This window comes from Chlamydia sp. 17-3921, from assembly GCF_902705545.1.
Classification (GTDB): Bacteria; Chlamydiota; Chlamydiia; order Chlamydiales; family Chlamydiaceae; genus Chlamydia.
The window spans coordinates 1-57,168 of record NZ_CACSHH010000008.1 but is presented as its reverse complement, the minus strand read 5'-3'; the positions used below and the strand labels follow the sequence as shown (position 1 = coordinate 57,168).

The window sequence follows — 57,168 nt, the reverse complement described above, 5'->3', positions numbered from 1 at the left end:
TCGTAGATCTTTTCATTAATAAACGTTTCCATAATTTTTTAAACTTCATAAAAAGTTAATTTTGGAATTAAAGAATAGCGTTCTGCGTTTTCCTCTAGCTCTTGATAAATTTTATCAAGATCTTCCTGGTCTTTATCTAAATCTATGTAAAGAATAAACCCCTCAACACGGTCTAAATAAAAATCACGCTCATCGTCAGACTTTGAGAAAGCGTCCATGAGGCGAAGAGCTCGAAGTAAAAGAGGGCTTTGTGGTACAGGATATGCGATCATAAATCGCGATTATAGAAAAATTGTAGATAGAGAGCAAGATCTATCCAGAATTATAAAAACACTTAGGCTAGGATAGTAAGTTTTCCTGATTTTTTAGCTCCAATAACAGAGTTAATAACTCCTGCTTTACAAAGAATTTGGAAAGCAGCCTCAACTCATTTTTTTGAGATACACTACAATACCAAGACTCAATGCCGGGTTCAAGTACGCACGTCCCCTGTGCAGAAGCTAGATGCTTACAGAGTTGTAAAGATTTCTGCAAAGAATTCTTTCCAGAAGACGTATCAACAAGCTCTTTTAACCACTGTATACAATGTTTTAACATAGCGTCACTTACTCGAGGCTGTGTTTTATCAGAGTACCGAGAAATAAGGGCCTTTCTCTCCTTTCTACTGTTATACAAGGATAAGAAGAGAGCTTTTTTTTCGTCGAAATAAGCTGCTATTGAAGAATTATTAGATAAACAACTGGCGTATGTATCTAGCTTTTCTAATAGAATTTCACGTTCCTGTAGGCAATAAAGAATATACTCTTTTTCAAAAGATGTAAGACAAACAGAAGGTTCTTGAACTTTAGAATCATCAAAAACTGCAAGACGGCGATCCAAAGAAGAGTCTCGATTTAATGTTATAATTTCTGCATCTTCACTTCCTAAACTGTGTGGAACCATCAAAGAATCTATGCGATTTCGAAGCCATTCTACTTGTTGCTTGTTGCCCATGACTGAAGCCCATTGAGACAAAGCTTCTCCAGCAATTCCAATTCCCGGATGTTGTTTTGTTACTTGTGGAGATAAAGAACGAACTCGAAGGAACACTGGTTCATCAATAAGAGACCACGGATAGGTATCTAAATAAATATTGTCCCATCTTAATGTACAAAAAGCTTTACGATGCAGACAAAGTTGTAGTAATTCTTCAAGACCTTGGCATATTTTTTGATTTTGACTAACCTCTCTCTCAGAGATGTATAGAGGTCCCTGGGGCAAACGATAATTTGGAATTAAAAATACAAAATTATCTTTGGGTTCTTCGTAATATACTCGCACTAAACCCTGTCTTCCACGATCTTTTGTAGAAGTAGGGTATTCTGTAGTTATCATACAGCTGGGGACCAGTTTTAAAACCTCTAAATTCAAATCTGTAGCTATTTTTTTTAACAGTCTAGTATTCCTTGATGCGCATCAGCATCGCTCCGATAAGCTTCGCAAATTAATTCATGAGGATAATCTTTTATCTTCGGAACAGGCAGAAACAAAGAGCGTGGATTAGGTCGAAAATCCCTTAAAATAGTTCCATTGGTTACTAGCATCTCAGTAGGAACTGTTTCACAGAAATGTTCCATTAACAGTGAAATTTTGAGTAAAATAAAATCTTCAGGCTTGTACTTACTAAAAGCTGAAGCTAGATCTTTATCATATACATCAACAGTCGAAGGAACATGGCTTCTTGTTAAATTCCAAGGACGAATTCCCAAATAATAGCTATCGTGAACAGAGTTTCTTGAGTAAAGGGTTTTATCAAATTTTATATATGCAAAAAAGAACAAGTAGTACTAAAGCTATCGTAAACTTGATGACGTATTCCATAACAAAAAGACTCAGAATAAGTCCGACTCCAATTAAACCGATCCCTAACCCAAATTGAATGAAGATTGCGATCAAAAAACAGATCAAAGTTGTCGCAATACATATTAAACCGGCTTTTTTTAGTCTTAAAGAAAAGCTTTCTCTCATTTCTTCAAGATAAGATTTAAAAGAGTATTTGTTAGTTACAGAAACCAACACAATAAAAACACTAGTAAAACATAAATAAAACTATAGAATAACAAAATAATTATAAATAAGATAATAAAATATTATAGTACATCTGAATAAACATGCTCGGGTACTACAGATCCATCTAAAAAAACATGACTAGTATCAAATAAAATTTTTACATTTTCCATGGACATATGGACAAGTATCTCATCTTTTTCTAACAGATTACGCCAAACAGCAACCAGTGCAGCTGCAACAGCTCCTGTTCCACAAGCTACACTTTCCCTTTCCAATCCACGTTCGTAAGTCCGTAGGCGTAATTGCTGGTTTTCAAGAATTTCTACGAAATCAACATTTACTCCCTCAGGAAAAAATTTAGGATGATAACGTAGAGAACGTCCCCAAACATCAATATCTGCTAAGAAAATTTCAGAAACAAAAAGAACCAGATGAGGAACTCCTGTATCAATAAAAAACATTTCTTCAGGAAGTTCTTGAATCTCATGTTGGATTTTGTAAGAAGCAAACTTCCAATCTGACAAAGTCATATCTACAGAGATTCGATTCCAAGAATAAAACGTTCCAGAATATCTACCATTATCTGTAATGACGGAAATATTAGATTTCCCTAGTTTTTGTGAAAGATGGGCTATAACACAACGTAGTCCATTCCCACACATTGCGGGACACGAACCATCAGAATTAAAAATTGTAAGCTTAGCGTCTGCCGTGGGACAAGATTCTAATAACAAAAATCCATCTACTTTCACTTGAGCACAAAATAAACGGATTGCAGAAATGGATAAGCATTCCTCGCTCAAAAGAAAACGATTGCCCGACCCAGAGTACACATAATGTTTATAAGTCATTAAAGGAGAAAAGAATTCCGTCTAACAAACCAAAATCCTTGGCTTCATTGGCTGTCATCCACATATCTCTATCTATAGCTTTCTCTATTACATCTCTTGGCTGTTGAGTTGCTTCTACATAAACATCCACAATACGTGCTTTTGTTTTAAGAATTTCCCGAGCATGAATATCTAAATCCGTTGCTTGTCCCGTAATTGGACCACCAATGGAAGGCTGGTGTATCATAATTCTAGAGTGAAGAGTTGCAAAACGACGTCCTGGAGCAGCACATAAACTCAAAACAGAGCCCATAGATGCGGCCAAACCAGTAACAACAGTTGTTACCGGAGACGTCAACATTTTTATCTGATCCCAAACAGCGAATCCTGCATCTACAGACCCTCCTGGACTATTAATCACGAAGGTTATGGGTTTTCCAGGATCTGTTATCTCAAGATACCATAACTTACGAATGACATCTGCAGCACTTTTTTCTGTTACAGGTTCAGAAAAAAACACCCGACGAGTAGTTAAAATTTTCTGTTCTAAAAAATCACGTAATCTCAAAACTTCTCCATCAGGCATAGAATAACAATCTCCTAACTAAACTAATGTTTCTAAATTAATTTCTGGATAGAGGGGGAAGCGCGATAATAAATCACTAACTCTCTCTCTAATCTCTTCTGCAATATCTTCAGAAAGTTCTCCCTCATCTTTGCCGCTATCTCCACGTCTTGTACAAATATTTTGCAGTACTTTTATAATGATCTCAGCAACTTCTTCCATCTCATTTACGTTCATTCCCAAAGTCGTTAATGCTGGAGTTCCTAAGCGTATACCAGAAGTATCCCATTTTCCTATAGCATCTGAAGGCAGGGCATTCCGATTTACAGCAATTCCTACAGAACTCAAAACATCTTCTGCAATCCCTCCAGGAAGACCTAAAGAACTTAAATCAATAACAATGATATGGTTGTCCGTTCCACCTGTTAGTAAGCGCAAACCCTTTCGTTTAAAGCATTCTGCCAACCTACGAGAGTTATCTACAACTTGGTGGGCGTATTTCTTGAAATCTACAGACAATGCTTCTTTTAAAGCTATAGTTTTAGCAGCAATCACATGAGGTAAGGGTCCACCCATCATTAACGGACACGCTTTATTCAAAATATTCTCATATTCTTTAGAAGCCAAAACAAGGCCGCCACGAGGTCCTCGTAAGGTTTTATGTGTAGTTGTTGTAATAATATCCGCATAGGGAATTGGATTTTCTACTCCAACAAAGACGCCTCCAGCAACAAGGCCTGCAAAATGCGCCATATCTACCCATAAAACGGCTCCACAATCTTCAGCTATCTGCTTCAATATTGCAAAATCCAATCTACGCGAATATGATGAGTAACCAGCTATTAATACCGTTGGCTTGTAAAGCCGAGCTAAATAAGCTATTTCAGAATAATTAAAACATTCTGTTTTAGAATCTACGCCATAAGAAACACAACGCATTAACTTGGACATGATGTTCATCCGAACACCCCCATGAGTTAAATGCCCACCAGCATTTAAAGATGGTCCTAAGCAAACACAAGAAGATAGTTCAGTCTTTAATTGAAGGTATTCTTCTTCTGAAAGATCATTCACCGTTTTATACCCTAAGGCTTTAACAGTTGGCGTTTGAACTTTATGAGTAAGTATTGCCATAGCAGCTAGCAAATTAGCATCAGCACCTGAGTGAGGCTGAACAAAAGCATATTCTGCAGAAAAAAGCTCTTTGGCCGTCTCTACACACTCCCATTCAATAGCATCAACATTCTCACAACAAGAATAAAATCGCTTAAATGGACTTCCCTCACAATACTTATCTGTAAGCAAGTTCCCCATAGCCAACTGAACAGAAAGAGAGGAATAATTTTCAGAAGCAATCATTTTCAAACAAGAACGCTGACTTCTTAATTCATTAACGATTCTTTGTCCAATAGAAGGAAAACAATTTTGAAGATGAGCTAAAGCAGCAGAATATGCTGTAATAGCTAATTCTTTACGTTTTTCATCAGAAGAACTTTCTAAGAAATTATGCATTAGTGTAACCATTACTTCGACGTGTTTCTGAGAGCTTTTTGTACAACTCTGTACTTTAAAAACTCCATCAACTATGGCTTAGAGAATCAGCCTAACTCTCAAACCGAAAAATGTCAACTAAGCCAAAAAACTTTAAAAGACACAAAATACAATTCACCATAGCATAAATCTCAAACTTTCTCGAAAAAGACTTTTTCCCCATGACACTTTATTTAGGGCTCAACCACTATACAGCCCAACGCTATCAGGCACACTTTTTCCCAATCCTCCAAATTACCCCTTACGCTAAAAGCTCTCCTCAAATCAAAAAAGCCCAATACTATTTTCCTCTTGCAACACATATTATTCTAACAAGCCCTTCTTCATCAGTTTTATTTCTCTCAAAAATGCTAAAAACCTTTCCAAAAGCACTATTCAATAATAAGTCTTACCTCTGTCTCGGACAAGCTACAAAAAAAAGAATTCAATCTCTTCTTCCTAAAGCACAAATTTCTTTAGCTACAGAAGAAATAAGTGAAGGTTTCTTCTCTATTATAAAAGCTCTACCAAAAGATGCTTTTCTTCTTTACCCACATTCAGCACTAGCACGCCCGGTTATTAAAAAATTTCTTATAGAAACAAACAAAAATTTTTATTCCTATCCTCATTACTCAGTAAAGCCTCGGTCACTAAATAAATCTCTTTTTACTCACTATGACCATATTATCCTTACAAGCCCTTCATCTGTACGAGCCTATTCTAAAATCTTCCCGAAACTGCCTCAAAAGCATCACTGGTGTCAAGGGCCTATCACACTTCAGGAATTTCAAACTATTTTCTGTACACAAGCAAAACTATTAAAACATTGGGATACTTACCAATGACACAAAACATTTCTCTATATAAAATAGTGTCCTCGTAGTTTGTATGAAATGGATAGAATGACTTCCCCTATTAGCACAGAATATGCGCCTTCTCTCCAAACAGTCTCTTTATTTCCTCCAAAAAGTGAGTCAAGAAAAAAGTTATATAAGGTATTAATAACCATATCTCTTACGAGCCTTGCTTTAATAACATTTGTGGGAAGTTCATTAACACTAGGTTTTTGCATTCACCATCTATACTTCCTCTCTCTCCTTATCCTTCCTGCTCTGATTCTTATTATAAGAAACCTATTGTCACAGATGATTTACGAGGTTTACGTAGCTTTAAAAGTTCTCCCCTCTCTTGCAAAACCTAAAACCCCATCCCTCTCTGAATTAAAGCCCTAGACCAATATAAGAAAAAAACCCAAAAAAGTTTATAATGATTTTTTTATATTAGAAATTAAAAACATTATAAATTCAGCATGACAAAAACACCTTCTTTAACACCTCCTTCCGGAGGAACACCCACAGCTATTCAGTTTTCTCAAAAAGAACTCTCAATACAAAAACAAAAACAAGTAGCTAAAATCACATGCTTGGGTATTCTGGGAACTTTAGCTACCATAACCTGTGTTTTAGGGGTAGCTCTCTCCGTAGTTTTTGCAAACCCTGTATTTCTTATCTTCTTTATAGCCACAGCGCTTTTTACCGTTGTTGCTGCTATAACTTACCTTCATTTAACTGCAAAAACTTCTTCGGATTGGGAAAAATCTCTAGAAAATTATTTTAATAAAATTCCTGCTCAAGCAGTTCTTAGAAATTTCATAACCAAACAAGGCGACTTTACTTTTTATCAAGTAAAAGCTAATCCTAAATTTAACTTAGGTATACAGGGAGATTATAAACTCGCTTTTAGTCCCGCACTTCTTGCAACCATTAGAGGTGTCAAAGCCCCGGGAAGAGAAGGAATGATTTTCAATGTCGTTGATCCAAAAGAGGGGAAAATTTCTAATGTAGCAACAAATTTATCCAGTATTCTCTACTCTACAGCAATGAAATACGGTGATTGGCATAGGTGTGATACAAGAGGTTTATCAACAAAAGCTCCGGAGCCCTTCCTCCCAACAGAAGCCCGCTTTACCCAATACACAGAATTCACAAAAACCCTTCCACAAATCAATAACAAAGAACAGATTCCATCTCACCTAGGCCACGTTCGAGGACCTAGTTTAGATGAATTCCCTCAGCAAGATGAAAATGCTGCTGAAGGATATTATCATAGAGCATTACTTGCTTATGAAGAGGCCTTAGAAGCTGCTGTTCAAGCTAAAGTCGTAGTCGTGGCTTTACCTCTTTTTTCTTCAACTTATGAAGTTCCTCAACAAGATAAAAGCCCGCAAAAAGGTCGAATTTACGAATGGCCCATGGAGTGTAATTTATTTTGCAAAAAAGCATTAATAGAGGCAGTTCATAATACAGCCCAAAAATATCCTACAAGCCAACTTCTTGTCCTACTTCAAGACCCCTTTTCTCCTCTAGCAGAAGGACTTTCTACATCTACGAACACTTGGGCTCTTTAATAAAATCTAATCAGATTTTTATAAAGATTCCTACTAAGTATCGAAAATTTCTTTTTCAGAGAAAAAAGGAGCTTTACTTCTTGCTAAAAAAGAGCTAAACTAGCTTTTTTCTTCACATGTATAGCTTCTAAAGCTCGCGATTTTACGGTCATTTAGGAACCATAAGCAAGGAATAATTTTCATGCACGACGCCCTTCAAAGTATCCTGGCCATTCAAGAACTCGACATCAAAATGATTCGTCTCATGCGTGTTAAAAAAGAGCATCAAAAAGAACTTTCTAAAGTTCAATTGCTCAAAACAGACATTCGCAGAAAGGTTCAAGAAAAAGAAACTGAGATGGAAAGTTTAAAACATCAAATTAAAGAAGGTGAAAACCGAATTCAAGAAATTTCTGAGCAAATCAATAAACTTGAGTCACAACAAGCAGCAGTAAAAAAAATGGATGAGTTTAACGCTTTGACTCAGGAAATGACTGCGGCTAATAAAGAACGTAGAGCCCTAGAGCATCAACTCAGTGATCTTATGGATAAGCAAACTAGCGGAGAAGATCTTATAGTTTCTTTAAAAGAGAGTCTAGCTTCTACAGAAAATAGCAGTGATATTATCGAAAAAGAGATTTGTGAAAGCATTAAAAAGATTAATGAAGAAGGCAGAACTCTTTTAAAAGAGCGTATGGAACTTAAAAATATTACAGATCCTGAGCTTTTTCATATCTATGAACGTCTTCTTAAAAATAAAAAAGATCGAGTTTTAGTTCCTATAGAAAATCGTGTTTGTAGTGGTTGCCATATTGTTTTAACGCCACAACATGAAAATCTTGTAAGAAAAAAAGATCGATTGATCTTTTGTGAACACTGTTCGAGAATTCTCTATTGGCAAGAACCTCAAGCAACAACTCAGGAAAATACGGCAACCAAGCGTCGTCGTCGTCGAGCAGCTGTATAAAGTTATTCGGAAGAGAAAGGCAATCGCTGTTTATACTTTCAAAAGAAAGTATAAGGAGAGGAAAGTCTGGACTTCATAAGAAAAGATACTGGAGAAATTCCAGGGGTCGTAAGGCTACGGAAAGTGCAACAGAAAATATTCCGCTATAAAAATAATTTTTATAGACAGGCTGAAAATTCCTACTTTGGGAGTAGGAGCTATTAAAGAGACTTAATAGACATGCAAACCCTATCTGAAGCAAGAGAAAAAAGCTACTTTGTTTCTGCAAAAATGAAAAGCTAACTCTTTTCATAAGCTTTTTCAAAATCGCTTGAGAGATCTAGTAATAGATCTCCTAGATGAATGATTGCCCTCGAGGCAGAATTTCCTTTCTTCCTCGCAGACAGAATCCGGCTTACTCTCTCTTCCGAACTTTTTCTTAGATGAGATATCATAATAAACCAGCTTTTGCTAACGTATGGACGTGAAGTAAGCCAACAACAAATTTAGAGTTTTCATTATCTACGACAGGTAAAACTGTAATTGGGTTCTTTGCTTCCATAACTTGCAAAGCAGTAGCAACGTCAGCATTTTCTTCAATGATTCGTGGATTTTTTGTCATTATTTTTTCAAGAGATAATGACAATACATCACCACCATATTGAGATAAAGCTCGACGAAGGTCCCCATCTGTAAAAATTCCAAGTAACTCAAAGTTAGAGCTTACAATACATACACAACCGCAACCATAAGCAGAAAACGTCTCTAAAGCTACGCTTACAGAGTCGTAACGAGAACAGAAAGGAACTTCTGTTTTTGGGAACATGTAATCATAAACCCTACCTTGAGCTTTTAATCCAATCTGACCACTAGGGTGATTCTTCCCATAAGTAGAAAGGGTTACACCTCGTCCGTGTAATAACAACATAGAAAGCAAGTCCCCAAATAACATTTGATATAATGTTGATGTTGTAGGAATAAGATTAAATGGGTCTAGCTCGGGGACTAAAGGCAGTATGATTACATGATCCGCAAGGACAGCAAGACTAGAATACGGAGAAGAAGTGACAGCAACTAAAGTAATCTCTCGCTCTTTTAAATAGGGAACACATTTTAGAAGTTCTTGCGTTTCTCCACTTTTAGAAAAGAAACAAACAATATCTCCGTCTTGCACAAGACCAAGATCTCCATGGAGCATGTCTCCATGAGAAAGAAATAGAGCTCGTTCACTTAACGATTGTAAAGTTGCAACTACTTTTCTTGCAATATGACCACTTTTTCCTACTCCAGAAAAAAATATCCATCCAGAATGTTTTAAGATCTTCTCAACAAGAAGAATAGAATTTTCGCATTGGAAGGAACTAAAAAAAGCATCCACTGCTTCTTTTTGTTTACTGAGAATCTCCTGACATAAATCAGTAATAACAACAGAAGAGCTCATCCTAGCCTTTAGTAAAAATCAAGGTTATTTTAGCTCATAGTAACAGACTCTAGACGATTTTTCAATGAGGTTAAAAACTCACTTCCATAAATCCCATCAAGAACCCGATGATCGAATGTAAGCGTAACATACACCATTTTACGGATCATTAAAGAATCATCATCACGAACGACAACACGTTTTTGAATTGTTCCTATTCCTAAAATAGCGACTTCTGGATAACGAATGATTGGTAGACCAATTAATGCTCCCGTCATTCCAAAATTCGTAACGGTAATACTTCCATCTTGAACATCAGAAGGATCCAAGCAATTCGCACGAGCTCGAGAAGATAAATCTGCAAGAGACTTCGCTATACTCACTAATCCTCGATCTTGACAATTGTGAATAACGGGAACAACAACACCCTCTTTATTCAGATTTACAGCTACACCAACATTTATGGATTTTTTAACAACAATAGTATGCCCATCCAAAGATCCATTGAGAAGAGGAAATAGTTCTAGAGTTTTTGCGAGACACTGAACAATAAAACTTGTAATTGTCAGCTTAACATTATGAGTAGCAAAAAAACGCTCTCGCTCCTCAGCAATCAAATTCATAAGATCCGTAACATCTATATCTACAATTAGAGAAGCATGCGGAACTTCGTCCGAAGATTTTGATAAAGAAGAAGCTATAGCTCGACGCAAAGGAGACATCGGTATACGATTTTCTTCATTTTTAGAGAATGATTTCTCTTGATTACGAGTTTCTATATAAGTTTTTAAATCTCTTTTTGTAACTCGCCCTTCATTCCCCGTTCCGGAAATTGTCTGCAATTCTGATATACTGATCCCCTCACGCTGTGCCAAACTGAGAACAGATGGAGAAAACCACTCTGACGTTAAGGAAGGATTTTCCTCATGACAACTACAACAAGAGGCGTTAGAAAGTGTGGGATCGGGGATTTCATCAGAGAGGTTTTTTTGTTGTTCTTCTAGCAAAGCTAGAATATCTCCAGCGGCAACTTCATCCCCTTCATTGACGAATATTTGAGCTATAACTCCTTCCTGGGGGGATGCAAGTTCTGTTGCAATTTTATCTGTAGAAACTTCTATTAAAGGTTCGTCTTTCTTAACAAACTCTCCAACTTTTTTCAACCAACGAACAATAGATCCTCCTGAACCAGTTTCTCCTATTTTTGGAAATCGGAATTCAAACATGTACTGTTTATCCTTTTATATAGATTCTACTGTTTCCTGAATTAAAGAAGACTCGGAAGAAGAAAGTTCTCCTTCTTTAGCTGCTATGTAAGTAGCAACAACAGCGTCGCCTAAAATATTCATAGGAGTCCCAATAATATCTCTAAGACGATCGATTCCTGCTAATACGGCAATACCTTGAATAGGCAAGCCTACAGACACCAAAACAGAACCCAGAGTAATCATTCCTCCACCGGGAACTCCAGCACTACCTATCGCAGAAAAAGTTGCAGTGACTACAAGTAGCAGTAAACTACCGAACGATAGAGGACAATTATAAGCTTGAGCAATAAAAACTGCAGCCATTCCTTGAAAAATTGCTGTACCATTCATATTGACAGTAGCTCCTAAAGGCAAAACAAAGCCAGAAACTTCTGAAGAAACACCAAGATTTTTAGAAACACATCGCATAGTTACTGGCAATGTTGCCGAACTGCTTGCTGTAGATATTGCGCATGAGATGGCATCCATCATGGCTGAGAGAAATCTCATGAAAGACATTTTACAGCCAAAGCGAACTAAGCTACCAAATACTAAAATACCATGGAATAAACATGCGAGATAGTAAGCAATAATAAATTTACTCAATTGCCATAAAATTACTAAACCATGACTTCCTGATATCCAAGCAATACTTGCTCCAACACCATAAGGAGCAAACGCCATGATCATATTAACCATTCGCAACATGACTTCGGAAAATCCTTCAATAAACTTCTCTACAGGGCGCCCTTTTTCTCCAGTAAGGCGCATAGATATTCCTAGAAAAATGGCAAAAATAATGATTTGTAGAATATTACCCTCTACAAAAGAACGTACAGGATTTGAAGGGAAAATTTGAGAAATTAAAGAAAGAAAATATGTAATTCCTCTTTCTTGAGAAATCATAGCGCCTTGCTCTGGGAGAGTATGAGAAAGGTTACAACCTCTACCGGGATTAAAAATTCCTGCAAAACATAGTCCTATAACAATAGCAACAGCAGTTGTTGCTAAATAAAGCCCGACGCTTTTCATTCCAATGCGTCCCAACTTTTTCATATCGCTAATTGAAGCGATACCTAAGACCATTGAGCAAAAAACTAATGGATAAACAACCATGCTCAATAGATTTAAGAATATATCTCCTATGGGTTTTAAAAAGATCGCTTTATCTCCTAAAACCAAACCTAAGGCAACTCCAACAAACAGTCCTATAAAGATTTTCATCCATAGTTTCATTCGTCACCCCTATTTTTATGTATTTGATCAATAGTATCCAAAAGAAAACTAGCTTGACTTTCTTCGACTTGTAAGTTCATACAGACCTTACCAATTGGCAATAAATCCGTTTCATCAAACAAGTTATGTAACTTTACGCTGTCTTTCTCTGTACACAACACCCCTTGTCCCTGGCACAATGCTATTTTACGACAAAAGTAGTATAATTCTTTTTTAGTGATGCCAACGTGGTCAGGAAGTACATAAGTTCCCAAAATTTTAACTCCGGCGTTTCTCAACATATTCAAAAAGCCTTGAGGAAAACCAAGACCACAGAAAACTCCGGCAGGAAATCCTTGAAGTTTTTTATGTGCAACATGCTCACCCTTATGAATCCAAACAACAGAAGCAATGCGAGGTTCTACAAAAATTTGTTTTGCTGAAGAACTCTTCTTTAAGAGATTTCTATGTTCTAGATTACAACTCCCATTAACAACAATGGCATCAACATTTCTTAAACGATCTGGAAAATCTCGAAGTCTTCCTTTCGGAAAAAATGCTGAAGATCCCAAGGGATCCTGACCATTCACTACGGCGATTTCTACATCTTTATGCAACTTACGATACTGAAGGCCGTCATCTAAAAGTAGGATATCAAAAAACTCTGCAGCTTGAACAGCAGACAACCTACGATCTTTGTGAACCCAAACAGAACGTGGGGGAAGCTTTTCTGCCATAAGTAGTGGCTCATCTCCAACATAAGTAGCAGAATGAACATTGGCATCTACAATTGTTGGTGTTTTCTTTCCACTGCACATGCCCTTGTAACCTCGGGAAAGTACAGCACACGAATAACCTCGATTCTGTAATGCTTCAACCAACCATAATACTGTTGGAGTTTTCCCTGCTCCTCCAAGAACGATGTTGCCAACACTTACAACCGTGGCGCGAACACGACGAGGAGAAGAATAACAAAATTGCTCTTTGAGCCTTACTAGCAAAGAGAAACTCCAAGAAAGTACGTTACCTAACCACCCTTTCCCTAAGATGTGCCCAGAACTCAAAGTCAAAATCAGGCGACGATAAAACATAAAAAGGAGCGAGGGAAATCGCTTTTTCATGGCTCATCCTTAATTTTACGACTTCCTTCAAACTAAAAACTACGGTCTTTAGGCCGCATGGTCAGACAACTAGCATTACAAGAAAAAGATTAAAAATCAAGTTTACAAGCCGTAATAGAAAATCTATTTTAAACTTCAAGAACAAACTTTTATTTTTAATAATGTAAAAATAAAAATTTTTATCTCTCTTAAGAACACAATTTACATAATTAAGTTAACAGATTTTTTTTGAAATAATACGCTGACGAACTACTTCATAGGCTATAGCAGCTACAGCTGTTGAAAGATTTAAAGAATCTACTTTTCCTCGCATAGGCAAAGTGATTTTTTTAAAATATTTAAACCAAGATTCGGTTAAACCATCCTTCTCGGAACCAAAAACTAATGCTGTAGGAAAACAGTAACTCTCAGAAAAATATACTGTTCCAGCAATAGGAGAAGTTGCGAAAACTTTTAACTGTTTTCGTTTCACAACATTCAAAATATTTTCAAAAGAAGCGCATAGAATTGGCAATGTAAACACTGTTCCTAAAGAGGAGCGAATTAGATTAGGATTATAGAGATTTATAATAGGGTCACAAAGAATTACACCATCAACTCCAACGCCGTCAGCAATTCTTAATATAGCCCCAACATTACCGGGTTTTTCTACACCCTCAATTATAAAATAGAAAGGGATATCATTTTTTTTCTGGTTTAAAAACTCTTCTTGACTCCAGAATTTCTTTTTAACAACAGCAATAACCCGACTGGGGTGCTGCTTATAAGAGAGCTGAGATAGAGATTCGTCCATACAATAGAAAACACTTATTGCATGTCGAATGGCTTCACAACGTAAAGCCTCCTCTTCTTCAGACAAATTTACACTACAAAAAAGATGTCGAAGTGTAAAACCTGAATACAATGCCTGTTGAATTTCCCGAACACCTTCGACAAGAAAGCTTTCTCCTTTTTTAGAGTAAGATCGTTTCAAAGCTAGAGCTTCTTTTATTTTGGGATTATGCTTCCCTAAGAATTCCATAAAGCAAAGCTCCCAGAAGGCAAGGCTACATCCCCCTCTCCACAAAAACTCTCACCACAAGACCAACCTGAAACGGGAAGCTTTGTCATGCTACGCTTTGCCAAACTTTTTAAAAATTCAGGAGTATGTTCCAGAGTATGAGAAGAAATTAAAACAAGGGAAGGAGAGGATGCAAGAAGTTGCGAACATAAAGAAAGTAATTCAAAAAAATTTTCATTAATTTTAAAAACTTCTCCATCAGGTCCTCGACCAAAACTTGGAGGATCTAAGATAATAATGTGATATTCTTTTTTTCTTCGAACCTCTTTTCGTAAAAAAGATAAGACATCTTCGATCACCCAAAAAACACGTTTTTCTGGGAGAGGATTTAAATCAATATTTTTTTGAGCCCACTTCACTACAGCTTTTGAAGCATCAACATGTGTAATCGTAGCTCCACACTGAGCTACAAAAATAGAGGTTAATCCTGTGTAAGCAAAAAGATTTAATACTCGGCAATTTTGGTTCTTCCCAATAGCACAACGTAATCTAGACCAGAAACTTGAGTGTTCTGGGAAAATACCCAAGTGACCAAAAGGAGTCATCTTTAAACTACATCGAACTCCCTGTAAAGAAATTTCCCATTCTTTAGGAGCTCTACCAAAAACTTTCCACTCTCCCTTCTCTCCATCACGATAAAATGTAGCCGCAGCTTGAGACCATAGATCAGGTTTTTTTTTTGGCCAAATAGCTATTTTAGAAGGGCGAGCTACAATGATAGAACCAAAGCGTTCCAACTTTTGTCCTTCACCGCTATCAAGCATCGTATAATCCATACAATTCCTATGCCTGCAGGGAAGATAAACGTCTCAGCGTATCAACTTGTACTTTCGTAGACATATCTACTTCAATATTCACTAAACTTCCTACTCCTTTCCAGCCTAAAGTTGTTCTCTGAAGTGTTTCAGGAATTAATCCGACAGAAAATCTCTCATTTTCTACAGAAACTAAAGTCAAGCTAATGCCATCTATAGCAATAAAACCTTTATGAAAAAGATAGGGAGCAAAAGTTAAGGAAACTTGAAAATGGTAGTAATTTTCCTTTATTGCAACGATTTTTCCTGTTCCCCCAACATGCCCTGAAACTATATGCCCCCCTATAGGATCTCCTAATCTCAAAGAATTTTCAAGGTTTACCCGATCACCGATTACACGTTCCCCAATCGTAGTACAAGCTAGGGTCTCTGGAATTACGTCAAAAAATATTTTGTCGCTTTCTTTACGAGTTAGGGTCAGGCAAACCCCATCAACAGCAACGCTGCATCCAAGGGCTAAAGCATCAAGAAAGCAAGAGGAACACTGCACTCCTAAAATCAAGACAGATTTCTTCGATTCTAAAAAACAAACTCTACCAAGTTCTTGTACTATGCCGGAAAACATGTTTTTCCTTTTTCTTTTAGGGCAAAAAAAGCATATCATTTTTCTCCTAAATATATAGAAAATATATTTTCAAAATTTTTCTTCCGTATTTTTGTTTTATTTGAGAAAAAAAACTTTGCAACTATAATCGCATAGAATTACCCTGGTTTTTGGCACCTAATTTTCTTAGACTATCTTTAACCTAGGAGATGGCTCCTATGCAGTGTCCTTTTTGCAATCATGAGGAGTTGAAAGTTATTGATTCAAGAAACGCTACAGAAGCAAATGCAATAAAGCGTCGTCGTGAATGCCTGAAATGTTGTCAACGCTTTACCACCTTCGAAACTATAGAACTTACTCTTCAAGTTTTAAAAAGAGACGGCCGTTACGAAAGTTTTCAAGAATCAAAATTAATTAATGGATTAAACGCTGCGTCTAGTCACACTCGTATAGGCCAGGATCAAGTTCATGCAATAGCATCCAATGTAAAAACTGAATTGTTAGGTAAACAAAATAGGGAAATTTCTACCAAAGAAATTGGTGAACTAGTAATGAAATATCTTAAAAAGGCTGACATGATTGCTTATATCAGATTTGCTTGCGTCTATCGTAGATTCAAAGACGTTGGTGAGTTAATGAAAGTATTATTGTCTGCAACCCCAGATGTGGAAAAATAGTTGATAATTCAAGGAAAGAAACCATGCCCCTATCACAAGAAGAAATAGAAAACTTTAAACAAAGACTTTTAGAAATGCGAGCTAAGCTATCACACACTCTAGAAGGCAATGCTCAAGAAGTCAAAAAACCAAATGAAGCTACTGGCTATTCACAACACCAAGCAGATCAAGGGACCGATACATTTGATCGGACTATTAGTCTTGAGGTAACTACAAAAGAATATGAACTTCTTAGACAGATTAATCGTGCTTTAGAAAAAATCGAAGAAACTTCTTACGGAATTTGTGACGTAAGTGGAGAAGAAATTCCTTTAGCTAGACTTATGGCGATTCCTTATGCTACGATGACTGTCAAAGCTCAAGAGCAGTTTGAAAAAGGTCTTCTCTCTTCAGAAAGTTAATTGTTATGGCCTCGCGATTCAAAAAAGCAATTCTAGCTATGGTGCCCCTAATCACAATTGATTGGGTAGCAAAATTTATTGTTTTTTTGGGATATAAAAGTTGGAAAGGAGCCGCTCATGTCAAACTTTACTCTTATAGTTTGGGGTTGTTCTCCTTTTCTATTTATCCAACCTTCAATGAAGGAGCTGCTTTTAACTTCTTTGCAAATTATAAAAATTTCTTACTAGTCTTTCGACTATGTATCATCTTGGGTATTCTTAGTTACCTTTTTTTTAAAAATTCTTCTACACCTCTCACCCGCTTTGCGCTTATCTTATTATGCTCTGGAGCTATAGGGAATGTAGGTGATATCTTCTTTTACGGTCACGTAATCGACTTCGTTGCGCTCAGTTATAGGAACTGGGCATTCCCAACATTTAATCTCGCAGACGTCTTTATTTCTTTAGGAACAATATTGTTAGTATACAAACTTTATTTTCCTAAACAACAAAAGACTAAATAGAGATAATAATCTTTGTTTTTTTAAAAAAAGTTAATATTATGAATACTATCTTATCGTTTTTAACATCTTTTGATGATTTCTTTTGGTCTTATATCGCATTTGCGATGATCATTGTCTTGGGCTGTGCCTTTTCCTGGAAATCCCGATTTTCACAATTCACAAAGTTCCCACAGTTCTGTAGGCTTTTACGCCATTATGTTCATACTTCTAGAAATGCCAATTCCTCTTTAGAAAGGGGTGTACACCCTTTAAAAGTATTCTTTGCTTCTGCAGGAGGAAATATCGGCATCGGAAATGTTGTTGGTATTGTTACAGCAGCGTGCATAGGCGGCCCTGGAGCCTTATTTTGGGTCTGGATCGCAGGAATCTTCGGATCAATAGTGAAATACTCTGAAGTTTACCTAGGGATTAAATTTCGTAAAGTCGATAGCGATGGTGTTTATCAAGGCGGACCCATGTACTTTCTTGACAAAGCATACAAAACTCCTATCTTCTCCTTTATTGTTGCTGCTCTACTCTGCATCTATGGCGTAGAAATCTATCAATTTTCTGTAATCACAGAAAGTTTATCTTCTTGTTGGGGTATTCCAAAAATTTATCCCATGTTTGGACTACTGTTTCTCGTTATTTATGCAGTTCAGGGAGGCCTACAGCGTATTGGAAAAATTTGTTCTGCAATACTTCCTGTATTCATGATAGTGTATTGTTCTCTAGCCCTTTATATTCTTATAAAAGAATATCATCATATTCCCCATCTTCTCTCTACAGTGTTTTCCTCAGCTTTTACAGGACATGGTGCTCTAGGAGGTTTTGCTGGATGTACAGTTGCAACAACCATTCACCAAGGGATTTCACGAGCAGCGTATTCTGGGGATATTGGTATTGGATTTGACTCTATCATCCAAAGTGAGAGCTCTGCAAAAAATTCAAGTTCGCAAGCTCAATTAAGTATTGTTGGAATTGCTGTAGATAATCTTATCTGTACTTTGAGTTTACTCATGGTCCTGGCATCTGGATCTTGGTCTTTAGGATTTGAGAATGCTTCGCAAGCGATAGAACACACTTTAGCAACCTATTTCCCAGCTATGAAGTTCTTCCTTCCTGCATTCTTCTTTGTTACGGGCTACACTACCATCATCTCTTACTTTCTTGTAGGGAAAAAATGTGCTAAATTCCTTTGTAGTAGCAATGGAGCAAAAGTTTATACTTTGTATGGGATTCTTGCTCTACCAACATTCTGCTTTTTAAGTCAGAATACGGCTTTATTAATCATGTCTGTTTCTGGAGCTTTGCTACTCTGCATCAATCTTTTTGGAGTATTTCTTCTAAGAAAAGAGGTGCAATTTCCAGATAAAGAAATTCTAGCTTACTCAGAGAAAGCTCATCTTTCATAGAGTAAGAACTTTTTAATAATCCTTACATAATCTTAACAACTCTCCTATTCAGGAGAGTTGTTTTATTCTTAATAAAAATTCTTTTTAATTTACATATTAGATTTAGGAATAAACAGGTAATAAAAAGTAAAATAAAGAAAAAAGGAAAAATAAATTCTTTATTTTATGAATAATTACCTAACGGGGGCTCTAGTATCTTGCTGTGTTCTTCTCTCTATAGGCATGGTCGTTATTTTCAGTATGACGATTTGCTTTCTATATAGAGTAAACAAGGTTTTGAAAAAAGTGAATCGCGTCACAACTCTACTAAATTTTGAAACGAAGTTTCTTGCACCTCTAATGTTTGCGAAAAGACTCCTGCTTAAATGGTTAAGAAAAAAACACAAACACACCCATTTCATGCAAAAGATGGATGATCTCTTTGATGATGATGAAACTCATAGTTGGACACATTCTCTATTTCAAGGGGTTAAGTGGACAGCAGCAGTGCTGTTAATATGGTCAGCATTCCGCAACAAAGATTAGGCAATATAAGGGGGAAGAAATTATGTTTGGGAATAACTATCGAAAACCAAAAAAATCTAAGCACAAACGTTTTCGCTGGTTAAGAGGAGTCGTTTTCGGAGGAATCTTAGCTACACTCTTGACAAGCCTATTCACTCCTAGAAGTGGATTACAACTTAGAAAAAAACTTTCTAGAGTCAGATATTCTGGGACTAAAAAAGGTAAGGTTTTACTTAAAAATACTAAGCAACATGCGAAAACTTTTGCTAAGCAAACAAAGCTTCTTGCTAAAAGTATCTCTAAAGAGATCAAAGAATTTGCTAAAATTGTAAAAGACGAAAGTAGAGATTAAGGTTGTGCTTTATAAGCACAAAACTTTTTCAATAAGGCATTTCCTTCTTAGAAGGCTTTCTCAAACAATCCCAGATATTTCTCTCTGGGATCAAGTTTTTATTTCCGTATATTTATTTTTCTCTTCTATGTAAGTTTAGATCCCAACTATGACTTCGTATACATGGATTCTAGCAAAAAACATGAAGCAGCCTCTTTTTTTTTGGAGACTTCTCCTCCTCTCTCCCATTTTTGGAACTCCCTACATTTCAGCAAGTGATGTCCTTCTTCCCCTAGCAGGAACACATTCTGGAGAAGATCTTCAACTATTTACTTTACTTAGCACCTCTTCAAGTCAAACGACCTACTCTATAGGGAAGAACTTCACTTTGAGTGATTTTTTAGGAAAAAATCTTAAAACTCCAGGAGGGGCATTCCGTAATCTACAAGGGAATCTCTTTTTCTCTGGAGCAACCCCTTTTTCTTCTTTAATTTTCAAAAATCTTCATCTTGGAGCTGAAGGAGCGGGAGTTTTTTCTCAATCTTCTATTACTTTTAAAAACTTGCGCACCCTAATTTTTGAAAACAATACAAGTTATGGTGGAGTCATTTCTGCAGAAAGCTCTATTAACTTTTCAAAAAATCATACTATAAAATTTCTAAATAACAGTAGTTCTGGCCAAGGAGGAGCGATTTTTTTATCTAAATCCCAAGCTCATGCCATCACATTTGCGAATCAACGAGGAGAGATTGTCTTCGCCAATAACCGAGCCAATGCTATACAAGGGATTCCTGATTCAGGAAACGGAGGAGCTATTAGCCTCTCTCATCCAAATTCCTACATAATCTTTGAAAACAACCAAGGAATTCTCTTTCAAGAAAATTCTGGAAAACTTGGTGGTGCTATCAACTCCGGCTTAGGTACAGTTCATTTTACTAATAACGCTCTCCCTGTAAGCTTCCTAGGAAATAAGGCAGAGTCTGGAGGTGCTATTCATTCAGATTCATGCTCATTTATAGAACAGCAATCCTCTCTATCTTTCATAAATAATCAAGCAGAAAAACTTGGAGGAGCTATTTGTTCCAAAAAAATCACTTTGCAAGATAACTGCGGACCTATTTTGTTTCAAAACAATTCTACTCAAGGGGGAGGAGGAGCCATCTCTACAAGCGCTTGTTCCTTTTTTGCGAAAAAAGACATTATGTTCTTAAACAATTCAAGTAAAAATCTTGGAGGAGGGGCCATCTACTTAAACGAACCTGGCTCTACTCTTTATCTACTTGCTCGAGAAGGAAATATTGAATTTTCCAATAATACTATGGTTGTAACAACCAAACATTCGGAAACAAAAAAACGTAATGCTGTTTTTGTTAAGGGATCTCCTCTTTCAATAACTTTATTAGCAGATAAAGACCAGCGTATTCTCTTCTATGATCCTGTGCTAGCAACGACATACAGTTCTCGCCCTGTGAATATTAACAGCCCAACAGGAACTTATTTCCACAAAGGTAGCGTAGTTTTTTCTGGGAATCGCCTTTCTCTTGAAGAAAAGAAAAATAATACGAATAGAATCTCTATTTTTAACCAGCCTGTAGTACTTTATGATGGTACGCTTTCTCTAGAAGGAGAAGCTATTCTCGCTGTTCACAGTTTTACACAATATGGAGGCTTGCTCGCCCTAGGGCCAGGCTCCATGCTTAAGACTCATAACACGGAAAATATTTCTCCAATAAATATTCAAATTTCTCGTTTAGGCTTGAACTTAGAGAATCTAAGCTCTACATTACCTGCAAAAATTCATGCCACGGGAAGTTCTGTTATTACTCTCTCGGGAACTCCTGAAATCTATGATCCCTGTGGACTTTTTTATGAAAACCATGAAATCGCTTCTTCTCCATACGAAATGACTGTAATACTAAGTTCTGAAAAAGAAGTTGTAACTACAAATCCCCCATCAAAAAATCTTACAATTCTACCAGAACAAGGTTCGTTTCCAAATTTTATTTACTCAGGTCACGGTTATCAAGGTTCTTGGAGTTTCAATTGGTCTACAAATGACACAAAAAAACATAAGACTTTAAAAGCTTCATGGATTCCTTCAGGGAATTTTGTTCTCAATCCTCAAAGAAAGGGAGACCTCGTATCTATAACTCTCTGGGGGACTTTCTCTGGATTACATGCTACACGAAATGCTCTTATAGATAACTGCCTCAATAACAGCACCGTCATTCCCATCAAACATTTATCGTTTTTTGGAGGTTCTATATCTAGTCTTATGGAACAAAAAACATTTAAGTCTTCAAAAGGATTTTCGATAAAACATGGTGGCCATAACGTTGGTTTTAGACTTCCTTGTTCATCAAACTCAGTCCTTTGTGCAGAGTTTACTCAACTCCAAGGAACTATTTCTCAGGAAAAAGAGTCCAAACAAAAAAGCTTTTCTCGAATATCATTAGGAACACTTGCTATATCAAAAAACTGGGAAGCGTTGTCACTAAGATCTTCCATTAGCTATGTTGAAGATTCTCAAGTTATGAATCATTCTCTAACACATCAAAGGATTTCCCAAGGTTCTTGGAGGAACCATGGTTGGGCAGGATCCTTGGGAATGTCTTATGCTTATCCTAAAGGTTTCCATTATATAAAAATCACTCCTTTTACGGATCTCGAATATACCTTTATTTCACAAAATCCTTTCATAGAAACAGGCTATGATCCGAGGTATTTTGCCTCTTCAGAACTACATAATCTATCATTACCAACGGGAATAGCCTTAGAACTTCGCTTTTTCGGAGCAAAAATCTCTACCTTGCTTCAAGCCAGCATGACCTATATCAAAGATTTATATCGCAAGAATCCTAGTACTACAGCCTCTTTAATCCTAAATCAATATATGTGGGAAATTCCAGAAATTGCTATAGGAAAAGAGGCTATTCGTGTGAAACTTCATGCAACAGTAAGATATAAGGCCATAACAACCTATTTAGGGGTTTCAAGCTCACAACAAGAAGGAAGCGTTTCTGGAGATGCTCATGCAGGTATAGCATTAAGCTTCTAAAAAATTGATCATAAAAACAGAAATACAATCCAAACATAGAAGTTTTACAAAGTTGTAGTAGAGCTTCTATGTAGTCCTCTTCTCTCCTATCTTTTATCCCTTGCCTAATTTGCCTATCTGATTTATCTAAGGCATATCAAGTCTGTGAATACATTCTAAGGTTTCTATGAAGTGGTTATCAGCTACTGCCATTTTTGCTGTTGCTCTCCCTCCATTAACAGCATTTGGAGAACCTGAAACGGTCGATCTAAATAAAAACTATAAAGGAACGGGGGTCAGCACCACCGATTCAACAAACACTGATTTTACTCAAAAAAAAACCTCTGAAAAGGAGATTATTTATACTGTCCAAGGGGATGTTATTTTCTCTACATTTACAAACATTCCAGAACCTACATCAGATACAGAAGATATTTCTACAGATTCTGCAGTAGAAACAACAAAGACAGAAACAGCACCAGTGTCAGCCTCAGAAACTGTTGCTAGTTCTATGATTCAGACTTCCCAAACAAACTCTTCAACTCATTTCGCTTTACCACTTTGTTCTTCGAACTTTCTTTATCAACCTCTTATTTCGAGCAACACAACAACAGTAACAACTACTCCAACAACGACAACAGAAACAGCTACTCCAACAACAACATCTACCACAACGCCCACTGAAAAAAAGACTCCACCTGAACCTAAAGGTGGTGGAGCTTTTTCTAATGAACAAGAAAACGCTCCTCTAACCTTTATTACTAATGTCGGTAATCCTGGATCTCTAACTTTTGACTCTATAAAAATGACTGGACAAGGAGCGGTAATTTACTCTAAAAGTCCTATCACTATAGATGGTCTTAAATCTATTGCCTTTACAAATAATCTTTCACAACAATCTGGAGGGGCGATTTCAACGACCTCTTTAACCATATCTAACATTATTGAATCTATAAATTTCACATCGAATAGTGCTTCAATCCCCGCTCCCATTATAATTACAACTCCAAGTGGAGATACAACAACAACATCAGCTTCATCAGGAGAGGCTACAGCTTCAGCAAGGATAGTAGCATCAGCATCTACAAGTCCAAGTACAAGTCCAGAGACACCGGCAACAGAAACAACAACAAAAATCCCAAGCTCTTATACACAAGATACAGCAGGAAATGGCGGAGCCATATATTCATCAGGAACTATAAATTTCTCCAAATATAAAGATCTATTGTTCAAAAAAAATACTACAGCCATCTCTGAAAAAGCAACTATCGATACAGGAGTAATCGGAGGATCTGGTGGAGCTATTTTTTCTGGAGAAGCTTTGTCAATCACAGAAGGCTCTGGAGAAACTTTTTTCCATCTAAATTCTGCTCACGATGCGGGTGGAGCTATTTATGCGCTCAAAACTGTAAACCTCGACAATCTCTATAGCTTAAAATTTCAATCTAATAAAGCTAAGAAAGAAGGCGGAGCTATTTATGCAACAGAGGCATTAAGTATTAGTAACAATACCCTTCTTACTTCGTTTGCGGCAAATACTGCAACAAAAGATGGTGGAGCTATCTATGCTAAAGACTCTGTAACTTTTACGAATCTTGTCGAAGCGCGCTTTACAAAAAACAAAGCTGGAGATTACACGGAGCCTGTCACAAAAACACCTAGCGAAAACAACAATAATAGTGAAAACAATAATGCAGAAACAACAACATCCCCTCCTACAGCAAAAGGAGGAGCTATCTATGCTGAGAAAAATGTCTCTATTAGTGGAGTAACCTCGATATTTGAATTAGCAGAAAATACCTCTACGGATTGTGGTGGAGGTCTTTACACACAAGGAACTTTAACTTGTACGGATTCTCATAGATTACAGTTCATCAAAAACTCTGCCGGGAAAGACGGTGGAGGTTTGTATTGTAAAGATACTGTTACACTTAAAAATCTTACAGGAAAAACCTTGTTTCAAGAAAACACATCCAAAGAAAAGGGTGGCGGCTTATGTTTGGCTGATAGCAAATCGCTAATTATGGATACTCTAGAAAATTTTTCTTTAGAATCCAATGTGGCGGAAAAAAGTGGTGGTGGAGCCTATGTTCCTAATGAATGTACTCTAACATTCACCTCCCCAGATCCAAAAGCAAAACTCCAGCCAGTATATGGAACAGTAACAATTGCACAAAACTCTGCTAAAGAAGATGGCGGAGGAATTTACTCAAAATTAGTTGCTTTCTCTAACTTAGCTACTGTAACCATTAACTCTAACAACGCAACAAAAAAAGGTGGTGGCCTTTATACTCAAGAAGTGACGGATAAAACAGATAGTAGCTTTAATTATATTACAAATATTTCTATCACAAATAACTCTGCCGGAGAAGATGGCGGAGGAATTTACGGACAAAAATCGTCATTTGAACGTCTCGACCAACTTGTAGTTCAAAATAATACTGCAAGTAAAAGTGGTGGAGCCCTCTATCTTGCGAACAAACTCACCATGACTAAAATCGTTAGCGGAACTTTCTCAGGAAACACTGCCAAAGAAAAAGGCGGAGCCGTTTATGCAAAAGATGTAGAACTTAAAGATCTCCCTGGAGAACTTCTCTTTACAGAGAATAAGATAGAAGGAAAGATCTCTTCTACTACAAGTATTACGGAAATGTTGGGAGGGGGGATATATTCCGAAACATGCAAACTGAGCAATATCTCAGGAAAATTCTTTTGTACCAATAACCAAGTTAAGAATACATCTGCAGATACTGATACAACAGATAAAGAAGCAGACTTACAAGGTGGTGGGATATATGCAAAAACTACATTTACTCTAGAAAATTGTAGTGGAGAGATCCTTTTCAGTGGAAATTCCGTCAAAGCAATGAAAACAAGTAATACAAAACAAATTGCTGGTGGAGCGATTTATTCACCAACAGTTTCCATAACAGGCTGTGAGCAACCTCTTAACTTCTTATCGAATTCTGCTACTAGTCACAAAACAACCCCAAATGGATCTAAAGATAGTTTTGGCGGAGCTATTGGAGCTATAACGTCAGTAACTATATCTAAAAACCCTTTGGTAACTTTCTTTGATAACTATGCAGAAATGGGTGGAGCCATTGGATGCTATAATACAACAGACGCTAACGGAAATGGCACTGTAACACTTCAAAATAACGGCCTTGTTTTCTTTAATAGCAATAATGCCTTAAAACGTGGGGGAGCGATTTACGCAAGAACGTTAAACATTCCTAATGGAAATGTGACATTTCAAAATAACTCTTCAAAATATGATGGTAGTGCGATTTGCTGCACGAAATCCGCCACGATTACGGCAGGCTCTACCATCCTTTTTCTAAATAATAAAGTAACAACAGCAGCGACAACTGCTACAAATGGAGCAACAGCTGTAGACAATCTTGGAGCGGCAATTTATGGAGACAACTCTACAGAAGATGTAAAGATTTCTCTGATAGCTCAAAGTGGAAATATTTTGTTTAAAGACAACCAGTGTATAGCCAATGGAAAAACAAAATATTGCAGTATAGCAGGAAATGTTGAATTAGATCTTAAAGCTGCGAAAGACAATTATATTTCATTTTATGATGCGGTAAACATTACCACTAAAAATGGTTCAGCAAAAACTTTAGATATAAATAAAGCTGACGGAGATAAAACCTACGGAGGAACAATTCTTTTTTCCGGAGAACATCATGAACATAAATCTTTTATACCACAAAAAATCACTCTTCATAACGGAACTCTTGTTCTTGGAAAAAACGCAGAACTAAGTGCCGTATCGTTTACTCAACAGGAAGGGACTACTGTAGTGCTTGGACCAGGTTCTGTACTTGCTACCCATGCAAAAGAGTCTGGAAGTATCTCCTTAAATAATATTATCATAGATTTTAGTAAGGTTATTCCTACTGCAGATAATCCTGCTTCTCCACCTACCTTAAAGGTTGTTTCACGCTCTGCAGATCCTAGAGATAAAATTACGCTAACAGGAAATTTATATCTTGAAGATCCCAATAATAATATATACAACAACCCTTATCTTAGTGAAGATCGAGAAATTACCCTTTTTAACTTATCTCTAGTCTCAGGAAGTTCTGTCTCTATACAAAAATTAGAAATAGATGGGCACATGGGGGCTAAAAAAGGCTACATGGGGACATGGTCTCTTCTGCCTACATCGGCAACAACATCAACAAAACTTGCTCTGAAATGGACCTTTGATAAATATCTTCGCTGGGAATACATTGCTAGAGAGCAACACTTTTATACAAACTCTATCTGGGGAGCACAACAATCCTTGATAGCAGTAAAGCAAGGTCTCATCAATAACATGATGAGTAATGCTAGATTTGATGACACAGCATTTAATAACATATGGGTTTCGGGAATCGGCACCTTCTTAAACAAAAAGCAAGGTGACACTCCCGCCTTTGCATATCATGGCCGAGGGTATACTGTAGCTATTGATGCGAAACCTCGCCCGGATTGTATTTTAGGAGCATCTTTCAGCCAAGTTTTTGGACATTCTCAATCTGAAAATAATCTTCAAAACTATAGGCATAAAGGTTCCGGTCACTCCTTACAAGCATCTTTATACACAGGACAAGCTTTCTATATTCCTTTTCGCAATAGCTTTAAACGTCCTCTACTATTCCAAGGTGTGGCAACTTATGGTTATATGCATCACGATACAACAACCTTCTATCCTTCTATCGATGAAAAAAATATTGCAAATTGGGAGAATCGTGCATGGCTATACAACATGCGTCTATCTCTAGATTTGAAAGAACCTTCTCAAAGTTCTACATCAAGATTTTCAATCTATGGAGAAGCAGAGTATTCAGAAGTGCGACAAGATAAATTTACAGAACTTGACTACGATCCTAGATGTTTTGATTCTTGTGCTTATAGGAATCTTACCATTCCTTTAGGAGTATCTGTTGAGGGGGCTGTTTCCACATATAAAATTATTATTTACAACAAACTCTCTGCGGCATTCCTTCCTGTTCTCTATAGAAATAAGCCTGTATCTGGCTATGAAATTCTTTCAACTGGAGAAAAAGGGGTTCTTCGAGGAGTTATACCAACAAGACATGCCATTAATGCAGAATACAGCCAACAAATTTATCTGGGATCTTACTGGACATTATATGGCACATACACTGTTACAGCATCTCAAGATATGTTAACTCAAACAGCTAATGGTGGCTTAAGATTTATTTTCTAACAAAGTACGGAGAGAGTGGGATTCGAACCCACGGTACGCGTTAACGCACACACGCTTTCCAAGCGTGCTCCTTAAGCCACTCGGACATCTCTCCAATAAAATGACTTTCTGAGAAGATAGCTTAATGTCTCTATTTTTAGCAATATCCTCATAATTAGAAGAAAACTTTATAAAGTTTTTTCTTTCTTTTTAAAGAATTTGCCTTTTATTAAAATTGCTTCTCAATAAATAATATTTCTCAAATCAATTTATTTTCACAATGCGCACAATTCTATTCCTTTTTTATATTCTTTTTTATTCTCTAGCAACTTTTGGAGAAGAGCCCTCTCCTAAACCTCGTATTATCGTAAGTATCGCTCCTTATAAATTTCTTGTTGAACAAATCGCAGGAAATACTTGTCAAATTTATTCAATCGTAACAAATCATTTTGATCCACACACATACGAGCCATCTCCACGACAAGTGGAAGAAATACAACAAGGACAAATATGGTTTAGAATCGGAGAAGCTTTCGAAGCTATGTGTGGAAAAAGTTTAAATTGTGAACAAATAGACCTTACAGAAAATCTTTCTTTACTATCGAAATGCTGTAATAAAAGTACTTCTTTCGACACCCACACATGGTTAAGTCCAAAAAATTTGAAACTTCAAGTTCAAACAATAACCGAAACTTTAGCAAAAAAATATCCTCAATATGCCAAAGAATATGAAGCTAGAAAAAAAGAATTAATAGCAACTCTAGACGCATTAGACAAAGAAATCTTTTCTATTACAGAGTCAATCAAACAACGTCATATATTAGTATCTCACTCTGCATTTGGTTACTTTTGTCGAGATTATGGTTTTTCTCAACTCACCATTGAAAAAGATAATCACATAGATCTATCCCCTAGAGATATTTCTCATTTATTTCAAAATATTCGAAAACATGAGCTTTCTTCTGTGATTCTTCTTCAACATGCAGGACGTCGTAGTAGTGCTATGCTTGCAGAACGTTTTCATATGCAAATAGTTTCTTTAGACCCTTATGCAGAAAATGTTATTTCTAACTTAAAAACCATAGCAACAACTTTTGCTAATTTATGACAGCAGTTATTCACGCAGAAAATTTGTCATTTTCCTATCTCTCTAAAGAACCAAAGATTGTAAACGACGTATCTTTTATTATCCATGAGGGTGATTTTATTGGCATTATTGGCCCTAATGGTGGGGGGAAAAGCACTCTTATGATGCTTATTTTAGGTTTACTTCAACCTACCGAAGGGAAACTCCAAATAGCTTATTCCAATCTTCCAAGCACAATAGGATGGGTTCCTCAACATTTTTCTTATGATTTTCATTTTCCCATTTCAGTAAAAGACGTTGTTCTCTCTGGGAGATTAGGGACTCTACCCTGGTATGGAAAATATAAAAAAGCAGATCATGTAGCTGTCAAGGAAGCCTTAGAAATAGTAAATCTATCGGAGCATTTGAATTCTTGTTTCTCACATCTTTCTGGAGGGCAAATTCAGAGAGTTCTTCTCGCAAGAGCTTTAGTTTCTCATCCAAAAATTTTAATTCTTGATGAGCCAACAACAAACATAGATCCCAATAATCAACAAAAAATCTTAAAAATTCTTAAAAAATTAAACTCTTCCTGTACAATTCTCATGGTAACTCATGATCTACACCACACCACAAGATTTTTTAATAAAGTTTTCTACATGAACAGAGCTCTGACAACTCTAACAAATACTTCCACGCTTGCAGATCAATTTTGTTGTCCTTCTAACAACAACTAAGGATTCAACCATGTCTTCCCTATTTAGTAAATGGTTTCCTCTTTTTTTACTCCCTTCTTTCCTTGCTGCTTTAGGAGCTTCCATTTCTGGAGGCGTTGTGGGAACCTACATTGTTGTTAAGCGTATTGTTTCTATTAGTGGGAGTATCTCGCATGCGATTCTTGGAGGTATAGGCTTAACTCTTTGGTTGCAGTATCAATTCAATCTTTCCTTTTCTCCTCTTTATGGAGCTATTATTGGAGCCATATTCCTAGCTCTTTGTATTGGAAAAATTCACCTGAAATATCGGGAGCGGGAAGATTCTTTAATTGCTATGATTTGGTCTGTAGGTATGGCTGTAGGAATGATCTTTATTTCTCGACTTCCTACTGTAAATAATGAACTGATTAATTTTCTATTTGGTAATATCCTTTGGATCAAGACAAGTGACCTCTATAGCTTAGGAATATTAGATATTATCGTCTTAGGTACCACAATACTATGTCATACGCGCTTTTTAGCTCTTTGTTTTGATGAAAAATATATGACCTTAAATCGCGTATCTGTAACATTTTGGTATTTTTTACTTCTTATCATTACGGCAATTACTATTGTAATGCTGATTTATGTTATGGGAGTTATTTTAATGTTAAGTATGCTTGTACTTCCTATCTCCATTGCATGCAAATTTTCATATAAGATGACTCACATTATGGTAATTGCTGTGATTTTAAATATTGTATGTTCTTTTTGTGGAATCGGAGTAGCTTATCTGTTAGACATCCCTGTAGGGCCAGCAATCACAGTCCTTATGGGAATAGGTTATGTATTAAGTCTTTGCTTAAAGAGACAATACAACCTCTCGGTTCCTTCTCCTGTCAGTCCTGAAAGCAAAACAAAAGTGTAAGCAGGAAACTTTTTTTGAAAAGTTTCCAGTCTTTCCTGCTGTTCATCAGGAAGAAGATCATCTATCTTATTTAAAGCTACAAGCATATCTTTATTTGAAAGATCTTGTTTGTAGCTTCTTAACTCATTCACTAAAATTTCCAAGTCTTCTTCTGGGGATTCTCTCTCACTTCTAGAAATATCCACGACAAAAAGTAGAAGTCGAGTTCGCTCTATATGCTTAAGAAAATCTAAACCCAAACCTTTATTATTGTGTGCTTCTTTGATAATCCCTGGAATATCTGCGATAATCCATGGTTTTAAATATAAATCCTCACTATGACGAGGGATAAGTCCTAGCGCCGGCTGCAATGTTGTAAAAGGGTAAGCGCCGACTTTAACTTCTGTTCGTGCTAAAGTGTTGAATAGTGTAGATTTTCCAGCATTAGGGAAGCCAACCATACCTACATCAGCTATAAGCTTAAGCTCCAACTCTACTTGACGAATTTCTCCTTGCGTTCCTGGAGTTGCTTTTGTTGGAGCTCTGTTTGTTGATGTTTTAAAAAATGTATTTCCCTTGCCACCACGACCTCCTTGACAAACAACAATACGCTCTCCCTGAGAGGTAAAATCATAAAGAATTTCCTGGGTTTCAGCATCTCGCAATAAAGTTCCTTCAGGGACTTTAAGAATTAGATCTTTACCATTACGTCCAGTACGGTTATTTACTGCTCCATTTTGACCATCACTAGCTTTCAAAAAACGGATATTTCTATAAGCATTCAAAGAGCATTCATCTGTGACAGCCTCTATGAAAATAGAGCCACCTTTGCCACCATTTCCACCATAAGGGCCTCCCTTGGGGAGATATTTCTCTTTTCTCCAGGCAACAACGCCGTTCCCACCTTTACCAGCACGTAATTCTAATGTAATCCGATCTACAAACATTTTTATTATATTTTATAAATAAAAAGCTCTATTTTAGCATAAGCGAAAAATAGAGCTTCTATATTCTTTCTAAAAATTGAGGGGGAGAGAAAAATTTAATACCTAATCAGGAACAACGGAAATATAGGTGTGGTTTGTTTTTTTCATAACAACGACACCATCTACTAAAGCAAATAAAGTATCATCTCGACCTCTACCGACATTCTGTGCTGGGCGCCACTTTGTTCCTCGTTGTCTAACGAGAATACTTCCTACGGGAACTCTCTGACCAGCACCGACTTTCATTCCTAAGCGCTTTGACTTTGAGTCTCTGCCGTTTCGACTTGCTCCCTGCCCTTTCTTATGTGCCATAATTCAAAACTCTCTAATTACTTACAATAAGCCTATATCACTAATTCTTTAATTTTTACTCGAAGATATTTTTGGCGATGACCATGTTTGATATGGTAGTTTTTACGCTTTTTATATTTATAAGCGATGACTTTCTCTCCTTTCACATTTGAAAGAAACTCAGCTTTTACAACAGCGTTCTTAACAATAGGGCTTCCTATAACAGCTTTATATCCATCAAAGATAAATAGAACCTCTTCAAAAATAACTTCTTGATTTTCAGAAATATTGTCCAGCAATTCCACATCGATAACATCTCCTGAACGAACTTGATATTGCTTACTTCCTGTTAGGATAATTGCGTAAGGATCCATGAGTTATTCTTCCCTATGATTCTTTCTTGTATTTAGGACATATCGCTGTTTGCTTTAAATACTCTAGCAAACTAGAGGATTATACAAAATATAAAGTCCTAGATTTTGATATTCTAAACAACGAACACGCTGAAGTTGTAAGTATGGCCAGAGCCGGGATCGAACCGACGACACAAGGATCTTCAGTCCTCTGCTCTACCAGCTGAGCTATCTAGCCATTTCACGAGGTAATCATAAAGAAATATTCGCTTTAATATCAATGAGATTTCTGGATCATCTATAGCTGATTTAAAATCATTTCTATTTCTAGAAATAGCTATCTTTTTAAGATAATGTGAAAAGAAAAAAATTTTTTCACAATTTCGAATATGAGCTTGTTTAAAAGTATTACACTGACATTCTTTCGAAGATAAAATCAATAACCCTATTATATTTTAGCTCTACATAACTCTTCTGCTAAAAAATAATCGTATAAAAGTTTTATAAACTTAATTGAATTTTTTAGTATGTTTTTTTGATAAAAATACCTTATGTTTTTTAACTGAAGATCTTCGAAAATTTAGGAGGTTTATGAATTCAGAAAACAGTTCTAAAAATAGCTCTAAAAATACTCCTTCATGGATTTATCGTGTAGGTATTGGTCAAGATAGTCATCGTTTTCTTCCAGAAAGTTCTACAAAGCCTTGTATTCTTGGAGGAGTTATTTTTGAACATACTCCAGGATTCCAAGCAAATTCTGACGGAGACGTAATTTTTCATGCTATTTGTAATGCAATTTCTTCGATCACTCATAGGATTATTTTAGGAGAGGTTGCCGATGAGCTTCTTCATACTCGAGGAATTACCGATAGCAGTATCTATCTGGAGGAAGCTTTAAAATCCTTAAAGCCAACGCAAATGATTTCTCACATAGCAATTACTATCGAAGGGAGTCGTCCTAAACTTCTTTCTAAACTTTCAAATTTACGTCAGAGTATAGCAAATATTTTAAAAATCTCTTCAACATCTGTAGGGATTACTGCAACTTCAGGAGAAGGACTAAGTGATTTTGGTTGTGGAGATGGTATGCAGTGTTTTTGCGTTCTAACAATCATGGAATTTTGTGATCAATAAACATCTGTTACATAACGTCGTTCTTTTCTAAGAGAAGAGACACTATTTTCTCCTAAGATATCTTCCAAAGCTTTTTTTACTTCAGATCCAAGGATTTTTCTTCCACAGACAAAAAAACATGCCTCTTCTTCATAAATATTTTTTATCAAATCTTTTTGCTCTCTCAAGGCATCTTGAACATAAAATTTCTGATAACCTTCTCGAGAGAATACAGAAAAAATGTGCAGAGCCTTTTGGGCTACTGCATGACGCCAAAATTCTTGATAATAAAAATTTACAGCTCTCTGACGCTCACCAAAAAAGAGAAAATTCTTATGAAGACATTTTTGAAATAAGCGCTGCTCCATAAACCCCTTAAATGGAGCTATTCCAGTGCCAGATCCAATCATTACTATGGGTCTATTTTGATTTTCCTCAGAAAGAGTAAAGTGCTTTGTGGGTTGAACATACACAAATAAAGAGTCTTTTTTAGGAACTAAAGACTCACATAAAAAAGTCGAGCATACCCCGTAACGTCTTTGGAATTTTCCCTGATAAGAAATTCTTCGTACTAAAAGTTCGATTTTATTTGGAGAAACGTAAGGGGAAGAGGCTATTGAATACAATCGAGGTAATAGAGGAAAAACACTATTTACGAAAAACTCAACCGGTATAGAGGGCCGATATTCTTTCAAAGCATCATACAGCGTCACCTCAGGATCAACTTCTTTAGGGAAAAAAATTAAAAGTTTTTTTGGAAGTTTATCTAAATCTGCGTAATTAGTTAAAAAGTTTTTAATAGAGAGGGTTTCAGGAACTCGACAATAATTTACATGCTCATCTGGAGAATAACGAAGAAAATCTAGAACGTCCTCAACAATTTGAGAAGGGTTTTGTGGAAATACACCTAAAGCATCTCCGACTTTATAAGAGAGATTAGTTTTTTGGATATCAAAGATTATCCGATAAACAGGATTTCCTTTATCTGAAAAATCTTCCGTCGAATCAAAGTAAAAAAGAGGCTCACGCAAGTCTATAGAGACTCGCTGAGCGTCAAACTTTTGTAGCAAATGCATATTACAATGCTGGAGAATTATGCAGCTTTAATTTTAATATCAACACCAGCAGGAAGAGCAAGCATTTTTAACGCATCTATAGTTTTTCCTGTAGGATCTAGAATATCTACAAGACGCTTGTGTGTACGAATTTCGAACTGTTCTCTGGACTTCTTGTCTACGTGCGGAGAGCGAAGAACTGTATATACTTCCCGCTTTGTTGGTAAAGGAATAGGGCCTACAACACGAGCCCCGGTTCTTTTAGCAGTCTCAACAATATCTGCTGTAGAACGATCCAGCTGCCCTTGATCAAAACCTTTCAGGCGTATGCGAATTTTTTGTTTCTGCTGCTTCATTATCATCCTTATTTCTTAACGATCTCTTCTTGAATTTTTTGAGGGACCTTCGCAAAGAAGGCTGGTTCCATTGTTGATGTAGCTCTACCAGAAGTCAAGGATCTAAGAGATGTGGTGTATCCAAACATTTCGCTCAAAGGAATTTCAGCATTCACTTGAGCCATACCACGTGAAGATTCCTGACCTAAAATCTTGCCCCGACGACGGTTAAGGTCTCCAATAACATCTCCTAAATGTTCTTCAGGAGTAATTACAGCGACTTTCATAATAGGTTCTAAAATAACAGGTTTAGCTTTTCGACAAGCATCTTTAACAGCCATAGATCCACAAATTTTAAACGCCATTTCGCTAGAATCTACTTCATGATAAGATCCAAAAACAATACTGACTTTTACATCTACTAGACCATAACCAGCTAAAACTCCAGTATTTAAACCTTCTTCTACTCCTTTAATTACTGCAGGAATATATTCCTTAGGGATTACTCCTCCAACAATCTTGCTAACGACTTCGTTTCCTTTTCCAGGTTCATTAGGCTCGATTTCAAGACATACATGAGCGTATTGTCCTCGCCCACCGGATTGCTTGACATATTTAGTCTCAGAATTTCCATTTACAGTAATTGTTTCTTTATACGAGACCTGAGGCTTTCCAACATTTGCTTCTACCTTAAACTCACGAATCATACGATCTCGAAGAATATCTAAGTGTAACTCTCCCATTCCGGAGATAATTGTTTGACCGGTTTCTTCGTTAGTAGAAACTCGGAAAGTAGGGTCTTCTTCTGATAGTGCACTCAAAGCTTGAGCCAACTTTTCTCTATCCCCTTTGGATTTAGGCTCAATAGCCATATCAATTACAGGTTCAGGAAAATCCATTTTTTCAAGAATTATCTCTTGATTATCATCACAAAGAGTGTCTCCTGTAACGGAAAATTTTAATCCAACACAAGCTCCAATATCTCCGACAGTAAACTCCTCTCGATCTGTGCGTTCGTTAGCGTGCATTTCAAGTAAACGAGATATTCTTTCTTTTTTATTTTTTGTTGAGTTTAAAACAGAAGAGCCTTTTTTTAATGTTCCAGAATAAATCCGGATAAAGGTAATTCGACCAACGTAGGGGTCTGTCATAATTTTGAAAGCTAGCGCAGCTAAAGGGCCATCTTTTCTAGGCTCCAAAACAACTTCTTGATCATTCTTTAAACTGATACCTCGAACATTCCCCCTATCAAGAGGTGATGGTAACCATTTCACAATAACATTCAACAACTGTTGAACACCTTTGTTTTTAAAAGCTGTTCCACAAAGAACTGGGTTAATTTTATTTGAGATCACACCAATTCTCATAACAGCGTGAATCTCATCTTCTGTAATAGAATCTGGATCTTCAAGAACCTTCATCATAAAAGTTTCATTGCTTTCATCTACAGTAGCGAGTTCCTCTAACAACAAAGCTCGTAATTCTGCGCACCGCTCTTTTAATTCTTCTGGAATTTCCCTCTCTTCCCACTTAGCTCCCAAAGTTTCATCCAGAAAGTAGAGAGCTTTTTGTGAAATAAGATCGACCATGCCTACGAATTGGCTTTCAGCACCAATTGGACAATGAACAGCAACAGCGTTCGCTCCAAGCTTTTCTTTCATAGAATCTATGGCAGAAAAATAATTTGCTCCCATTCGATCCATTTTATTAACAAAAGCAATTCGGGGAACACCGTATTTATTTGCCTGTCTCCAAACAGTTTCAGATTGGGGTTCAACTCCAGAAACAGCGTCAAAGACAGCCACAGCACCATCAAGCACACGAAGAGATCGTTCTACTTCAATAGTAAAATCTACGTGGCCAGGAGTATCGATAATGTTAATTTTTTTACCAAGCCAGAATACTGTTGTCGCAGCAGAGGTGATTGTAATTCCTCTTTCTTGCTCCTGCTCCATCCAGTCCATAGTAGCGCCACCTTCATGCACCTCACCGATTTTGTGAGTTCTTCCGGCGTAAAAAAGAATTCTTTCTGTAGTCGTTGTTTTTCCGGCATCAATATGTGCCATGATGCCAATGTTTCTAATATCGCTTAAATCGAATTCTTTATTGCTCATGAACTTTTTATACTCTCCTAAATTAACCTTGTCTTACCATTTGTAGTGAGCAAATGCTTTGTTCGCTTCAGCCATACGGTGAGTATCTTCTCGTTTTTTGATTGTTGCACCCTGCTTATTAAAACAATCAACCAACTCTGTCGCAAGCCCTATTTCCATAGATTTTCCAGGCTTCGCTCGAGCATGCTTAATAATCCACTGCATCGCTAAGCAATTTCTTCTCTCTGAGGCAACTTCTACGGGCACTTGATAAGTGGCACCACCTACACGACGAGAACGCACTTCTAAAATAGGTTTTGCATTTTCTAATGCTTCTTCAAAAGCTTCAAGTGTATTTTCTACACCAAGTTTTTTAGAAAACCGTTCCAAAGCGGAATAAACAATTTTTCTTGCCACACTTTTTTTCCCATGCATCATGACCTTATTGATAAACCGCTCTAGAGTTACACTTTCATAAATAGGGTCTCCTGGAATGCTTCTTTTTTCTGCGGCATGTCGTCTTGACATATATTTAACCTCTGTCTTCTAGTTCCTTCTTAAAAAGTGTAATTTACTTAGGACGCTTTGCACCGTATCGGGAGCGGCTTTGTTTTCTATTTTTTACTGCCGCACAATCTAAGGCACCACGAACAATATGATAACGCACACCAGGCAAATCTTTAACTCGACCGCCTTGTACTAACACGATGCTGTGCTCCTGCAAATTATGACCTTCTCCACCGATATAGGCTATAACTTCTTGACCATTAGAAAGACGTACCCATGCAACTTTTCGCAAAGCTGAGTTTGGCTTTTTAGGAGTTTTTGTCTTTACTTGAAGACAAACCCCACGCCGTTGAGGGCATCTTTGCAACGCTGGAGACTTCTTTCTTCCTTCGGAAGATTTCCGATTCTTACGAATTAATTGATTGATGGTAGGCATGTATTCTTCTCGATTCAACCTTACTACTACAAGCAGAAAAATATAGAGTATGCTTCTCTTTGTTGGCAAGGTCTTATTTTCTGATGAAAAGGAGGTATATTCTTCAATTTTTTCAAAAAAAATTTTAATATTTTTTACTTTAAAATTAGGGAGAAGAAATTTTTGATTTACACTTCTTCGGATAAAGATTGAACACAACGAAAACAGTATTCTAGTGAACCTTGATTCATATAACCAAAAAGAAATCCTGGAATTAATTGCGAAAGAGACTCTCTGTTACATCTGTGGAGTATCTTTTGCTTTTTCTGGATAATTTGAATAGAGTCGTGACTGTAAACAAAAAGAGTCGGTACAACATGTGCTAAGACGTCAACAGCTCTAGTTATATCGGGGATTTCCACAAGTGCTTTCCCAGAATCTTCTGACAAAAAAAGAACATCTACTTGATCTAAAAAAGACCAAATTCGTGATTGAAATGTTGTAATAATTTTAAGATCTCCAAGATCCATAAGAATTTTATTACGTCTATTTTTAGCTTCTTTTAAAACTTTTTCTATACAATCCTCATAAAGCATTAACTGGCTATCAATTAATGTATATCCTTCTAAAGACAGAATCTCGAAAAACCATTTTTTTTGAAAAAAAGTTTTTGCTCTTTGAAAAGAATATACAAGAGTGTCTTTATAAGGAGAACTATGAAGTATCAATCTAATCTGATCTAGCTGCTGAAGAACGGGTCCGTTGCTAAAAAAATCATTACCATCAAAAGGAATCTCATCATTACGCCTACAAACAAAGCCTAAACCAGACAATTGTTCTTGAGAAAGATTTAAGGGTTCTTTTCTTTGCGTAACAATATGTGTTTCTGGAAAAGTTTCTTTATAAAGCAAAAAAATATCTTTGATCTTAGAACTCTCTACAGGATGAATACCTCCAATTTCCAAGCAACATTTCTGAATAAAGGTGGGATCAACATCGAGGACAACGTCTATAAAAGGACTTCCTAGTATGGTAAGGTGTTTAGGATGATTCCAAGGAGAATCTTCTACTCCCAATAAGAGATGAGGGAAAATTAGGATAAGCAAAAACGAAAACCGCACGAAAAAAGAAGATAGCATAAAGAACCTTCAAAGAATAGCTGTTACTACAGCAAAATCAACATTTTATTTTAAGTATTTTTTGCAGAAACTTTTTGATATAATGTCTAACCAAAATTGAAATCACAAGAGGTGGTATGACTCTAGCCTGCTCAGACTCTCTGTTATCATCTCAGCAATACCAAGCGGAACTTCTCGCAGCATCACGTTCTGTTGTAATGATTGCAACTTCTCTTATCTTTTTCTTATTTGCTATGATTCTTTGTGGATTGAGTTTTTTACCTCAGGTTACGCTTCCATTTTCAGGGGCTTATTTCGTAGTTGGTTCTTCTTTAATTTTTGTTGCCCTAGGGATTTTGCTAGTCAATACAGCTTATGATATGTTTCTAATATAATGAATCAATGAGCTTCAAAAAACATTTTCATAAAAATTTCTCACTAACCTACTTGTAGTAAGTAAGTTTTTCTTTCTCAGAAAAATCTTTACTCAAGCTGGTGCGTTTTCTGCCGATATTACGAATATCAACTACTAACGAGGCTGCTATTCGTAATGAAAACCATCGTTCGTCTCTGTTCTATTTTTTTATCTTTAATTCCAAATTTATCTTTTTCTGCGGAACACTTGCAAGAAGAAGATATCCATGTAACTGTAGATAAACTCATAGAATACCATGTCGATGCTAAAGAGTTGAATACTGATATCTTATCTCGTTCGATAGCATGTTATATTCAATCTTTTGACACTCACAAATCTTATTTTACCAAAAAAGAATTTGACGAATTCGCACATTCTCAAGAGATTAAAAAACATTTATTGCAAAATTATAAAATGGGAAATTTTCTTATTTATCGTAATATTAACCGAGCAATTCAATCGAGTATTTTGCGAGCGCGTCAGTGGAGAAAAGAGTGGTCTTCAAAACCGGAACAATTGGTACAAGAAGCCCTTTCACATGAAATTTCCAAAAAAAATTCACAATGGGCAACATCCCTAAAAGATTTAAAAGAGCGCCAACGCTCCAATTTTCTCTCTCATATTTCCTTATATCTATCTGAAGCTCCAACTAACCGTTACCAAAATAAGGAAGCTTCTCTTGTAGCTCTTTGTATCCGTCAGCAAGAAAATCTTGAGAACACTTACCTAGGTCTTAACGACTATGGGATTCCTATGTCTGCAGAAGAAGAAGCTCATCATTTTCACACTCGTGTGGTAAAAGCCATTGCTCACAGTTTAGACGCACATACAGCTTATTTTAGCAAAGAAGAAGCTTTAGCTATGCGCATTCAACTTGAGAAAGGAATGTGTGGTATTGGTGTAGTTCTTAAAGAAGACATTGATGGAGTTGTTGTTAAAGAGATCCTTTCAGGTGGTCCTGCAAATAAATCTGGACAACTTCATATTGGAGATATCATCTATCAAGTGAATGGTAGCAGCGTAGAAAATCTCTCTTTCCGAGGAGTTTTAGATTGCCTTCGAGGCGAAGAAGGATCCTCTGTTGTTTTAGATATTCGTCGTTTAGATGGGAATCATAAAATACAACTGAAGAGAGAAAAAATTCTTTTAGAAGATAAACGTGTAGATGTTTCCTATGAACCTTATGGAGATGGAGTTATTGGGAAAATTACTCTCTATTCATTTTATGAAGGAGAACATCAAATTTCTAGCGAACAAGATCTAAGACGAGCCATTCAAAATCTCCAAGATAAAAACCTTTTAGGATTAGTTCTTGATATTCGGGAGAATACTGGAGGCTTTTTATCTCAGGCGATTAAAGTTTCAGGTTTATTCATGACAAATGGGGTTGTCGTGGTTTCGCGGTATGCGGATGGAAGTGTGAAACGATACCGTACCGTTTCTCTCAACAAGCTTTACGATGGACCTCTAACAATCCTTGTTTCTAAAAGTTCTGCTTCTGCTGCTGAAATTGTTGCTCAAACTCTACAAGATTACGGTATTGCTGTTATTGTTGGAGACGAACAAACTTATGGGAAGGGAACTATCCAACACCAAACTATTACCGGAGGCTCTTCTCAAGAAGACTTTTTTAAAGTCACCGTAGGAAAATACTACTCTCCTTCAGGGAAATCTACACAACTTCAAGGGGTAAAATCTGATATTTTGGTCCCTTCACGTTATGCTGAAGAAGCTTTAGGAGAACAATTTTTAGATTATGCTCTACCTGCAGATAAAAGTGAAAATGTTCTGAATGATTCTTTAGATGATCTTGATAGCCACATGCGCCCATGGTTTCAGAAATACTACCTTCCGAACTTACAGAAACAAGAGACAATATGGCGGGAAATGCTTCCACAGCTTCTTAAAAATAGTAAACAACGACTTGCAACGAACAAAAACTACCAAACGTTTCTTTCTCAACTTAAAACTCTTGAAGAAAATGAGAATTCCTATGGAGTGAATGACTTACAAATGGAAGAGTCTGTAAATATCTTAAAAGACATGATCTTACTTCGATCTCATAAGATTGTGCCAACGCATTAAACCTGAATTAGGAGGCAATCTTTGCCTCCTAATTCTCTTAAAATCAGAGCTTAACTCTAATTCTTATTATCTTGATGATAGCCGTTTTCACGGCCAAAGTATTTTTCACTACTTTTCTTTAACTTTTTTCAGGATTTGTAGTCCTTCTTTCATCTCGATGTTCATCAACAAAAAATTTATTAGATCCGTCTAATGCTCCATTATCCAAATGATCCTCAAGAAGGCCTGCCCATTTTCTGAAAACTCTCCATTTATCTAGGGAACACTCTTCTCCCAAGCAAACAGATGTTATCAATAACTTAACTAATCCAAGAATAGCAGGGATTATGAACAAGAACGAATTATTTCCAAGTTGTTCATGGAATAAAAATAAAAGGGATAAACCTGTAACGATAAGAATAATACCTAAAACCATAAAAGTGATTTGTACAGCTCTAGATTTAACGAATGCAGAATTTCTGATTGGGGTTATGACTTTGGTGTGCACCCAACCTAACATAGAGTTAACAAAACCTAATTTAGCCGATGCTGGACTAGGTTCTCCTGTTTCTATAACTGTGTTTTGTTCAACTACCGTCGATGGTTGATTATCTACTTTTCCAATGGCCGATGTCATATTGACCTCTCTTAAAATTTTTAAATAGAAGAGTTTATACAAGTAAAAATTTTTTTGAAAAAATTAAATGCATAACTTCTCCATTTTTAGAAACGATAGAGAGATCTGTATTCTAGATTCTAGAATAAAAAAACCGCTCTAGAGAAGTCTAGAGCGGTTATTCGAAAACTTAAGCGTTTTAAATTGGTTAATAAACGTGGGTGTTTTCTGTGTCTGATACAGGAGAGGTAAGCACATCGGAAGAGAGAACTGCTTCGCCACGCGCATCTCCAGGAGCAATTCCTTTCAATGTTACAGTAAACTCTACAGATTCTTTTGATCCTAATCTAGGTAGAGAATCAAAAATTACTGTATTTCCGGAAATCGTTCCTTTGGTTGGACCAGAAGAAGAAACAGGCTGAAGCTCCTTGGAAAACTTCAAGATTAGAGATACGTTAGTATCCTCTGCAGAACCACGATTAGTTACACAAATACGATATATTGTATTTTCTCCAACACAAATTGGATCGTTAGTATCGACTACACACATGTGAGTAGCGGCTAAACCTTTCCAATGTGTCGTAGTTTCTGCACAAGAAGTACATATTCCACAATCAGAATTTGTTTTAACAACAACTTGATTGGTAATTTGTCCTGGAGATTGAGATTTTAAAGTAACTTTAAACTGAAGAGTTTCTCCTGGGCATATTTCTTTAATATTCCATAAAGCCTTATTACAGCAGATCTCAGCACCTTGAGCATCTAGGATCACTGCGGATCCTGGAACAGTATCTTCGATAAGAACATCATAAAGAACCAAGTCTCCTGGGTTAGACACTACAATAGTGTATTCTACAGGTTTACATACATAAGTCCAATCGGCTCCGGTTATCGTAACGTTTACACATGGCTCATTAATTGTTGTTATTACCTTAGCAGAACACTTATGCCCACCACAATAAGACACCGTGGCAGTATTGGTTATTTGACCTCTCTTTTGAGGGCAAAACTCTACTAAACACACTTTACTTTCTCCAGGGTGCATATCTCCAAGTTCGAAAGAAAGAGATCTTTGTCCGGAGGCATGAGAAAATCCATCTGGAACAAGATTGTCTACAGTAACACTACGAGCAATAGCAGAACCAGTATTTGTTACTTCGATTTTGTAACGAACAGGACAACGCAAGCAAGCACATTCAGGACCTTCTTGTTTAATACAAATTGCAGGCTGACCACATTTTGTATAAGAACGAATCTCTGGGCAAGCACAGACAGTAGCGGCTGTAAAGCAGCAGCCTTCTTTAAGAGGTTTTACCCAAACTACAATTTTGCATCGTTCTCCTTGACTCAAGCGATCTATTTTCCAAACAAGCTTACCATCTGCATTAGGAGTTGTTTCTGGATTACTACTTATGAATTCAGCTTCACAAGGAAGTTGTTGAGTAATCACAACATCTATGCAATCCTTTTTACCAATAGCGTTAATTTCAATAGGATATGGAGATCCTACAGTTGCATATTCAGGAACAGATTGGCAAATTTCTATATTACAATCGTCATTAACTTTGACAGAGTACATTTTGCCAAAGCAAGATTCCTGTTGAGTTTCAGAGGATTGTTGACAATTATTTTTTTCACATGGAAAGAAATCTTTTTCACAAAATATTGGGTTATCTTGTTTAGTAGACTTTTTGTTACGAGAATTGGGTTTAATTTTTTTAGCTGCAGCAGGTTGAATTTCTGCATTAGCAATAATTTTGGTAATCAGAGACTCTGCTGCGGCGGTCTCTATTCCCCCGCTGGCAAAGGAACTCGCCATGCTAGTTAACGCAAGAGCCGTAACTATTCGTCTGATGAGTTTGGACATAGGGATCTCCTATCACAGTTAGTTTTTCTTCTGCCATTGGGTAGGATCTATTAGGGATTCGTACCCTCAACATTGAGTTTTTGTTAATATAAGGTAGTTGGAAGCTTATTTTACTACTCCTAACCACCTTGTTAATTTATGTAAACAGCTAAGGGAAGCCTCTCTACTATTTACAGCCACCATTATAGGCGTTACAACCTTTAGCTTGTGGGCCTTGAATCTGGTTTGTGTGTTGATCCGAACCACAAGGTTTTGAGGTATGAGATTTATTGTTTTCTGCAGAATTTTTGCAAGGATTGCATACTGAAGGAAGAGAACAGGGATCTTCGAAACAACAATCGATGATACGGCAGCAACTACTCAAGCTAAACAAGCCAAATATTGCAGCGATTAAAACAGCTTTCTTCATAAGTTTATAACTCCTTTCTAATTAGAAGAAAAACGGCTTTATTAATGATCAAAATTTAATAATTAATAAAAACACGTTCACATGAACTATATTACAAATGAAAACAAAAAAATTATCAAATATTTTTTATAAAACACATTTTTAACTAACCGTTTTTTATCCTTTGTTAAAGTCTTAGAGAGACTACCCGAAGCTTGATAAAGTCCACAGCCCTCCCCCTTCTAAATTCATAAAAAGACTAACACGCTGAAAACAAACGTCTTAAGCATTCAAGCCTAACGACAATGATAACTTTATAAGCGATAGTGTGTTAAGAAAAACAAAATTTTAAATTAGAGATTAAACTATTGAACTATAATAAAATAATTTCCTAACATTAAAGAAACTAAATTCCAGGAAAATGAAATTATTTTCTTTTTTTAATATAGTTCTTATATTGTCTATGATATCGGGATGTTCGTACACCCTTCCAGAACGTAATTACGTCTTAGCAAAAAGAATGAATTCGCTAATGAACCAAGCAAATTACTGGGAATATTCTTTAGCTCATGCGATTCTAAAAGCATCTCAATCGAAAAATCTTTTTTAAAATTAGAATCTTTATTTTAAGGTATTTAGAAATCAAATTTATGATTCAGAAAATCTTGTTCCTGAAGGATCTTATCTATTATAGATTGAGTTTTTTTAGGAACGCCTCCAAGAACTTGTTGAGCATGCACAAGACGCGATCTTGCTCGAGATTTTCCTAAAATCTCAAGAGAATCAAAAAGCGGCAACCCCTGCTTAGCTCCGGTAATAGCAACATAGAGCAGAGGGATAATTGTTTTTTTATGATGAACTTGAAAAGCTTCTGCAAGCCACTTTGACCCTTCATAAAATTGATTTTTCACCCAAGTATCTGTCTTTTCCAAGAATTTAACGTAACTATAAAGTAAAATTGCAGCCTTCTCTTTAGAAAGAGATGGTGGAACGAGCTCTTCTAAGGAATACTGAGGATTTTCAGAAAAGAAGAAAGCTGCCAGAGTTACAAAATCAGAAAGTGTAGTCATTCGAGATAAGCATAAAGGTAAAATCTTTAAGAAAAACTCATCATTAAATAACCATTGTTTTAGTTCAGTTAGAAGAGATTCTGAGGATTCTTTATGACTCAAATAATGTTTATTCATCCAATTCAACTTATGAATATCAAAAACCGCACCTGATCTTCCTATACGCTTAGGATCAAAATTTTGAATGATACTCTCTAAAGGATAAATCTCCTCATTGCTCTCTGTACTATAGCCTATGAGAGTCAAAAAATTAACAAAGGCTTCTTTTATATAGCCTGAATCACGGTAATAAAAAATTGACGTTGGATTTCTTCTTTTAGAAAGCTTAGAACCATCGAGGTTAAGTAGTAGAGGCATATGGAGAAATACTGGTGGCTGCCAACCAAAAGCTTCGTATAGAAGAAGATGCTTAGGAGTAGAACTCAGCCATTCCTCTCCCCTAAGAACATGAGTGATTCTCATTAGATGGTCATCTACAACATTAGCAAAATGATATGTAGGGAAACCATCTGATTTAACAAGAACTTGATCGTCCACATCAGCCCAAGGAAAACTAACTCGTCCTTTGCTATAATCTTCAAAAACACATTCCCCGGTTAAAGGAACTTTAAGACGAATTGTATAAGGCTGACCGGCTTGTTCTCGAGCTTTAACTTCTTCAGAAGAAAGGTAGCGGTAGCGACGATCGTATCCGCCACGATATCCCAAGGTGCCTGCAACAGCACGCATTTCTGCTAGCTCTTCCTGAGTTGCAAAACATTTATAAGCATAATTCGTTTTTAAAAGAAGTTGCGCGTATTCTTTATAGATTTCTGTACGTTCGGACTGTCTATAAGGGCCGTATGGACCTCCAATATCAGGTCCTTCATCCCAATGAATTCCACACCAACGAATCGCAGAGAAGATATTTTCCTCGTAATCTTTACGACTTCGAGTTTGATCCGTATCTTCAATTCTTAGAATCATCTTTCCATTGAATCTCTCTGAAAAGATCTTATTAAACAGAGCTATGTAAGCAGTTCCTACATGAGGATCTCCCGTGGGGGAGGGAGCTACCCTGACACGAACATTTTCCCAGGTCATGATTTTATCCTTAGACGCGCTAGGCATTCATACCTGGAAATAAGCTATTTCTTCAAGAGAAATCCTCTTAAAACATTGAATCAAAGTAAGTGTAGGGTAAAAACCCCTGTTTTTACTAAACAAGGGTTTTCGAAAATAAGAACAATGTAAAGCAGAGAAAGAAAAACTAAAGAGGAAGAAGGAGGTAATCGAAATACAAGAGAGGAGAATTTAAAAACAAAAAATCTAGGAGGGAAGTTCGGAAGAGACGAGCTCTTCAACAGAGGAAACAGTATTTGTAGTTTCGAAAGTTTCTCTAGTTTTAGCTTTTTTTGCCATTTGTTTGCTTAGATACTCGGATTTATATCTTTCGATTTCGGAGACTTGAATCACCCAAGCAGCACCCTTACGCTCTCCGCGCATTGTTCCTATACGAGTTGCGTAATAGATTTTCTGTACCGGTACGCCCAGTATCTCTGCCACTTGACTTACAGAGTAGCACCCTTTGTCATTATCAAAAATCAATTCTCCTTGATATAGAGATTTTTTTCTTGAATAACGATTTTGTTTATACTCTTCCAAATCTTTAAGATTTATTTCCCAACGAGTGCTTTTAGACGCTTTTAATTTTTTTTGCTTTATTGCGACATAAATGGCTTGTCTTGTCACATTATGCAATTTTGCAGCTTGAGTGATAGACACCCAATTAGAATTTTGTGTTTCTGAGCTTTCTTCCAGCTCTAAACAATTCTCTTGTTCGCATCCCATACGATAGCAAACCCCCCTCAACATATTTTCAATTTAAAGTGTAACGGTAGTAGTTAATTTTCTTGCTTTTAGAAAACTTTTAAAGAAGTATTTTCTCAAGAAAATCTATATTAATCAAGCTTAATGTTAATACAGTATCTATGTTTTCAGTTTAAAATCTTAATAAAATAAATTACCTACCAACTTGTTTATTAAGATTTCTTAACTTAAAATGATGTACTCATCTTCATACCTTTGCAAACTTAAACAACGTCGAAACCAGTACGAAAGATAAAGAAATTCAATTGCGCTTATGCCTATTGTAATGCTCTTCTATGGATTCCACGATCAAATCCTCAGCTTCTTTAGAAAGAGCTTGCACATGATTCAGATTTACTTGCTCTACTGAAATTTTTCTTCCTACAGTGTGTTTTCTATTTGGATCAAAAAATGGTGCCGCGAAACTCGATTCTTTAGAAAAAAGGCCATCACCAATTAGCTTACGATTTTCATCTATACTACAGATGAAAAGCTCAGGGCATACTAAAGCACTGCTATGCTTCTCTGAGTCTATATCCCATCCCACGAACTTTGTTATAGCAGCCCCAATTGGACCTAACCATTGTTTTCCAACAGTCGCCAAAGAACGTGCTCCTCGATCCTTTATGACGAACCAATCAACACCATCACTACCATCGGTGACCTCTTGACTTAGAGCCTCAGCCTGAATACTGGCACCTAAAGAGTACCCATAAGCAATTATCTGCTTTGCCTGAGGTCCTTTTATATTATCTCTAAGATAGCGTACGCAACCTCGATATGCGTGAGTCAAATTCTGAACTGATACGGGACCTTTGCTGAATACAACCCCAGGATAATTAAACAAGAGTACGTTCGCATTTGCTTTTCTTGCAATCTTCAAAGGCCCGCCAATACTAAATTTGATCGCGCAGCTCTCCACAGATTCGGCATTTCCCAAAGAGACGAGCATCCATCTATCTGGATGAGCATTAGGGAAAGTTAACTTTAGAGTATCTATCTGTAAATGATCATACTGAAGAACAACTCTATCTGCATTAGCAACTAAGTTGTTTCTTATCCATCCTTTTATTCTTTCTACGTATAAATTCTGTAGGTAATCATTTACTCTGCATTGGCTTCTGAAGAGGATTCCTCCTGCAGAAGGAATAATAATATTTTGACAAATTCCTTGTAAAAGCCAATAAACCCCTAACGGTATCAGCAAAACCAAGGCTAGAATAAACTTAGCGATTTTGAGAAGTATATCGACTACAGTATACAATCTTGGATGGGAACGTCTTTTAACCCAATCAACCTGGTGTTTTTCAGAGGAAAACATCAGAACTGATGGTTGAGGATATTTATCACAAAAAGGTTGCACACATGAAAAATCATTTAGATGCACCATAATAGGAAATCTATAATAATTTTATTTATAAAAACACACTAACCAACAATTATACAAAAAGTAAAAAAAAAATTAAAGGGAACATAAAAAGAAAGGAAAGACCTTTTATTAAAAAAATTTTTTCTTAGTATAAAACAAAGAATTTTATTTGATTAGGATTCATCTTCAGAAAGTTTGTTAGAATTTGATTCTAGAAATAATTTAGTCGCGGAAACTATTTCTTCTATAAGTTCTTTAAACAAGTTCTCTGCATGGCCTAAAAGAGGTGAGCCTATAGGGATTTTTTCACCACATGTAGAAGTAAGCTCACCGCGTGTTATAAAAGCTGAAGCAAAACTAAGCTCTGGAGAAAACTTTCCATCGAAGGCTACTGCTTTGCTATCAAGTTTTGAAGAATAAATAAAAATCTCGGGGCACATGGTTCTCCCACTAATCTCTACAGGGTTCATATCCCAACAAAAAAATCGTGTCAGCCACACCCCAAACTTCCCGAATAAAGACATTCCTATATCTCTCATAGAAGTGAATGCTCGATCCTTAATTAAAATCCACTTGACATTATCAGAACCGTCTAAAATTTCGTTTTTTAAAGCTTCTCCTTGTATTGCTGCCCCTAAAGAAATTCCGTAAGCAATTATTTCATTAGCACCAAGCCCCTGTTTACTATCTTTGAGGTAGCGTACACATCCTTGATAAGACTTGATTAAACCTTCTTTACTTACAGGTCCCTGGCTACTCATGACCCCTGGATAATTAAAGAACAGGATGTTTGCATCCAGTTGTGATGCTAATTCCACAAAAGGATTTCTACATCCAAATTGCTTAAATCGATTCTCCATACTCCAGTAGTTTCCTTCAGAGACGAGCATCCAACGTCCCTTCTTAGATCCTTTTAAGTGCATTTCTATGGTATCCACGATCATTTCGTCGAATTGTATAGGAGAACGTTCTAATCTCTCCACTCGAGTATCTCTGGCGATATTTTGGAACATGTGTACGCCTTCTTTACGATTTATATAACCAAAAAATCGAAAAATTTTATTTAAAGTCCCTATGGCGGCAGCAGGCAACACTAAATCCTGACAAAACCTACCTAAAAACAGCACTAAACCTAAGGGGAAAAACACAAGAGATAAAAGCCATTTGATAATGGTTAAAACAATTCTACAAATTAAAACAAAAACTAGATGCTGACGTTTGAAATTTTCAATCTTACGAATTCTTTCTGAAGAGTAATACTCGATCTTAGGCTTTGGAAAGGGCTCTAAAAAATAAGAAAATTGATCGGCTGTCAGAATGACATTTGGAACTAAAGAAACCATCACTAATTGTAATTCTTAAATTACTATGGAGAGGAGGATATATTAAAAAATTATTAAGCTATATTATAAAAATTCTATGGCAAAGAATTTTCTTGGAGAACCCGGAAATCCCGAATAAGTAAATGAACCACCCCAGAAGAAGATGATGAAGCTATTCTTGGAGTATAAGCTAACTCTAAAGGTAGATGCCATTGGGACTTCAATTCAACAATACGCTCCCCTATACCAAAAGCAATCCCTTCAAGATTCCTTTCTCCTTGGCTAACAAAAAGCTTCACATGGTTTCCTGGAAGTAATTTTGGATAGCGAATTTGACGCACTTTTGTATAAAAAATCGGCATAGGATTTCCTTTTCCAAAAGGTTCTAACAAATCTAAAGAAGCTAGAAAATCATGATCTATCTCATCAAATCCCACATGTGCATCTAATGGAAGAGTCAAAATTGTATCAACTTTCTTCAAAGAAGACTGAACTAAATGTATAAATTTCTTTTTAAAATCATTGATTTTTTCCTTTTTCAAAATAATGCCGGCAGCAAAGTCATGCCCGCCATAGGACATAAATAAAGATGAACATTTTTTTAGAACTCCAATAAGTGGAAAAGATCCTATAGTCCTTACCGAACCTTTTCCTATGTCTCCCTGAATTGCAATAATCACTACAGGCTTATTATAAGCTTTTGACAATCGCGCTGAGATAATTGGAATCACTCTGGCATGCCATTCTGAAGATGCAAGAACAATAGCTGCTTGTTTTAAAAGTTTAGGGTTTTCCGCAAGGATTTTTTGAATATCTTGAAATACTTCTGCTTCTATTTTCTGCCTTTCTCTATTGAGAATATCAATCTTTTTTATTAAATCATCAGCTCTCTGATTATCTTGGGTCAATAATAACTCTACACCTTCGGCAGGATTTGAAAGTCTTCCCAAACTATTAAGCTTAGGCGCAATTTTTAGTACAACATCCATAGATGTGATTTCACTTTTTTCTACTCCGGACAAAATACTAAGTTTATTCAAACCCAAACGCATGCCTTTAGAAATTTCCTTGAGTCCATAGCGAACCATCACACGATTTTCTCCTAAGAGCACACCCATATCTGTTAAAGTTCCTAAAGTCACAAGATCCAGATAACGCTTAAGATCTATTTGATTTTTTTCTAAGTCACCTCTTGCAATTAAAGCATCAACAATACCTCTAGCGAGCTTAAAAGCGACTCCAACTCCTGTAAGATCTCGATTAGGATAGTTATGACCTCGTAATTGTGGATTTAGAGTTGCAATGCAATGAGGAATTTTTCCTGTAGGCATATGATGATCGGTAACGATAACATCGATTCCCTCTTTTGTGATATCATTCACTTCTTTTCCTGCTGCGATTCCACAATCTACGGTTATCAATAAGGAAACATTCTCTTCTTTAAGCTTATTGATAAGCGTTATAACTTCTCCATGCTGCTTCAACATTGCCCCGAGGAAAAAATAGCTCACGCGTATTCCAATAGATTGTAAAAACTCTACAAGCAATGCAACACCGGTTATACCATCAACATCACTATCACCATAAATCATAACGTGTTCTCCTCGCTCTCTAGCAGACAGAAGTCGATCTACAGCTTTTGACATATCTAAAAAGAGTTCGGGGTCATAGAGATTGGATAGATGACTATAAAGAAAATTGTGAATCTCCTCGATAGTTTGAAATCCTCGAGAAACAAAAATTTGTGCTGCAATAGGATTAAGATGAAATTCCTTAATTATCATCGCACGAAGCACAAAGTCTTGCCTAGGATAAATCCATTGTAAAGGGTCTTGAGAAGAGTTTTTATTATTTGCCATAAATCAGGTACTTCAGACTTTTTGAAAGTTCTCACTTAAAAAGTCTTTATTCTTTTTCTACAAACTCAAAAAGACAACCGTGTTATTGCCTGCTTTTTTCTTTACGTATCATAAAAAGCAAAAGAGGTGGGGCAATATACAAAGATGATAGTGTTCCTAAAAGAATACCTATTGTCATAATGAAAGCAAAGTTAAAGACAGTCCCACCACCAACAAATAATAAAATAAGTAGAACAGAAAGAGTCGTAACTGTAGTCATCACAGTGCGACTTAAGGTTTTCTGTAAAGCATCATTGATTAATTCTCGCATAGGAGTAAAAAGTTTTTCCTGACGATCTTCACGAATACGATCAAAAATAATGAGAGTATTGTTTAATGAATAACCCAATACAGTCATCAATGCTCCTATGGCTTGTAAATCTATTTGGATTTTCTGTAAGAAAAAGTGTGTTGCCACCAATACAGCACATGTAGCGATAAGATCGTGTAACAAAGCACATATAGCACTAAAAGCATAACGCCACTCAAAACGCAAGCTAACATAGAGTAAGATAATAGCGAGAGCTCCTAGCAGACCTATGAGGGCTTGCTGACGCATTTTATTAGAAAATTGACCGCTAACTTTTGACCAAAAATTTTGAATATTTTTAAGGCCTTCAGAAGAAACATCTAAACCTGTTTCGGATAACAATTCTACGGCAACTGCCAATTCAGGATCTGAAATTTCTATAGTTTGAACTTTAGGAAGGTGTGTTCGAGATAAAGCTTTTTGGCTAAAATAAATTTTGAGTTTTTCCGAAGAATTTAAAACTTTTATACGATAATCTCGAGAAGACAACCCTGCTTGCTTTAATTTATTTGTGACTTGCTTACGTATTTGAGCAAGATCTACAACATCACGATTTTCTGCTTGAACTGTAAAAGCGTATCCTCCCTTAAAGTCCATTCCCAATACAGAATTCCAAGCACCAAAGCTCAAAGCAACACACCCTAAAGCAAAGATACTTCCTGAAATGATCCAAATTTTTTTACATTCTTTTAGAAAATCATGTTTTATACCGATGAACTTATTCATCATATGTAATTGAGTTTCTTGAGTTCTACGCATCCATATTGTAAAGAAAAATTTAGTCATGAAAAGAGCGGTGAACATGGAAGAAAATATTCCCAAAACTAGTGTTAGAGCAAAACCCTTAATAGGTCCAGTATCTAGTAAAAGTAGAAGAGCTGATGCTAATACAGTGGTCAAATTAGAATCAAAAATTGCTCCGAAAGCTTTCTTATACCCAGTCTCCACAGAATGAGAAAGACTTTGCGACAACACAAACTCTTCTCGTATTCTTTCGAAAACAAGGACATTCGCATCTACAGCCATACCCATAGCGAGGATAATACCTGCAAGTCCTGACATAGTGAGGGGGGCATCTAAATACTGTAAAGCGGCCCAAATCAATAGTAAGTTGAGCAACACAGCAAAAGACGCTATTACTCCTCCGAATCTATAATAAACACTCATTAAAACAATCAAGACAGCTAAACCAAGACAAACGGAAACAATCCCTTGAACTCCTTGTTCTTTTCCAAGTTCTGAAGAAATCGTTTCCTCACTAAGGACTTGTGGAACAAAAGAAATCACTCCAGATTTCAAATCTGCTGCAAGTTTACTAACTTCTCGATGAGTGAATTTTCCTGAGACGCTAGCATTATTTCTTAAAGGAGCATTTAACACGGGACTGCTAATCACATACCCATCAAGGACAACAGCCATACGCCAACCACGATTTCCAGAATATTGACTATTTACAGTTCCAGAAACTCCTTCTTGACAGAAGGCCGATGTCCAAGCGAAAAAGCTTTCTGTTGGTGAAGCTGTTTTCAAAGATTTAGAAGAAACTTTATCTTTTACGGAAAAATTTAGAATATATCCTTCTCCAGAAGCAAATTCGGGGCGAATATCTTTTAAAGAAGCGCCATCTAAAGCATAATTTCTGAAAACAATCATTAAAGGATTTGCTTTTCCTTCTGCATCTCTTTCAATAGCAATCATGGAGAAATTTGTATCAAACTCCGAGGAAGAAAAATTATCCTTCTCAGAAGGAAAAGCCAAACCTTCTTGTTTTAGCTTACTAATAGCATCTCTAACACTGGTAGGCAAAGATTCCATAGAGCCATAGAAAATATGACTTGCTAAAGAGTTTATAGCTTCTGGAGAGATTTCTCCTTGAGATTGAGCAGAAAACCAAAGATAGTCTAAAAATCTCTGCACTTCATAACGTAAAACATTGTATGGAGAGAATTTCTCATTAACAACATGAAAACTCATTTTCGATGTACCGAGAACGTCTGAAGGAGAGACCTTTGCAGATCCCGGCACACTTAAATATATGTATTCCCCTTCGCGACGAATTTCAATTTCAGACACTCCAAGTTTGTTTAAACGCGAATAAAGCTCATCAGAAACTTTTAAGATATCCTCTTTATCGGACAGTTTTTTTCCTTGATGATCTTTAAAAGCGAGAAGAAGCTGTTTTCCCCCTATAAAGTCTATTCCAAGACGAAGAGCGTTCTCCCCTCGAAAATACTTTCTTAAATTCAATTTAAAGTTTTCGATTAAAGGGTTGCGGAATGGGATTGGAGCATGTAACTGCTCGTGAGGATCTATGGAGCAACCTGCTTGACGATAGAGTTCATGCCAACGCACTAACTCATTTTGGTAATTTTTTTCTATACTATTTAATGTTTCCAAACGGTCTTTTACAGTTCGAACATCTAGAAAAGCACATTTTTCGGAACAAGAAAAACTCTCTCCCCAGACATCAATATTTGACTGAAGAGGCTGACATATTTCTAGAATTTGATCTTCTTCAATAATTCGAGATGAAGCTTCTACATGAGAAAAACAGTTATAGAGATTTTGTAAATCACGTTCAAACGCATGTTTTTCCTTGCTAGGGTTTTCTTGATATTTAGCTAAAATAGGTCTCAAGCCTTTGAACACAACATAGATAGATCCCTGAGAAAAGTGCTGACAACTTTTTTGAGGAGAAAAAATAAAACAGCCTAAAGAATCATGCTCCGTTGGGAAGCGGCTGTGTACAGGAAAATGCTCCAAAGAGAAATCACAAGTCTCAGCAGAAGGACGTTGTAAAACAAGAGCCTCAAGCTGTTTTATTATATTTTGAGAAACTCTTTCTCCTTTTAAGACAATCCTTCCACTAGTTTTTTTGTCTATAAAATAACATGAAAAACCTTCAGGACTTTCTTCTAAGTTTCTATTTAATTTTTTGGAAAGACGAAGTTTCTCTGCATTAAGCCAACCATCTAGATCTAAACGCTGCTCTGCAGAAAGGCTCTTTTTTTTAGTTACTAAACTAGGATGGAAGATAAAAGTTACCTTTCTCTCTTTAGGGAGAAAACTTACGGAAGAGAAAAATTGAGAAACATTATTACATTGAATTAAACTCCCTTCTATATAAGCTCTCTTCGAGATCTTTTTTTCAGAAGAAAGTCGTGTTAGCTGGCTTTGTATATCCGCTAATAAAGAGAGTTGATCATCAGGAATTGTTGTATCTTCATAAAGACTGACCAGCCTGTTAAGAAATGCGAAATAATCTTTATCGGATGGAAAAATAGTTTTTATAAAAGATAACAAATGCTCGTGGGGAAAAATTTCAAAACCTGAGGAAAGTTGCTTTGCATATCGAAGAATTTGTTCTTTTGGAGCGGTCTCCCAAAGTGAAGAATAATCACAACAACAAGTTGTTGAAAAATCATCAAAAACAGTTAGAATTTCGGAAAAAACCTCTTCTGAGAATTTCTTTTCATCATTAATAGAGTATGGAACAAAATCGAAATCATTTTTAATTACGGGAGAAATTTGAGACCCTGACACTCGAACAATAGTTCCGCTCGTTGCTTTCTCATAACCAAGAACATGAAGCTTTGCAGATTTTATAGGAACACTCGATTCACCATAAATGAGATTTTCCATAAAAATTTGAGCGTCTCTTTCCTGCTTAAAAAATACATTAATAACACCTGGTATTTCAGGATGAGGCTCTACTTTTCCCTTGAGATGCAAAGCAGAAAGGGAAGAAGAAATTCGAGATAGCACATCATTACAAGCCTTTGAAGACTGCTTTACAAAGCTTTTAATTATACGGGAAGCTTCTCGATCACTAATATTTTTTTGTAAAGGACGAGTATAATAGAAACATGTTGGCAATACATAGTATAGAGCCAGGGCAAAAACACAAATTATTATACAGAAATTTCGCCGAACATTACGTTTCATAATGGGTTCTACTTTTTTATTACCAAATTATTATCATTAGAATCAAAATACCAATTGAAAAAAAAATCGTCAAACGAAGAGGGGGAACAATCATTTTTGTTACACAAGATAAGACTCCTTTTCAAACAAAAGCCAGCTTTGTTTACAAGGGTTACATAACACAACAAAAACACTCTTCAGATCCGATATCAGCAAAATCTATGGCTGAATAATCTAACTTTAATTGAGAAGAACTTAGAGGAGAGACACTACAAGGATCTGTAAGCACAAGAGTGATTGGAAGAAGAGCTTTATCCAAGGGAAGGATAGATTCAGAAGCCAAACGTTCTGCAGCTTGTAAAAAAGCAATTTTTGAAAGCAAAATCTTACGATTAGTTTCTTTTACAGAAAGATTTTGAGAAACACCGAGAATTGGCGTAAGGATACATATCCCCATCTCTTTTACAACGGGAGAAGTAGTGGCCTTGTCAATAGCAGCAAGAAACCCCTGAAAATAGCTCCAAGAATAATAATTAAGCTCATCCTTTTCTTCTAGAGTTTCCATACAAACGGAATTAGGAATATCTACACAAATGATGCCTTCTGGACATATTCCTTCTGAAGGAGAGTTCCATAAAATAGTTAAAGGGGAAGAGGTGGCTCCAGATTGTTCTATATTTTGCCGAAGACTATTTTTTACGTTTTGAGGGAGATCAAAAGCTTGTTGAGCAAGAGTTTCTGTCTCTTCACAATGACATCGGATAGCCTTATGATCTAGCTCTTGTATCAAAAATACACCATTATTCTCCCCACGTCGTTTTCGCAATAGAGACTGCAAAATTTTGGGAGAACCTTCATAAATATAAAGAGTTTTTGTTGGGTGGCGAAATCCCCCTATGGAAATCCTGTCCCAAAGACGTAATGAAGATAGGAAAGAAGCCCAATCTACCTGGGTAATTGTTTTACGAACAGTGGGCAATTGAAAGGCTGCCCAGCCCTTCACATATTGGTAGTAAGCCAAAATAAAAAGACAGAAGGCAACAAGAATCAAAGCTACAGCTGGCAAGAAGGTCTGACAAACTCCCATAGAAAAGGCTGCACATCCTAAAAGACTCAATCCCAAGCAGAAAAGAACCGCAGAAACTAGCTTTTTTGTGATCAATTTAGAATTTTGTAAATAAAATATTTTGTTATTGCCTTTGAGCCAAGAAAACGAAGGTTTTGTAACAAATTCAAAACAAATATGAGGAAACTTCATACAATAATTCCTAATTAAACTTTTCCTACTACAGAAAATTTCTATTGAAAGTTATTAGAAAATGTCAAAACAAGGATCTAATGTATCAGATTATTCAATAA

General features: G+C 36.4%; 49 protein-coding genes, 2 tRNA genes, 1 other RNA gene and 1 pseudogene. 19 read left to right on the top strand and 34 right to left on the bottom strand.

Annotation, left to right across the window (positions count from 1 at the left end):
• Window positions 1-41: 41 nt before the first annotated feature.
• From JMS40_RS02535 to JMS40_RS02510, 6 genes and pseudogenes are all read right to left on the bottom strand, one after another.
• Window positions 42-272 (bottom strand): annotated as a pseudogene (locus JMS40_RS02535) (UPF0158 family protein); the annotation flags it as partial.
• 67 nt (window positions 273-339) lie between these two features.
• Entirely contained in the window at window positions 340-1,374 is a 1,035-nt protein-coding gene (locus tag JMS40_RS02530; protein WP_201456706.1) for a hypothetical protein, read from the bottom strand.
• A gap of 53 nt (window positions 1,375-1,427) precedes the next feature.
• The gene (locus JMS40_RS02525) at window positions 1,428-1,748 is read right to left on the bottom strand and encodes a hypothetical protein (protein ID WP_201456705.1); all 321 of its coding nucleotides are present in this window, start codon (window positions 1,746-1,748) and stop codon (window positions 1,428-1,430) included.
• Window positions 1,749-2,129: 381 nt separating this feature from the next.
• On the bottom strand, window positions 2,130-2,900 hold the full coding sequence (gene dapF / locus JMS40_RS02520) for a diaminopimelate epimerase (RefSeq protein ID WP_201456704.1): 771 nt from the start codon (window positions 2,898-2,900) through the stop codon (window positions 2,130-2,132).
• A complete protein-coding gene (locus tag JMS40_RS02515) occupies window positions 2,890-3,465 on the bottom strand; it encodes an ATP-dependent Clp protease proteolytic subunit (protein ID WP_201456703.1) in 576 nt (191 codons plus the stop codon). The genes dapF and JMS40_RS02515 overlap by 11 nt, the downstream gene beginning before the upstream one ends.
• An 18-nt stretch (window positions 3,466-3,483) precedes the next feature.
• Complete coding sequence (locus JMS40_RS02510; protein ID WP_201456702.1) at window positions 3,484-4,968, bottom strand: glycine hydroxymethyltransferase; 1,485 nt, start codon at window positions 4,966-4,968, stop codon at window positions 3,484-3,486.
• A 188-nt stretch (window positions 4,969-5,156) separates the two neighbouring features.
• Between JMS40_RS02510 and JMS40_RS02505 the strand changes: the two genes are divergently transcribed.
• The 4 genes from JMS40_RS02505 (at window position 5,157) to rnpB (ending at window position 8,740) form a co-directional block, all read left to right on the top strand.
• Window positions 5,157-5,819 (top strand): uroporphyrinogen-III synthase, encoded by a 663-nt coding sequence (locus JMS40_RS02505; protein WP_201456701.1) that lies wholly within the window; start codon window positions 5,157-5,159, stop codon window positions 5,817-5,819.
• A 464-nt stretch (window positions 5,820-6,283) separates the two neighbouring features.
• Window positions 6,284-7,381, top strand: coding sequence for a hypothetical protein (locus JMS40_RS02495; RefSeq protein ID WP_201456699.1), 1,098 nt, complete (start codon window positions 6,284-6,286; stop codon window positions 7,379-7,381).
• 181 nt (window positions 7,382-7,562) lie between these two features.
• Complete coding sequence (cdsZ, locus tag JMS40_RS02490; RefSeq protein WP_201456698.1) at window positions 7,563-8,327, top strand: zinc ribbon domain regulatory protein CdsZ; 765 nt, start codon at window positions 7,563-7,565, stop codon at window positions 8,325-8,327.
• Window positions 8,328-8,334: 7 nt separating this feature from the next.
• Window positions 8,335-8,740, top strand: an RNA gene (gene rnpB / locus JMS40_RS02485) — RNase P RNA component class A.
• Window positions 8,741-8,757: 17 nt separating this feature from the next.
• On the opposite strand, the gene JMS40_RS02480 is transcribed toward rnpB, so the two are convergent.
• The 7 genes from JMS40_RS02480 to JMS40_RS02450 form a co-directional block, all read right to left on the bottom strand.
• On the bottom strand, window positions 8,758-9,747 hold the full coding sequence (locus JMS40_RS02480) for an SIS domain-containing protein (RefSeq protein ID WP_201456697.1): 990 nt from the start codon (window positions 9,745-9,747) through the stop codon (window positions 8,758-8,760).
• 29 nt (window positions 9,748-9,776) lie between these two features.
• Window positions 9,777-10,952: a dihydrolipoamide acetyltransferase family protein gene (locus JMS40_RS02475; protein ID WP_201456696.1), complete on the bottom strand. Its 1,176-nt coding sequence runs from the start codon at window positions 10,950-10,952 to the stop codon at window positions 9,777-9,779.
• A gap of 15 nt (window positions 10,953-10,967) precedes the next feature.
• Window positions 10,968-12,209, bottom strand: coding sequence for a dicarboxylate/amino acid:cation symporter (locus JMS40_RS02470; protein WP_201456695.1), 1,242 nt, complete (start codon window positions 12,207-12,209; stop codon window positions 10,968-10,970).
• A complete protein-coding gene (gene lpxK, locus JMS40_RS02465) occupies window positions 12,206-13,309 on the bottom strand; it encodes a tetraacyldisaccharide 4'-kinase (protein ID WP_201456694.1) in 1,104 nt (367 codons plus the stop codon). The genes JMS40_RS02470 and lpxK overlap by 4 nt, the downstream gene beginning before the upstream one ends.
• A gap of 214 nt (window positions 13,310-13,523) precedes the next feature.
• A complete protein-coding gene (locus JMS40_RS02460; protein WP_201456693.1) occupies window positions 13,524-14,330 on the bottom strand; it encodes an RNA methyltransferase in 807 nt (268 codons plus the stop codon).
• Complete coding sequence (locus tag JMS40_RS02455) at window positions 14,318-15,145, bottom strand: class I SAM-dependent methyltransferase (protein ID WP_201456692.1); 828 nt, start codon at window positions 15,143-15,145, stop codon at window positions 14,318-14,320. The genes JMS40_RS02460 and JMS40_RS02455 overlap by 13 nt, the downstream gene beginning before the upstream one ends.
• Before the next feature lie 7 nt (window positions 15,146-15,152).
• Window positions 15,153-15,749 (bottom strand): riboflavin synthase subunit alpha, encoded by a 597-nt coding sequence (locus JMS40_RS02450; protein WP_201456691.1) that lies wholly within the window; start codon window positions 15,747-15,749, stop codon window positions 15,153-15,155.
• Window positions 15,750-15,946: 197 nt separating this feature from the next.
• Between JMS40_RS02450 and nrdR the strand changes: the two genes are divergently transcribed.
• From nrdR to JMS40_RS02410, 8 genes are all read left to right on the top strand, one after another.
• Window positions 15,947-16,405, top strand: coding sequence for a transcriptional regulator NrdR (gene nrdR / locus JMS40_RS02445; protein WP_201456690.1), 459 nt, complete (start codon window positions 15,947-15,949; stop codon window positions 16,403-16,405).
• Window positions 16,406-16,428: 23 nt separating this feature from the next.
• Window positions 16,429-16,806: a TraR/DksA family transcriptional regulator gene (locus JMS40_RS02440; protein WP_201456689.1), complete on the top strand. Its 378-nt coding sequence runs from the start codon at window positions 16,429-16,431 to the stop codon at window positions 16,804-16,806.
• Window positions 16,807-16,811: 5 nt separating this feature from the next.
• Window positions 16,812-17,309 carry a signal peptidase II gene (gene lspA, locus JMS40_RS02435; RefSeq protein WP_201456688.1) on the top strand — a complete coding sequence of 166 codons (498 nt, stop codon included), beginning with the start codon at window positions 16,812-16,814 and terminating at the stop codon, window positions 17,307-17,309.
• A gap of 38 nt (window positions 17,310-17,347) precedes the next feature.
• Window positions 17,348-18,703, top strand: coding sequence for an amino acid carrier protein (locus JMS40_RS02430; protein WP_201456687.1), 1,356 nt, complete (start codon window positions 17,348-17,350; stop codon window positions 18,701-18,703).
• Window positions 18,704-18,868: 165 nt separating this feature from the next.
• Window positions 18,869-19,228 (top strand): hypothetical protein, encoded by a 360-nt coding sequence (locus tag JMS40_RS02425; RefSeq protein WP_201456686.1) that lies wholly within the window; start codon window positions 18,869-18,871, stop codon window positions 19,226-19,228.
• A gap of 22 nt (window positions 19,229-19,250) precedes the next feature.
• A complete protein-coding gene (locus JMS40_RS02420; RefSeq protein ID WP_201456685.1) occupies window positions 19,251-19,559 on the top strand; it encodes a YtxH domain-containing protein in 309 nt (102 codons plus the stop codon).
• A 148-nt stretch (window positions 19,560-19,707) separates the two neighbouring features.
• Window positions 19,708-22,596, top strand: coding sequence for a polymorphic outer membrane protein middle domain-containing protein (locus tag JMS40_RS02415; RefSeq protein WP_370545323.1), 2,889 nt, complete (start codon window positions 19,708-19,710; stop codon window positions 22,594-22,596).
• A gap of 166 nt (window positions 22,597-22,762) precedes the next feature.
• Complete coding sequence (locus tag JMS40_RS02410) at window positions 22,763-27,805, top strand: polymorphic outer membrane protein middle domain-containing protein (RefSeq protein ID WP_201456684.1); 5,043 nt, start codon at window positions 22,763-22,765, stop codon at window positions 27,803-27,805.
• A gap of 7 nt (window positions 27,806-27,812) precedes the next feature.
• Here JMS40_RS02410 and JMS40_RS02405 read toward each other — a convergent pair.
• Window positions 27,813-27,899, bottom strand: a tRNA-Ser gene (locus tag JMS40_RS02405).
• 165 nt (window positions 27,900-28,064) lie between these two features.
• On the opposite strand from JMS40_RS02405, the gene JMS40_RS02400 reads away from it, so the two are divergent.
• Genes JMS40_RS02400 through JMS40_RS02390 form a run of 3 tightly spaced genes read left to right on the top strand, consistent with a single transcriptional unit; the run spans window position 28,065 to window position 30,473 of the window.
• The gene (locus JMS40_RS02400) at window positions 28,065-28,892 is read left to right on the top strand and encodes a metal ABC transporter solute-binding protein, Zn/Mn family (RefSeq protein WP_201456683.1); all 828 of its coding nucleotides are present in this window, start codon (window positions 28,065-28,067) and stop codon (window positions 28,890-28,892) included.
• Window positions 28,889-29,587 carry a metal ABC transporter ATP-binding protein gene (locus JMS40_RS02395; protein ID WP_201456682.1) on the top strand — a complete coding sequence of 233 codons (699 nt, stop codon included), beginning with the start codon at window positions 28,889-28,891 and terminating at the stop codon, window positions 29,585-29,587. Before JMS40_RS02400 ends, JMS40_RS02395 begins: the two co-directional genes overlap by 4 nt.
• A 10-nt stretch (window positions 29,588-29,597) precedes the next feature.
• Window positions 29,598-30,473 carry a metal ABC transporter permease gene (locus tag JMS40_RS02390; protein WP_201456681.1) on the top strand — a complete coding sequence of 292 codons (876 nt, stop codon included), beginning with the start codon at window positions 29,598-29,600 and terminating at the stop codon, window positions 30,471-30,473.
• Here JMS40_RS02390 and obgE read toward each other — a convergent pair.
• The 4 genes from obgE to JMS40_RS02370 form a co-directional block, all read right to left on the bottom strand.
• Window positions 30,389-31,399: a GTPase ObgE gene (gene obgE / locus JMS40_RS02385; protein WP_201456680.1), complete on the bottom strand. Its 1,011-nt coding sequence runs from the start codon at window positions 31,397-31,399 to the stop codon at window positions 30,389-30,391. The genes JMS40_RS02390 and obgE overlap by 85 nt on opposite strands.
• Window positions 31,400-31,501: 102 nt before the next feature.
• Complete coding sequence (gene rpmA, locus JMS40_RS02380) at window positions 31,502-31,750, bottom strand: 50S ribosomal protein L27 (protein WP_201456679.1); 249 nt, start codon at window positions 31,748-31,750, stop codon at window positions 31,502-31,504.
• A gap of 32 nt (window positions 31,751-31,782) precedes the next feature.
• Window positions 31,783-32,103 carry a 50S ribosomal protein L21 gene (gene rplU, locus JMS40_RS02375; protein ID WP_201456678.1) on the bottom strand — a complete coding sequence of 107 codons (321 nt, stop codon included), beginning with the start codon at window positions 32,101-32,103 and terminating at the stop codon, window positions 31,783-31,785.
• A 144-nt stretch (window positions 32,104-32,247) separates the two neighbouring features.
• A tRNA-Phe gene (locus tag JMS40_RS02370) sits at window positions 32,248-32,320 on the bottom strand.
• 353 nt (window positions 32,321-32,673) lie between these two features.
• Here JMS40_RS02370 and ispF point away from each other — a divergent pair.
• A complete protein-coding gene (gene ispF, locus JMS40_RS02365; protein ID WP_201456677.1) occupies window positions 32,674-33,216 on the top strand; it encodes a 2-C-methyl-D-erythritol 2,4-cyclodiphosphate synthase in 543 nt (180 codons plus the stop codon).
• Here ispF and JMS40_RS02360 read toward each other — a convergent pair.
• From JMS40_RS02360 to JMS40_RS02335, 6 genes are all read right to left on the bottom strand, one after another.
• Window positions 33,210-34,271: a sulfite reductase flavoprotein subunit alpha gene (locus tag JMS40_RS02360; RefSeq protein ID WP_201456676.1), complete on the bottom strand. Its 1,062-nt coding sequence runs from the start codon at window positions 34,269-34,271 to the stop codon at window positions 33,210-33,212. The two genes, ispF and JMS40_RS02360, sit on opposite strands and share 7 nt — an antisense overlap.
• A 17-nt stretch (window positions 34,272-34,288) precedes the next feature.
• A complete protein-coding gene (rpsJ, locus tag JMS40_RS02355) occupies window positions 34,289-34,606 on the bottom strand; it encodes a 30S ribosomal protein S10 (RefSeq protein WP_010883187.1) in 318 nt (105 codons plus the stop codon).
• Between the two features lie 8 nt (window positions 34,607-34,614).
• Entirely contained in the window at window positions 34,615-36,699 is a 2,085-nt protein-coding gene (fusA, locus tag JMS40_RS02350) for an elongation factor G (protein ID WP_201456675.1), read from the bottom strand.
• A 33-nt stretch (window positions 36,700-36,732) separates the two neighbouring features.
• Window positions 36,733-37,206 (bottom strand): 30S ribosomal protein S7, encoded by a 474-nt coding sequence (gene rpsG, locus JMS40_RS02345; protein WP_201456674.1) that lies wholly within the window; start codon window positions 37,204-37,206, stop codon window positions 36,733-36,735.
• Window positions 37,207-37,249: 43 nt separating this feature from the next.
• A complete protein-coding gene (gene rpsL / locus JMS40_RS02340; RefSeq protein ID WP_201456673.1) occupies window positions 37,250-37,621 on the bottom strand; it encodes a 30S ribosomal protein S12 in 372 nt (123 codons plus the stop codon).
• A 167-nt stretch (window positions 37,622-37,788) separates the two neighbouring features.
• Window positions 37,789-38,739, bottom strand: a complete 951-nt coding sequence (locus tag JMS40_RS02335; protein ID WP_201456672.1) for a hypothetical protein — start codon at window positions 38,737-38,739, stop codon at window positions 37,789-37,791.
• A gap of 116 nt (window positions 38,740-38,855) precedes the next feature.
• On the opposite strand from JMS40_RS02335, the gene JMS40_RS02330 reads away from it, so the two are divergent.
• Together JMS40_RS02330 and JMS40_RS02325 are read left to right on the top strand one after the other, a co-directional pair.
• The gene (locus JMS40_RS02330; RefSeq protein WP_236558938.1) at window positions 38,856-39,113 is read left to right on the top strand and encodes a hypothetical protein; all 258 of its coding nucleotides are present in this window, start codon (window positions 38,856-38,858) and stop codon (window positions 39,111-39,113) included.
• 155 nt (window positions 39,114-39,268) lie between these two features.
• On the top strand, window positions 39,269-41,218 hold the full coding sequence (locus tag JMS40_RS02325; RefSeq protein WP_201456671.1) for a S41 family peptidase: 1,950 nt from the start codon (window positions 39,269-39,271) through the stop codon (window positions 41,216-41,218).
• A 118-nt stretch (window positions 41,219-41,336) separates the two neighbouring features.
• Here JMS40_RS02325 and JMS40_RS02320 read toward each other — a convergent pair whose 3' ends face one another.
• The 3 genes from JMS40_RS02320 to JMS40_RS02310 form a co-directional block, all read right to left on the bottom strand.
• The gene (locus JMS40_RS02320) at window positions 41,337-41,834 is read right to left on the bottom strand and encodes a cysteine-rich outer membrane protein (protein WP_201456670.1); all 498 of its coding nucleotides are present in this window, start codon (window positions 41,832-41,834) and stop codon (window positions 41,337-41,339) included.
• Between the two features lie 187 nt (window positions 41,835-42,021).
• A complete protein-coding gene (gene omcB, locus JMS40_RS02315; protein ID WP_201456669.1) occupies window positions 42,022-43,680 on the bottom strand; it encodes an outer membrane complex protein OmcB in 1,659 nt (552 codons plus the stop codon).
• A gap of 166 nt (window positions 43,681-43,846) precedes the next feature.
• The gene (locus tag JMS40_RS02310; protein WP_201456668.1) at window positions 43,847-44,089 is read right to left on the bottom strand and encodes a small cysteine-rich outer membrane protein; all 243 of its coding nucleotides are present in this window, start codon (window positions 44,087-44,089) and stop codon (window positions 43,847-43,849) included.
• Between the two features lie 400 nt (window positions 44,090-44,489).
• Here JMS40_RS02310 and JMS40_RS02305 point away from each other — a divergent pair, with 400 nt between their 5' ends.
• Window positions 44,490-44,678, top strand: coding sequence for a hypothetical protein (locus JMS40_RS02305; protein WP_236558937.1), 189 nt, complete (start codon window positions 44,490-44,492; stop codon window positions 44,676-44,678).
• Window positions 44,679-44,703: 25 nt separating this feature from the next.
• Here the strand turns inward: JMS40_RS02305 and gltX are convergent, their stop codons facing one another.
• From gltX to JMS40_RS02270, 7 genes are all read right to left on the bottom strand, one after another.
• Window positions 44,704-46,221, bottom strand: coding sequence for a glutamate--tRNA ligase (gltX, locus tag JMS40_RS02300; protein ID WP_201456708.1), 1,518 nt, complete (start codon window positions 46,219-46,221; stop codon window positions 44,704-44,706).
• A gap of 225 nt (window positions 46,222-46,446) precedes the next feature.
• Window positions 46,447-46,968 carry a helix-turn-helix domain-containing protein gene (locus JMS40_RS02295; RefSeq protein WP_201456707.1) on the bottom strand — a complete coding sequence of 174 codons (522 nt, stop codon included), beginning with the start codon at window positions 46,966-46,968 and terminating at the stop codon, window positions 46,447-46,449.
• 280 nt (window positions 46,969-47,248) lie between these two features.
• Window positions 47,249-48,376: a CPn0927/CPn0928 family alpha/beta hydrolase fold protein gene (locus JMS40_RS02290; RefSeq protein ID WP_201456666.1), complete on the bottom strand. Its 1,128-nt coding sequence runs from the start codon at window positions 48,374-48,376 to the stop codon at window positions 47,249-47,251.
• 152 nt (window positions 48,377-48,528) lie between these two features.
• Window positions 48,529-49,698 (bottom strand): CPn0927/CPn0928 family alpha/beta hydrolase fold protein, encoded by a 1,170-nt coding sequence (locus JMS40_RS02285; protein WP_201457114.1) that lies wholly within the window; start codon window positions 49,696-49,698, stop codon window positions 48,529-48,531.
• A 74-nt stretch (window positions 49,699-49,772) separates the two neighbouring features.
• Window positions 49,773-51,536 (bottom strand): single-stranded-DNA-specific exonuclease RecJ, encoded by a 1,764-nt coding sequence (recJ, locus tag JMS40_RS02280; protein WP_201456664.1) that lies wholly within the window; start codon window positions 51,534-51,536, stop codon window positions 49,773-49,775.
• 82 nt (window positions 51,537-51,618) lie between these two features.
• On the bottom strand, window positions 51,619-55,830 hold the full coding sequence (gene secD, locus JMS40_RS02275) for a protein translocase subunit SecD (RefSeq protein ID WP_201456663.1): 4,212 nt from the start codon (window positions 55,828-55,830) through the stop codon (window positions 51,619-51,621).
• Window positions 55,831-55,981: 151 nt separating this feature from the next.
• Window positions 55,982-57,067 (bottom strand): hypothetical protein, encoded by a 1,086-nt coding sequence (locus JMS40_RS02270; RefSeq protein ID WP_201456662.1) that lies wholly within the window; start codon window positions 57,065-57,067, stop codon window positions 55,982-55,984.
• Between the last annotated feature and the right edge of the window lie 101 nt (window positions 57,068-57,168).

Bases quoted from the DNA above. Each gene is read 5' to 3' on its own strand.
- JMS40_RS02530 (WP_201456706.1), bottom strand. From the start codon at position 1,374: ATGATAACTACAGAATACCCTACTTCTACAAAAGATCGTGGAAGACAG.
- dapF (WP_201456704.1), bottom strand. From the start codon at position 2,900: ATGACTTATAAACATTATGTGTACTCTGGGTCGGGCAATCGTTTTCTT.
- JMS40_RS02515 (WP_201456703.1), bottom strand. From the start codon at position 3,465: ATGCCTGATGGAGAAGTTTTGAGATTACGTGATTTTTTAGAACAGAAA.
- JMS40_RS02510 (WP_201456702.1), bottom strand. From the start codon at position 4,968: ATGGTTACACTAATGCATAATTTCTTAGAAAGTTCTTCTGATGAAAAA.
- JMS40_RS02505 (WP_201456701.1), top strand. From the start codon at position 5,157: ATGACACTTTATTTAGGGCTCAACCACTATACAGCCCAACGCTATCAG.
- JMS40_RS02495 (WP_201456699.1), top strand. From the start codon at position 6,284: ATGACAAAAACACCTTCTTTAACACCTCCTTCCGGAGGAACACCCACA.
- cdsZ (WP_201456698.1), top strand. From the start codon at position 7,563: ATGCACGACGCCCTTCAAAGTATCCTGGCCATTCAAGAACTCGACATC.
- JMS40_RS02480 (WP_201456697.1), bottom strand. From the start codon at position 9,747: ATGAGCTCTTCTGTTGTTATTACTGATTTATGTCAGGAGATTCTCAGT.
- JMS40_RS02475 (WP_201456696.1), bottom strand. From the start codon at position 10,952: ATGTTTGAATTCCGATTTCCAAAAATAGGAGAAACTGGTTCAGGAGGA.
- JMS40_RS02470 (WP_201456695.1), bottom strand. From the start codon at position 12,209: ATGAAACTATGGATGAAAATCTTTATAGGACTGTTTGTTGGAGTTGCC.
- lpxK (WP_201456694.1), bottom strand. From the start codon at position 13,309: ATGAAAAAGCGATTTCCCTCGCTCCTTTTTATGTTTTATCGTCGCCTG.
- JMS40_RS02460 (WP_201456693.1), bottom strand. From the start codon at position 14,330: ATGGAATTCTTAGGGAAGCATAATCCCAAAATAAAAGAAGCTCTAGCT.
- JMS40_RS02455 (WP_201456692.1), bottom strand. From the start codon at position 15,145: ATGGATTATACGATGCTTGATAGCGGTGAAGGACAAAAGTTGGAACGC.
- JMS40_RS02450 (WP_201456691.1), bottom strand. From the start codon at position 15,749: ATGTTTTCCGGCATAGTACAAGAACTTGGTAGAGTTTGTTTTTTAGAA.
- nrdR (WP_201456690.1), top strand. From the start codon at position 15,947: ATGCAGTGTCCTTTTTGCAATCATGAGGAGTTGAAAGTTATTGATTCA.
- JMS40_RS02440 (WP_201456689.1), top strand. From the start codon at position 16,429: ATGCCCCTATCACAAGAAGAAATAGAAAACTTTAAACAAAGACTTTTA.
- lspA (WP_201456688.1), top strand. From the start codon at position 16,812: ATGGCCTCGCGATTCAAAAAAGCAATTCTAGCTATGGTGCCCCTAATC.
- JMS40_RS02430 (WP_201456687.1), top strand. From the start codon at position 17,348: ATGAATACTATCTTATCGTTTTTAACATCTTTTGATGATTTCTTTTGG.
- JMS40_RS02425 (WP_201456686.1), top strand. From the start codon at position 18,869: ATGAATAATTACCTAACGGGGGCTCTAGTATCTTGCTGTGTTCTTCTC.
- JMS40_RS02420 (WP_201456685.1), top strand. From the start codon at position 19,251: ATGTTTGGGAATAACTATCGAAAACCAAAAAAATCTAAGCACAAACGT.
- JMS40_RS02415 (WP_370545323.1), top strand. From the start codon at position 19,708: ATGACTTCGTATACATGGATTCTAGCAAAAAACATGAAGCAGCCTCTT.
- JMS40_RS02410 (WP_201456684.1), top strand. From the start codon at position 22,763: ATGAAGTGGTTATCAGCTACTGCCATTTTTGCTGTTGCTCTCCCTCCA.
- JMS40_RS02400 (WP_201456683.1), top strand. From the start codon at position 28,065: ATGCGCACAATTCTATTCCTTTTTTATATTCTTTTTTATTCTCTAGCA.
- JMS40_RS02395 (WP_201456682.1), top strand. From the start codon at position 28,889: ATGACAGCAGTTATTCACGCAGAAAATTTGTCATTTTCCTATCTCTCT.
- JMS40_RS02390 (WP_201456681.1), top strand. From the start codon at position 29,598: ATGTCTTCCCTATTTAGTAAATGGTTTCCTCTTTTTTTACTCCCTTCT.
- obgE (WP_201456680.1), bottom strand. From the start codon at position 31,399: ATGTTTGTAGATCGGATTACATTAGAATTACGTGCTGGTAAAGGTGGG.
- rpmA (WP_201456679.1), bottom strand. From the start codon at position 31,750: ATGGCACATAAGAAAGGGCAGGGAGCAAGTCGAAACGGCAGAGACTCA.
- rplU (WP_201456678.1), bottom strand. From the start codon at position 32,103: ATGGATCCTTACGCAATTATCCTAACAGGAAGTAAGCAATATCAAGTT.
- ispF (WP_201456677.1), top strand. From the start codon at position 32,674: ATGAATTCAGAAAACAGTTCTAAAAATAGCTCTAAAAATACTCCTTCA.
- JMS40_RS02360 (WP_201456676.1), bottom strand. From the start codon at position 34,271: ATGCATTTGCTACAAAAGTTTGACGCTCAGCGAGTCTCTATAGACTTG.
- rpsJ (WP_010883187.1), bottom strand. From the start codon at position 34,606: ATGAAGCAGCAGAAACAAAAAATTCGCATACGCCTGAAAGGTTTTGAT.
- fusA (WP_201456675.1), bottom strand. From the start codon at position 36,699: ATGAGCAATAAAGAATTCGATTTAAGCGATATTAGAAACATTGGCATC.
- rpsG (WP_201456674.1), bottom strand. From the start codon at position 37,206: ATGTCAAGACGACATGCCGCAGAAAAAAGAAGCATTCCAGGAGACCCT.
- rpsL (WP_201456673.1), bottom strand. From the start codon at position 37,621: ATGCCTACCATCAATCAATTAATTCGTAAGAATCGGAAATCTTCCGAA.
- JMS40_RS02335 (WP_201456672.1), bottom strand. From the start codon at position 38,739: ATGCTATCTTCTTTTTTCGTGCGGTTTTCGTTTTTGCTTATCCTAATT.
- JMS40_RS02330 (WP_236558938.1), top strand. From the start codon at position 38,856: ATGACTCTAGCCTGCTCAGACTCTCTGTTATCATCTCAGCAATACCAA.
- JMS40_RS02325 (WP_201456671.1), top strand. From the start codon at position 39,269: ATGAAAACCATCGTTCGTCTCTGTTCTATTTTTTTATCTTTAATTCCA.
- JMS40_RS02320 (WP_201456670.1), bottom strand. From the start codon at position 41,834: ATGACATCGGCCATTGGAAAAGTAGATAATCAACCATCGACGGTAGTT.
- omcB (WP_201456669.1), bottom strand. From the start codon at position 43,680: ATGTCCAAACTCATCAGACGAATAGTTACGGCTCTTGCGTTAACTAGC.
- JMS40_RS02310 (WP_201456668.1), bottom strand. From the start codon at position 44,089: ATGAAGAAAGCTGTTTTAATCGCTGCAATATTTGGCTTGTTTAGCTTG.
- JMS40_RS02305 (WP_236558937.1), top strand. From the start codon at position 44,490: ATGAAATTATTTTCTTTTTTTAATATAGTTCTTATATTGTCTATGATA.
- gltX (WP_201456708.1), bottom strand. From the start codon at position 46,221: ATGACCTGGGAAAATGTTCGTGTCAGGGTAGCTCCCTCCCCCACGGGA.
- JMS40_RS02295 (WP_201456707.1), bottom strand. From the start codon at position 46,968: ATGGGATGCGAACAAGAGAATTGTTTAGAGCTGGAAGAAAGCTCAGAA.
- JMS40_RS02290 (WP_201456666.1), bottom strand. From the start codon at position 48,376: ATGGTGCATCTAAATGATTTTTCATGTGTGCAACCTTTTTGTGATAAA.
- JMS40_RS02285 (WP_201457114.1), bottom strand. From the start codon at position 49,698: ATGGTTTCTTTAGTTCCAAATGTCATTCTGACAGCCGATCAATTTTCT.
- recJ (WP_201456664.1), bottom strand. From the start codon at position 51,536: ATGGCAAATAATAAAAACTCTTCTCAAGACCCTTTACAATGGATTTAT.
- secD (WP_201456663.1), bottom strand. From the start codon at position 55,830: ATGAAACGTAATGTTCGGCGAAATTTCTGTATAATAATTTGTGTTTTT.
- JMS40_RS02270 (WP_201456662.1), bottom strand. From the start codon at position 57,067: ATGAAGTTTCCTCATATTTGTTTTGAATTTGTTACAAAACCTTCGTTT.